The sequence below is a fragment of the Stenotrophomonas sp. genome, from assembly GCF_032099025.1.
Lineage (GTDB): Bacteria > Pseudomonadota > Gammaproteobacteria > Xanthomonadales > Xanthomonadaceae > Stenotrophomonas.
This window is the reverse complement of record NZ_DAMCID010000021.1, coordinates 1-56188: the sequence shown is the minus strand read 5'-3', so window position 1 is coordinate 56188 and position 56188 is coordinate 1. Positions and strand designations below refer to the sequence as shown.

The window sequence follows — 56188 nt, the reverse complement described above, 5'->3', positions numbered from 1 at the left end:
CCAGCCGCGATAGTTATGGCAAGCACACACCGCATCTGTTGCCGGAAGCGCTGTCGTGGCACCAGCGGTGGTTGGATACGGGCACGATGAAGGTGTGATGGGATGCAACGAAAAACGCCGGGAATTCCCGGCGTTTTTCTATCATCTGCGCAGGCGGTCCAACGATTCCTGCTGCAGCCGTTCGTAGATCGCGAACTCGTCTTCGACCTTCATGCCCAGCGCCTGCTCGAACGCATCGCGGTTGGCATGCGCGGCATACGCACGCTGCTCTTCGCCGCCAAGGTTGGATTGGAAGATGCCTGCAGCACTGACCGGCAGGAAATCTTCGTAGACGATCGGGTCGGCGCTGGCCAGGCCGGCCGCCACCAGCGTTTCGGCCGGCAGCTCGCCCACGGCGGCGGGAGTGGCGCGGCCCGCTTCGGTGAGCGCGTAGCGGTAGTACCCCAACCCTTCGCGGCGCAGGGTGTCGTGGTCGTCCGGGAACTGCACGAATGCTGCGGCCAGGCGGGTTGGATAGTCCTGGCTGGTGCTGCCATCGCCGCCGGCATCACGTGCCTGGCCCAGCAACTGGTCGTACAGCGCGCGCCCCTTGGGCGTCAGCGCCAGGCCGCGCTGTTCGATCTCGCCGAAGCGCGCGGTGTGGGTGCCGGCATCGCCGCCGCCGTCGGTAGGGAAGTTCACCGTTTCCTGCAGCGCTTTGAAGCTGGTCTGGCGCAGCAGGATCGGGCAGCGGCGCGGCGGCGGGCCTTCGACCACGGCCTTGGCGTCGATGCCACGGGCGAGCATGGCGGCCTGCGCGGCGTCGATGTCCAGCGTGCGCGGGGTGAGGTGGTTGATGTGTGGGCCACGGAAGCTGACCACGTCGGCCACCAGGCGGTGGGCCGCGCTCAGGGCGTGGTAGGTGGCCAGCGACACGGTGGCGTCGCTGTGCCAGCGGAAGGTCTCCAGCGTGGCCAGGACGAAGCGGCGGGCATCGGCTTCGGCCAGGCCGCCGTCGCGCTCGGCCTGGGCAATCAGTGCCAGCGCCTCGTCGGTGAAGATGCGGCGACGCGCGAGGATGCGCGCCGATTCCTCGCGCAGCACTTCATCGTCGATCAGCTCCAGGCGCAGCAGCGAGGTAAACACGCGGAACGGGTTGGCGGCCAGCGCGGGTGCGGTGCGCGGGCGGAACGCGGTGGAATGCACCGGCACGCCGGCCACGGACAGGTCGTAATAGCCGACCGGATGCATGCCCATGACGGCGAACAGGCGGCCCAGCGTGGCGAGCTCTTCGGCCGTGCCGACGCGGATGGCGCCGTGGCGTTCCTGCGCCAGGCGCGCGCGTTCGGCATTGCGGTCCAGCTGCGCGGCCAGCGCCGGGTCGGCGGTGAGCACGGCGTCGTTGATCTCGGCCACCAGGTCGACCAGGGTGCCGTACAGCGGCACTTCGGTGCGGTACATGGTGGACATGGCCTGGGCGAACAGGCTGCGGATATCGTCGGGTGAAACGAAACGGTCGGCGCTCATTACGTACTCGGCAACGGATCACGGGGGAAGGCAGTCGCGCATTGTCGCGCAGGCGAACGGTGGCCGGCGAGGTGCAGAGCAGCATTGGGGGCCGAAGGTTGGCCGGCGCACGGCAGCCACGCAGGGCGTGGCTCTACGGGCGCGGTAGAGCCACGCCCTGCGTGGCTGCGCGGTACGTCAGCGCCCAGCCGGCGCCGAATTGACCGCCGCGCGGTCGCGCTGGGCGCGGTCGCCCAGCTGGCGCTTGAGGGTGGCGTCCAGAGTCACCGGGCGGTCCCAGTGGTCGTGGCTGGCGACGATGGCATGGCGCAGCGCGCGCCAGTGCAGGTTGCTGGGCGTGACCGGCATCTGCGCCACTACATCGGACCAGCGCTTGTCGGCGCCCTCGTCAGGCACGGTGCGCGACCAGGCGCGCACGGCGTCGCGGCACGAATGCTCGGTCACCTTGGCCCAGAAGCAGGCGAAGTAGATGTCACCCGCCTGCCAGCCATGGGTGAACATCAACGCGGCCACATAGCCCCGCGATACGCCGGCATACCGCGATACTTCGTCCAGGAAGCTGTCCGGGTAGCGCTCGGCGTAGTGGTTGATGTCCTGCAGCTGGGTGTCTACCCAGGCATCCCCGGTGTGGACACGGTATGCCTCGGACTTTTCAGCGGTCTGCTGTGCGGTGGCCAGCAACGGCAGCCACAGCAGCAGCACAAGCAGCAGACGGGGCAGGCGCTTCACCGGCTCAGCCGCCCGCCGCCTTGGCTTCGATGGCGCGCAGCGCCTGCGGCCAGTCGAAGGCGGTAGCGGCCTCGACCATGCGCGGCTCGTCGGCGGCCACGCCATGCTGGGTTTCATGCGCCCAGGTGACGGCGTACGGGGTGTGGATACCCCAGCCGCCGAGGGTGACCACGGGTTCGATGTCCGAGCGCAGCGAGTTGCCCACCATGACGAAGCGCTGCATGGGCAGGTCGAACTCTTCCAGCACGCGTGCGTAGGTTTCCGGATCCTTCTCGGACACGATCTCGATGCGCGGGAACAGATCGCGCAGGTTGGCGACCTTGATCTTGGCTTCCTGGTGGAACAGGTCACCCTTGGTGATCAGCACGATCGGGTAGTCGCGCGCGATCTCGGCCACCGATTCGGACACGCCGTCGATGAGTTCGACCGGATGGCGCAGGGTGTCGTGACCGATGTCGAGGATCAGCTGCAGGTCGCGCGCGGCGATGGTCTTCTGGGTGATCTCGATGGCCGCTTCGAGCATCGACAGGGTCATGCCCTTTACGCCGTAGCCGAAGACGCCGAGGTTGCGCTGCTGCACTTCAAGCAGGTGGCGCGCGGTGGCGGTGTCGTGCACGTCGATGTAGCGCGACAGGATGTCGAGGTAATCCTGCTCGGCCTTGCGGTAGTAATCCTCGCTCTTCCACAGCGTGTCGTCACCGTCAAAACCGACCAGACCGATGGCGCCGTTGGGCGTGGGCATGGAGGTCATCATGCGGCAAGGATAGCAAGGACTGAAAAGGGGACGGAGGACGTTGATTGGCCAATTAACGTCCTCCGTCCCCTTTTTGGGAGGAAGGGCGGCGTGGCCGCCCTTCCGGGTCCGATACCGTTGTCCAGCGGTTTCGGGGTGGTGCGGGTTTTACGGGCGCCGGTTGGGGCAGCCGATCGACACAGTCGGCTCTACACAGTCGGCACGGTGAAGCTGGCTGGATCAGCGGCCCGGGGCGGCGTTGCCGCCTGCGGCGGCGCCCTGCTGGGCGGCCACGTAGGCCTTGTACTCGTCCGGGGTGAGCTTGCCGTCCTTGTTGGTGTCGGCCTGGTCGAAGACCTGGGCAAGGCCTGCGTTTACCTGGGCCTCGGGCTTGCTGATGCTGCCGTCGCCGTCGGTATCCACGCTGGCCCAGGTCTGGCCACCACCACCACCGGCCTGCGAGGAGGCCTGGGCGGCTGCGCCGGATGCCGCGTCCGCTGCCTGGTCAGCCTGTGCCGCTGCCTGCTGCGCCTGCGCGGCCTGGTTCTGGGCCTGCGCGGCGCTCTGCTGCGCGGTCTGGGCCATCGCCGGAATGGCCAGCACACTGCCTGCGGCGACGATCAGGGCGATCAGGGGCTTGCGGTTGCGAATAGTCATTGGGTGGTCTCCTTGATGGGGTCTTGCACGGTTCGTTGTTTCCGCACGACCCCACACTGCCAGCCCGTTTGTGAATCGATCTTGCGCCGCGATCGGCGTGCGCACGCGCTCTTAACCACCCGCGCGCAGCGCTGCATTACCCGTGCAGTTACGCGCAGGTGAGCGATTGGTAAGACAGGCATTCAACGCGGCCGGATTTAACCGGAAGCAAACGAAACCTCAGGCATCGCTGGCGCTTTTTTCGCCTGAGCGGGAACTGAATATGAGCCAGCCCAGCGCAACACCGGACAGCGCCCCCACCACTTCCAGCACCACGCGCGAGCCGAGTTCGTTCGGATCGTGGATGGTGGCCAGGAACATCCGCGCGAACATCGGCGACTCCAGCCGCATCACCCCCATGTAGAACAGCTTCCACGCATCGATGCCGGCCGAGATGACCACACCGATCACGCACGCCCAGCCAATGGCATAGCCGTCCGACCACCCTGCCCAGCGGCACACCCGGTGCCACAGTGCGTACACCAGCAGGCCGATCAGCAGGGCGATCAGCCCGGCCTCCAGCGTGCCCAGCAATCCAAAGTGCAACGGCAGGTTCATGGTGGTCCGTGGGTTCGGTGAGCGCGCATTGTAGCGGCGCGCTGGCCTGCACCGGGCACGGGCCGCTCAGCGCACCGGCACGTCGTAGGCGGTGGTGGGGCTGGGCTCGGGCGTGAGGGTGAAGTGCCACCACTCCTGCGGGTAGTTGGTGAAGCCCTCGCGCTCCATGGCCTTCAACAGGATCTGCCGGTTCTGGTACTGGGTGAGGGTGATGTCGGCGGCGTCAGTGTTCGCGCTCGGGCCGAAGTAGTCGAAGTCGGTGCCCATGTCGAGCGCGGTGCAGGTATCACCGCTGCACTGAAGCAGGCCCAGGTCGACGGTGGCGCCACGGCTGTGCCCGGAGGTCTCGGCGATGTAGCCGCCCAGCAGCTGCGGCTTGTCCAGCCCGGGGTACTGCAACGCCTTGCGCGACTGTTCGCGCGGATCGTTGGCCCACTCCACGAAGGAATGCACCGACTGGGCGGGGCGATAGCAGTCGAACAGCTGCAGGGCGTAGCCTTCGGTGCGCAGCTGCGCGTCCACCTTCGCCAGTGCCTGCGCGGCTGGCGCGAGCAGGTAGCACTTCTCGGCCTCATAGCCGGGCACCGGGCGGCCGGTGAAATTGTTGCTGCCGGCGTAGCGGATGTCCTGCTGGATTTCGGGCACCAGCGTGCGGATGTCGACCATGCCGGCCTCCTCCGGGGTACTCACCGGCACGACGGTGACGGCCTGCGCCAGGGCAGGCGTCATCGCCAGGGCATACAGCAGGAGGCTAGGGACAATCGCCGATACGGCGGAACTGCAGATCCTGGTAGTCATAGCTGAAGTCGATATCCGGATCGATCGCGCTCAACGTGAGCGTCGGCGGGGTGCCCGGCTGTACCTGCAGCCAGGGCTCGGCATCCGCCCCGAGGGTATCCCACTGCACCCGCCAGCGCGACCCGAGCTGCGTCACGGTGCCGCGCAGGGTGGGCGATTTGTCCACGCTGAAGCGCAGGGTGCCGTCTTCAGGGCATAGGCGTGCCTGGCCGAGCCAAGGGTCGCGGTATAGGCCCTGCACGGCTGCGGGGTGGTCGCCACCGCGTAGCGCCACGCCCTGCGTGGCTGCGGGAGGGTCGGCACTGCTCAGCCACGCAACAGAATCATGCTCCGGTTCGGGCGGCCGGTATCGGGCGCGTGGCGACGCGTTCACCGAGACGGCGCCCACTGTTGATGCGGCGCGGCGTGGCTCTACCGGTTTGCGTGCGGTCGTGTCTGGCAGCGCATGGGTGGTGTTGCGGCGCTGGGTTCGTTCGGCCTGCAGCTGTTCGGTGTAGCCGGCAACTGTCTGCCGTTGCGCCGGTGCGGTGTAGTGCTTCAGCGCGGCCTGCATGAGCACGGTGCGTGCGTCCTCGCCCTCGCCGTTGATCAGTATGACGACGCCCACGTGCCGGTCGGGCAGCAGCGCGAGCGAGGAATACATGCCCGACAAGGTGCCGGTGTGCGCCACCTTCCACTGCCCATCCATGTCCGACAGACGCCAGCCATAGCCATAGGCGGAGAAGTGGGCGTTGTCCCAGCGGCGCTGGCGCTCGCCCAGCGGCATGGGCATGTGCGCGGTCCACAGCGCGCGGCGCTGGGCATCGCTCAGCCAACCGGGCGCCAGTGCGGGGTCGAGCAGCACCTGCATCCAGCGGGTCATGTCGCGCAGGCTGCAGCGGATGCCGCCGGCCGCCATGGAGGTCAGGTCCGGGGCGATGGCGGCGTCTTCGTTGATCACCACGTTGCGCCCCTCGCGGCGCGCATGCGGCTGGGCCACGTTGCCCACCTGCGCCACCGACCATGTGCCGGCCTGGCAACGGGTCATGCCCAAGGGTGCGAAAACCTCTTCGCGCAGCAGCTGGTCGTACGGTTTACCGCCGGCAGCGGCGGCCACTTCGCCGGCCACCACGTACATCAGGTTGTCGTACGCATAGCCGCTGCGGAAGCTGGTGACCGGTTTGAGATGGGCCAGCCCGGCGAGGATGTCGGCGCGGGTGAAGGTGTTGGGCTCGGGCCAGAGCATCAGGTCACCCGCCCCCAGGCCCAGCCCGCTGTTGTGGATGAGCAGGTCGCGCACCTGCATGTGCTCGGTGACCCAGGAGTCATGCATGCGGAACTGCGGCAGGTACTTGATGACCGGGTCGTCCCAGCGCAGCAGGCCGCGATCGACCAGGCGCGCCAGTACCGCGGCGGTCATGGCCTTGCTGTTGGAGGCGATCTTGAAGAGGGTGTCGGCGTCGATGGGTTCGCCGCTGCCGGCACGGCGTTGGCCACGGGTACCGGTGAATACCACCTGCCCGTCTTCGACCACCGCCATGGCGATGCCTGGCAGGTGATGCTGCGCGACGGTGTCGTCGAGCATCGGGGTGAAGGGTGACATTTCGGCCGCTGTCGCCGGACATGAAGCGGCCAGGGTGAGTGACAGAAGCAGCGTCGTCGGTCGTAGCGGTTTGAAGTGCATGTGCGTCCAGAGCCGTGCCGACCCACGGTCAACACCTACCGCGGAAGGTCAGCCATTGACGCGGGGGACGACGCCGCCGTCCCCCGCGCTGTCCGATCAGAAGTTCCAGGTCACCATCAGCTGGGTGTAGCGCGGGGCCTGCCAACGGGTGCCGGTGTTGAAGGTGTTCTCGCGGTACTGGCCCGGCTGGGCTTCGTAACGCTGGTGGACGTTGATGACGGTCTGGTTGTTGAAGAGGTTGAACACCGACAGCCGTGCGCTCAGGTCGATACCCTCCACCGGCAGACGCCAGGTGACGTTGGCGCCCATGGTCCAGGTCCACGGCAGGCGGCCATACGCACCGCGCGGGCTGTACTCGAACTGGCGCTGGTCGTACGGGCCGGCGCAGTTGGCCACGCACAACCAGCCAGTGCCGCCGCCGCCACTTTCATTGGAGGTGCTGCCACCGGCCACGGTGTCATTCGGCCACATCACGCCGAAGGCGGTGACCGGGCCGCCGGACTGCACCTGCAGGGTGGTGCCGAATGACCACTGTTCGTTGAGGGCGTAGGCGGCGCGCAGCTTGAACTGGTGGCGGAAGTCGTTGAACAGCACGCCATAGCGTTCGTTGTTGGACGGATGGTCCCAATGCTGGACCATGCCGGTGTCGCCGTAGCCGGTGTCGGAGTTGACCGGGCCTTCGAAGTTGCCGTCGCTGCGCGACCACAGGTAGGAGGTGTTGAACAGCCACTTCTCGTCCCACGCGCGGTCGAGCTGGAACTCCAGCGCCTTGTAGGTGCGCTTGGGCTTGGAATAGCCCACCACTTCGCCGCTGCCGCCCTTGCGGTAGCCGCTGTTGGCCGTGTCGATGGTGATCCAGCCTTCGGTGGTGCAGCCGATGCTGGAGTCGCCCCAGATGGTCAGGCTTTCACCCGGGTTGGCGATCGGCCACAGGGTGGTACCGGTCGGGCCGCACGGGGTGTAATTCAGGCGCAGGTCGTCCAGTGCGCGTTCCATGGTGCGGTAGGTGGCATTGACGCCCCACGACCAGGCCGGGTTGATCATGCTCTGGAAGCCCAGGATGTACTCGTCCTGATAGACCGCCTTGAGGTCGCGATCCACGCTCTGGCGCAGGTCGGCCGCGCCGGTGTTCATGCGGGTGTCGGTCGGGCCGATCTGCTGGCCGATGACCGGTGCCATGTACGGCGCGCCGGTGACCGGGTTGGCCTGTTGCTGCCATCCCTGCAGGACGTAGTAGGAGTATTCGTCGGTGAGGCCACCGGCGAAGTTGACGTTGATGTTGTTGGTTACCGGCAGGTAATAGCGGCCGGCGTTGCCGAACAGCTTGGTGGTCGAGTCGCCCTTCACGTCCCAGGAGAAGCCCACGCGCGGTGCGATGAGGTCGTCCATCTTGATGAAGGCATCGCCATCGGCGGTGCGGTTCTCGAAGCGGTCCCAGCGCACGCCCAGGTTGAGCATGAGGTTGTTGGTGATGTTCCAGATGTCTTCGAGGTAGAAGGCGTTGGCTTCGGTTTCAAAGGTGCCGCCGGATACGCGGTTGCGGCCGCGCAGCATCTCGGTGACGCCGGCCGGCACGTAGGCGTTGGCGCCGTCCCACACTTCATCGCCCGGGCGGGCCACGTAGGCGGTGTAGCTGAGCTGGGTCGGGCCCGGGTAGCGGGTGGACTGCTCGGTGGTCATCAACTCGCGATCCACGCCGAAGCGCAACAGGTGGCGGCCGAGCTGCCATTCGAAGTCCAGGCGGGCTGCGTCGCGGGTGTCGTCGCGCTCGGCCACGGCAGCGCCGGTCGGGTGGCAGCCCGGGCGCAGGCCGTTGAGCTGATACAGCCGCGAGGCGTAGCTGGCGTCGGTGAACACCGGGCTGCATGCTTCGTCCAGCGAGGACCGGGTGAACGCACGCTGGTTGTTCTGGCCGACCATGGCACGAGCGGTGAAGTTCTCGCCGAAGTGGCCGGTATAGGTGGCCGAGTAATTGCGGCCGCCGCTTTCGGTCACCGAGTCGCCGCCCCATGCGCCGATCCGGCTGTCATCCCAGTCGTAGTTGTAGGAAGCGTTGGTGACGTCGCCTTCATCGGAGAACGCCAACAGCGCCAGGGTGTGGTTGTCGGTGATGTTCCAGTCGAGCTTGGCACCCCAGAAGCCGTTGTTGGCTTCGTTCTTGAACCACGTCAGCGCATCCGACGAGGTGTTGTGGCCATGGTCGTTGCGGTCTTCGTACATGGCGAACAGGAACAGCTTGTCCTGCACCAGTGCGCCCGAGCCCCATACATTGGTCTTGAAGAACGAGTTGTCGTCGCGGCTGGCATACGAGTGCGGGGTGCCATCGCGGTGGAAATGGTCGCGGCCGCTGGACCGCCACGCGCTGGGTTCGGCAGTGACTTCCACGCCGCCCTGCAGCTCATTGCTGCCCGAGCGGGTCACCGCGTTGATCACACCGCCGGTGGACCGGCCGAACTCCACCGAGTAACCGCCGGTCTTGACCTGGAATTCGCTGAAGAAGGCGAACGGCGCGCTGGAGAAGCCGCGCCGGGTGTACATGTCGGTGACGTTGAGGCCGTTGATGAACACCGCGTTCTCCGCCACCGACGAACCGGCGAACGACAGGCCGCCGAAGGTGGAGTTGCCGCCGACCACGCCCGGTGCCAGCAGCGCCACGGCGCTGAGGTCCTGCGCGACGGGAAGACGCTGCAGTTCCTGGCGGTTGACGTTGAACGAGGTTTCGGTAGTGGACACATCGACGCGGTTGACCACGCGCGTGCCGACCACCTGCAGCGCATCAAGATTGACCACCCCGCCGCCGCTGGCCAGGTTCACCGTCGTGGTGCCCCCGATCGCCACGCTGACCGCGACCGGTTCGCCGAGCTTCTGCCCGTCGCGGCTGAGCTGCAGCTGGTAGTCGCCCACCGGCAGCTGGCCCAGGCGGTAGCTGCCATCGGTGCTGGCCGTGACGGTACGGGTGAGGCCGGTGCTGGTGCTGACCACGGTGACCTGGTCACCTGCGCTGGCCCGACCGGCCACCGCACCACTGACTGCCTGCGCGTACACCACCGTGGGCAGCACGCTGCCAAAACAAGCACCCAATGCAACGCATAGCGCCGCCCGCTTCAAACTGTTCGCTTTCATTCCCTGCTCTCTCCTTCAAGGGTGAAAATGGTGATACCGCCGATTACCGCGTCGACTCCAGTGGCACCACGTGCGACTGGAAGTCGTAATTCCATTGATCGAAATACAGGTTGCCGCCGGACCATTCGACTTCGCCGCGCTGCGAATCGACGTTGTCCGCGCGTGCGAATGTCGCCGCCGGGACCAGCGGCCGCTGGAAGTCGTCGTTGAAGGCGATGCGATACGCATCCAGCCCGCCGAAGTAGAAGTCGCGCAAGGCGGGTTCAGGGCTGTCCAGGCGGCCGGTGGTGACATCCATCGGGACCCAGCCGTACGGGGCCAGGTACAGCGCGCCCCAGTCGTGCAGGTTGTTGTAGCCCACCGCATCATCGGAATAGACCATGCCCGATTGCCAGCGCGCGGGAATGCCGTTGAGCCGCAGCAGCGCGATCAGCAGCAGGGTCTGCTGCCCGCAGTCGGCATGGCCGGCATGCAGGGCGTAATCGCTGATGTTGGAGATGGTGGAGTACTCGCGGGCGCCGGCCCAGGGAATCTGGTCCACGGCGTCGAACAGCTTGCTGGCAATGCGGTACGGGTTGGTCTCGCCACCGACCACACGCTGCGAGAACGCGCGCAGCGCCGGGGTGAATACCACGTGCGGCGCGCGCTCGGACAGGTAGGGCTGCAGCGCCGGATCGTCCGGGGTAGGCAGTACCCTGGCCGGATCGATGTCGAAATGACGGGCATACACCGTCACGGCATAGCGGATCTCGAAGCGGGTGGGCTGGCCCGCCACTGCGTTTTTCGCCATCTGGAGCGTGCGCTGGGGCGCTGTTTCGGGCGCGATGATGCTACCGTCGATGCCATCGATCCAGTTCGTGGCGCCGAGGAAGGTGATGTCCTCCTGCTGGCCCGGAATGGCGCGCGGGTACGGAATCCAGGCACGCAGCAGCTCGCCGTCCGGCACCGCGTCGGCCTTTACCGTGAGCGTCTGGGTGACCTCCACCCGGCGCGGCACCACGCTGGTGGCGCCGCTGGCCTGGGCGGCGGCGATCACCTCGCGATGGTGCGGGGCGAGGTTCTCGTACGGTCCGTCCACCGGCAGCGGCACGCCCGGTGCACGCCGCGCGCGGGCCTCGCCGCTGAGCCGGAACAGGTTGGCCGGTGCGCGCTTGAAGTAGCGGCGCTGGCCGTCGATATCGAGGTGTTCCATGAGGCCGGCGGCCTCCCAGCGGGCGAACTCGTCGTCGCGCAGGTCCGGAATCTGTTTGCGCAGCAGGGCCTTGGCGGCCGCGGCGTCCAAGCTGAAATCCAGCCGCATGCGGCGCATGCGCTCGCGCTGGAAGGCGTAGTCATCCCGCAGGTACGGGCCCACCGACGGGTCCGCGAGCGCCTTGCCGATGTCGGCGTCGGCCGCCGCAAAGTGACCCTGGTCGATGGCGACGATTACCTCGGGCAGCGTCGCCATGGATTGCGCCCATACCGACGGCGCCGCCAGCAGCAGGCAAGCCGCCGTGCGCCATGCGATGTGGTGGAGCGAACGCGGTTTGCGTACAACAGGATCCACGGCGACACTTCCCAGGTGCAGGTGGTAATCGCTGTGTAACACGGGCCTGACAGGTGGTCAATAATTTATTCTTGCTTTCGCCATCGAAACGAATAAATATTCCTGACGCTTCCGAGGAGGATGACCGCTCCATGATCCAGGCTTCCCCCCGCCGCTCCGTGCGGCTTGCGTGGCCGGCCCGCGCCTTGCTGGCGGCGCTGGTGCTGCTGCCCGCCGGCGCGACCTGGGCCCAAGCGCCCTTTGCGCCGCCGCCCGCGTTCGGCGGGGTCATCGGGTTGCGCGAGGCCTATCTCGATCCGGCGTTCTGGGCAGACCGGTTGCCCGATGCCGATCGCGTGATCCTCGATGCCGCCGGCATTGCTGCGCAGAACGCGCGCATGCGCGCCGAGGACCACTCGATTCATGACCTGCGGGCGCTCCCGGCCCAGCTGACGCGCGAGCGGGTGCTGGCCGACATCCAGGCACTGTCGCGCTGGCCGGAGAAGCCGTTGTTCGGCGAAGACGAACAGCCGATTGCAGGCACCGCGCGTACCGCCATCGAGGCGAACCTCGCCGTGGCGGCCATTCCCGCCCAGCGCCCGCTGCAGTACGGGCTGGTCACACACCGCGCGGCGCTGCGGGCGTTCCCGACCGCGCTGCGGGTGTTCACCACGCAGGGCGACACCGATATCGACCGCTTCCAGGAGTCGGCGCTGTTCCCGGGCGACGCGGTGGCGGTGCTGCATGAGAGTGCCGACGGCCACTGGGTGTTCGTCACCAGCGAGCGCTACGCGGCGTGGATTGAGAGGCGCTTCGTCGGCATCGGCAGCGCCGAGGCCGTGTTCGGCTATGGACAGCAGGGGCCCTACCGGGTGATCACCGGCGCCACCGCCTTCACCGCGTTTACCCCGGAAGAACCGCGCGTGTCCCGGCTGCAACTGGACATGGGCGTGCGCGTGCCGGTGCTGGCCGACTGGCCGCTCCACCAGACCGTGAACGGCCAGCAGGCGCACGCCGCGCACGTGGTGCAGCTGCCGGTGCGCAACGACGACGGCACGCTGGCGCTGGTGCCGGCGCTGCTGCCGCGTTCGCAGGACACCGCCAGCGATTACCTGCCGCTGACCCCGCGCAACCTGCTCACCCAGAGCTTCAAGTTCCTGGGCGAACGCTACGGCTGGGGCCATTCCTACGACACCCGCGATTGCAGCGGCTTCGTGTCCGAGATCTACCGCAGCTTCGGCGTGCTGATGCCGCGCAACACCAGCGCACAGGCCGTGAGCCCGGCACTGGACCGCATCGCCTTCCGCGAAAAAGACGGCAAGGCCACGCGCAACGCCGCCGTGCAGCAGCTGCAGGTGGGCGACCTGGTCTACATCCCCGGCCACGTCATGGTGACCATCGGCCAGCTCGACGGTCAGACGTGGATGATCCACGACACCGCCGGCGGCAGCTGGTTCGGCCACGACGGCAATCGGGTGCAGGCCCATCTCAACGGTGTTTCGGTGACTCCGCTGCAGCCGATGATGGCCAGCGACACCGTGAGCTACATCGACCGCATCACCAACATCCAGCGCATCCGGCCACAGACTCCTTGATGAAAATTACCGACATTGAACTTGGCATGCTGCGCGTGCCGCTGAAAACCCCGTTCAAGACCGCGCTGCGCACCGTGGACACCGTGGAAGACGTGGTGGTGCTGGTGCGCACCGATACCGGCCACACCGGCTACGGCGAGGCCCCCGCCACGGCGGTGATCACCGGCGACACGCACGGCTCGATCATCGAAGCCATCGACCGCTTCATCAAGCCGCGCCTGATCGGCCAGGACGTGGCCAACCTCAACCGCCTCTGCGCGCTGATCCAGTCGTCGATGGAGCGCAACACCAGCGCCAAGGCCGCGGTGGAGATCGCGGTGTACGACCTCTGGGCGCAGCTGCACAACGCGCCGCTGTACCAGATGCTCGGCGGCGGCGATCCGGTGATCACCACCGACATCACCATCAGCGTGGATTACATCGACAAGATGGTGGCCGATTCGCTGTCGGCGATCGACCGCGGTTTCGAGTCGCTGAAGATCAAGGTCGGCAAGGACATCGGGCTGGATATCGAGCGGGTCAAGGCGATCCACGCCGCCGTGCAGGGCCGTGCGCTGCTGCGGCTGGATGCCAACCAGGGCTGGACCGCCAAGCAGGCGGTGCACGCCATGCGCACGCTGGAAGAGGCCGGAGTGGTGCTGGAGCTGCTGGAGCAGCCGGTGAAGGCCGCCGACATCACCGGGCTCAAGTACGTCACCGACCGGGTGAACACGCCAGTGATGGCCGATGAAAGCGTGTTCAACCCGGGCCAGGTGTTCGACCTGATCCAGCAGCGCGCGGCGGACATCATCAACATCAAGCTCATGAAGACCGGCGGGCTCTCCAACGCGATCCGCATTGCCGACATCGCCGCCATCTACGGCGTGCCGTGCATGATCGGCTGCATGATCGAGTCGAGCATCAGCGTGGCCGCGGCGGTGCACCTGGCGGTGGCCAAGAGCGAGATCATCACCAAGGTGGACCTGGACGGCCCGTCGCTGGGGCAGTTCAATCCGGTCACCGGCGGGGTACATTTCAACGAGTCGGAGATCACCATCAGCGACGCGCCGGGCTTGGGCATTACGGAAGTACGGGGTCTGGAGATGATTACACCCCCGCGCTGGTAACCTCACGCCGTAGAGCCACGCCCCGCGTGGCTGCATCGCGCGGTCCCGGTGTACGTCAGCCACGCAGGGCGTGGCTCTACACCTCCCACACACAGGAACCAACGCGTCCTCCATGCCGCCCCTGGTGAAAATCCGCTCCGAGCGTGACCACATGTCGGCAATCGAACGCCGCATCGCCGACTTCATCCTCGACAACGCCCACCTACTGCGCGACTACTCGTCGCAGCAGCTGGCCAGCGCGTTGGGCATCAGCCAGTCCAGCGTGGTGAAGTTCAGCCAGAAGCTGGGCTTCAAGGGCTACCCGGACCTGAAGTACTCGATCGGCCAGGCCGTGGCGCGCGCCGGCAACGACGCGGGTGCCGTGCCGCCGTCCGCCGAGACCGGCGACGACTACGCGCAGCTGGCCGAGCGCCTGCGCCTGAGCCGCAGCGCGGCCGACGAGGAGACCCGGTTGGCCAATGCACAGGCCGACGTGGAGACCATCGTGCGGCTGATCGACGGGGCGCCGAAGGTATTCGTCTACGGGCTGGGCGACGATGGGCTGTACGCGCGCGAGTTCGCGATGCGCCTGTCGCTGCTGGGCATGCTCACCGTGCACCACGCCGACCCGATCCTGATGATGGCCAACCTGTCGGCCGCACGCCCCGGCGATGTGATGCTGGTGTTCTCCGAATTCGGCAAGCTGCCGCAGCTGTTCCAGCTCTCGCGCCAGTTCCAGGACGTGGGTGGCAAGGTGGTCTCGATCACCCGGCACAGTGCCAATCCGCTGCGCGCGCACGCCGACGGCGCGCTGGTGGTCTGCGCGCACGACCCGGCGCCGCACGTGGCGCAACTGTTGTACCGTTCTGCTCTGCAGTCGCTGCTGGACTTCGTGTTCGTGCTGCTCTGCCACGCCAACCCGGACCGCCACCGCCAGCTCGGGGTGAACCTGGAACGGATCGAACACCTGATCGACACCTGATTCCCGGAGTCCGCCACGATGCTGCCGCTGCTGCGTTCCGCCCTTGCCGTCGTGCTGGTTGCCAGCGCCCTGCCCGCCGCCGCGTTGGGTTCGCCGGTCGCACCGGTGCAGGACACCCGCCAGATGATCGTGGTCACCACCGATGGCTGGGACGCCACCCACGGCGCCCTCCAGGCGTACAGCTTTGACGATACGAAGGGCTGGCAGGCTGAAGGGCCGCCGTTCGAGGTGGCCGTGGGCCGCAGCGGCAGCGCCTGGGGGGTGGGCCTGCGACCGAACTCCACCGATGCGGGCGCGCAGCGGCCCGGCGAGCCGGTCAAACGGGAAGGCGACGGACGCAGCCCGGCGGGCATGTTCTCCATCGGCACTGCGTTCGGCTATGCCGGCAAGGCCGATACCGCCCTTCCCTACCAGCCGATGCTCGCCAGCAGCTACTGCATGGACGTGCCGGATTCGAAGTATTACAACCGCATCGTCGACGCCGACGTGGTCGGTTCGGAGGCGGTGGAAGGGTCCACCGAACCGATGCGGCTGGACCTGCACAACAAGGGCGACGTGCGTTACCGCGAGGGCTTCGTGATCGAGCACAACCCGGGCGGCGAAGCGGGCAGGGGCAGCTGCATCTTCGCGCACCTGTGGCGCGCGCCCGGTGAAGCCACCGCTGGGTGCACGGCGATGCAGCCCGAACACATGCACGCCCTGCTGAAATGGCTGGACCCGGCGGCGAAGCCGGTGTTCGTGCTGCTGCCGCGCCTGCAGTACCAGCGGCTGCAGCACGACTGGGCATTGCCTTCCCTGCCCCCGCGAGTGGGGGCGGCCCGATGAGCAGCCCCGCCGAACCGCAGCTGGAACGCGCGGTCAGCCGCTGGCAGATCGTGGGGTTGTCGATCAACGATGTGATCGGCAGCGGCATCTACCTGCTGCCGGCAGCCACCGTGCTGCTGCTGGGCCCGTTCAGCCTGTGGGGCGTGGTAGCGGCGGGCATCGTGGTGGCGTTGCTGGTGCTGTGCTACGCGCAGGCCGCCAGCTATTTCGACGAGGCGGGCGGCAGCTACCTGTACGCACGCGAGGCATTCGGGCGGTTCGCCGGCTTCGAGATCGGCTGGATGATCTGGCTGACCCGGATCAGTTCGGCGGCGGCGCTGAGCAACGCGCTGGCCGACGCCGTGGCGCGGTTCTGGCCGTGGGCCGGACATGACGTGGGCCGGGTGGTGATCATCGTGGTGTCGCTGGGCTTCCTCACGGCGGTGAACGTGGCCGGTGTGCGCTCGGCGGCGCGCACCGGGATCGTGCTGGTGATCGGCAAGATGCTGCCGCTGCTGCTGTTCGTGGCGATCGGCGCGTTCTACGTGGACACGGACCTGGCCTTCTCCGGCACCCGCCCCGACCCGCACGACCTGCAGCGCATGGGCGAGGCGGCATTGCTGCTGCTGTATGCCTATGCCGGCTTCGAGAACATTCCGGCCGCGGCCGGCGAGTACCGCAACCCGCGCCGTGACATCCCGTTCGCGCTGATCACGATGATCATCACGGTGACGGTGATCTACGGCGCGGTGCAGTTCATCGCGCAGGGCACGCTGCCTGGCCTGGCGGATTCGGCCACGCCGCTCGCCGACGCGGCGGCCGGTTTCGGCGGTGAGGCGCTGGCGCTGATCCTCACCGTGGGCGCCACGATCTCCATCCTGGGCACCAACAGCAACACGATGATGATGGGCCCACGCTTCCTGTTCGCGCTGGCCCGCGACGGCTACGGCCCGAAGCTGCTGGCGCAGGTGCACCCGCGCTTCCGCACGCCGGCGGCGGCGATCATCACCCAAGGGCTGATCGCGCTGGCGCTGGCACTGTCGGGTTCGTTCGTGCAGTTGGCCCTGCTGTCGATGACCACGCGCCTGTTCGCCTATATCGGCACCGCGGCGGCCGTGATCGTGCTGGCGCGGCGCTTCCGCGACCGACCTGGTGCGTTGAAACTGCCGGGCGGCCCGTTGATTCCGATCCTGGCGCTGGTGCTGTGCCTGGCCCTGTTTGCCAGTGCGAGCTGGCAGAACATTGCGGCCGCGTTGATCGCGTTCGCGGTGGGCGCAGTCATCTACCTGCTGCCACGCAAACAGTAGTGCCACGCCCTGCGTGCCCGAACCGTAGTGCCACGCCCTGCGTGGCAGCGCCATCCAGGCAACACCCTCCATGGCACCGCCCTGTGCCCACGTTGATCCAACATTCACCCCACGCGCCCGTGGCGTTAACCGGCAGGCAGGTAGGTTGAAGCCTCACCCCACCGGAGCCAGACATGAGCCCTGATTACCAGATTCCCGGCCGGGTGCCGGAAGACGGCGTGCCGCGCGAAGCGGTCTCGGATTACTGGCGCGAGCGCTTCAGCGCAGAGCCTTACTACGACAGCAGCCAGCAGTTCGATGATTACGAACCGGCGTATTACCTCGGCTACAGCACCCGGCACACCCGTACCCGTGCCGATGAAGTGATTGAAGCCTACGAACAGGTGGAAGCAGAGCTGCAATCGCGCTGGGCGCGTGAGCAGGCCACCAGCAAACTCACCTGGGAACAGGCCCGCAATGCGGTGCGCCGTGGCTGGGATGAGTCCACCGCCCTGCACCAGGCGCACCTGGACAAGGGCGTACCGCACGGCACCTGAGTACCGCACGGCTGCACGTGCACTCAGTCGCCGCTGGGCAGCGGCGGAACGCGCGAGGGCTTTTCAACCGTCACACCCTCACCCGCGGCCATCAGGTCGCGGGTGTTTTTCTGCACCGCCACCGCGCCGAACAGGCTGAGCGCGAACGCCATGCCGTAGAAGCCCTTTTCGCTCAGCACCAGCGTGGCGTTCCACAGGCCCACCAGCAGCAGCATCAGCGACGCCAGCAGCGCGAACCAGCACAGCGCGTAGTACAGGCCGCTGACCGGAATGTCTTCGACGCGGTCGCGCACGCTCTTCTGCAGGGACACCGCGGCAAACAGGCCGAACAACAGCAGGGTGAGGTAATAGCCCTTCTCGTTGAGCGCCATCTCGGCATTGAACAGGCCGACCAGGTAAGCGGCGGCCCCCAACAGCAACGCGGTCCAGGACGCGGCGATGAACGCCGGCGACGGTTTGTTTACCTGTGCTTTCATTGATCAAACTCCGTTTTGATGGCGGCAGCCGGGGCCTACGGTAGCCGATTCAGGGGCACCCGCCTACGGGGGATGACGTATGGTCCACGCTGCGTTGATGGCCATGGTGTACAACAACGGCTGGCCATTCGCGTCCCCTTCCGGAGATTTCCCATGACCCGCCGCCTGCTGCTCAGCATTGCCCTTGCCGCCACCCCGGCCCTGTTCACTACCGCCTGTGTCGCCGCCGACACGCCCGGGAAAGCCGCCGCGCCTGCCGTTGAGAAGGCCCAGTGGCCGTTCACGGCCACCGAATTCGCCCGCTTCGACCAACCCTGGGCGATGAGCTTCCTGCCCGATGGCAGCCTGCTGGTCAGCGAGAAGCAAGGCGCGCTGAAGCACTTCAACGTGCAGACCCGCAAGAGCGCCGATATCAAGGGCGTGCCGAAGGTTGCCTACGGCGGCCAGGGCGGCTTCGGCGATGTGCTGCCGCACCCGAAGTTCGCCAGCAACCAGCTGGTGTACCTGAGCTACGCCGAAGAAGGCGAGAACGACACGCGCGGCGCCGCCGTGGGCCGCGCCCGGTTGGTGCTGGCCGCCGATGGCAGCGGCACGCTGCAGGACTTCAAGGTGATCTGGCGCCAGACGCCGAAGGTGGAAGGCAAGGGCCACTACGGTCACCGCCTGGCCTTTGGTCCGGACGGCAAGCTGTGGATCACCTCGAGCGAACGCCAGAAGTTCGACCCGGCGCAGGACATGGCCACGAACCTGGGCAAGATCATCCGCCTCAACGACGACGGCAGCGTGCCGGCCGACAACCCCTTCGCCTCCCAGGGCGGCGTGGCGGCGCAGGTGTGGTCGCTGGGCCACCGCAACGCGCTGGGCATCGCCTTCGATGCGCGCGGCACGCTGTGGGTGCACGAGATGGGCCCGGCCGGTGGCGATGAGTTGAACCTCATCACGCGCGGCGCCAACTATGGCTACCCGATCGTGTCCAACGGCAACCATTACGACGGCCGCGATATTCCCGACCACAGCACGCGCCCGGAGTTCGCCGCGCCGAAGGTGACGTGGACGCCGGTGATTTCGCCGGCCGGCTTCATCATCTACAGCGGCAAGCTGTTCCCGCAGTGGACCGGCAGCGGCTTCATCGGTGGGCTGTCCTCCACGTCGCTGGTGCGCGTGGCCTTCGATGGCGACAACGCACGCGAAGCCGAGCGTTTCCTGATGGGCGAGCGTATCCGCGAAGTGGAACAGGGCCCGGATGGTGCGATCTGGCTGCTGGAAGACGGCAGCAACGGCAAGCTGTTGAAGCTCACGCCGAAGGGTTGAGAGCGAGTGCCGACCAACGGTCGACACCTGCCGGCGACACATCATCGGCAGGTGCGGACCGTTGGTCCGTACACGCACCGATCGACACGCCCCGGTAGGTGCGGACCGTTGGTCCGCACGCCGTTGCGTCATTCGCCGATGTTGTTGACCTTCACCTCGGCCTTGGCGCAGTCCTTGTCCAGGCACTTGCCGTTGATCCACACCTCGCCCTGGCCCAGCATCACGCCCTGCCAGTTGACGAACAAGGTGTCGAACTTCTGCGCCGCGATCAGCGTGGCCAGCGCCGGCGTCACGATCGTGTCGTAGTCGCGCTGGAACGTGGCCGCATCGGCGATCTTCCGGCTCTTGCCAGCGATGCTGACCCGCACCGGATACCGCATCAGGCCGGCCACCGCCGCCCGGTCGCCCGCCGCTACGCCGCGCTGCAGCTCGTTGAACACGCTCTCGTACTGATCGGCATCGCCCAGCAGTCGGGTAATGCGCTCACGTGCGTCGCCCTCGGCCGCTGCCGTGGCGGGCGTCGCGGCCGAATCGGTGCCCGCTACCGGCGGCGCCGTATCCGGCGTGGCGGCGGTGCTGGGTTCCACCGCATCCGGCGACAACCCCGCCTGCGGCGCGTCTTCGGGCGCCGTGGCGGTCGTGGCCGGTGGTGAGGTCGCAGGCGCGGCAGCGTCATTGGCCGGCGCGTTGGGCTGGCTGCAGGCAGCCAGCATCAGCGTGGGAAGCAGGATCTTGATCAGGCGCATGCGCACGGCTCCATCGGTATCACGAAGGCGCCAGCGTAGCCGGTGAGGCGTGGAATACCGATGACGGTAGTGCCAGGCCCTGCCTGGCAGTACGTCAACCCGCCAGCAGCTCGAAGATGACCGCTTCGCCGCTCGCGGACGATGCGCACACCCACAGCTCGAACTGCCCCGGCTCCGCACGGAACACGCCATCGCGGCCGGTGAACCCCAGCGCATGGCGGTCCAGCGTGAAGCGCACCTGCGTGCTTTCGCCCGGCTGCAGCGCCACCTTGCGGAAGTCCTTCAGCTCACGCACCGGCCGCACGCGGCTGGCCACGCGGTCGTGGATGTACAGCTGCACCACTTCCTCGCCGGCTACCGCGCCGGTGTTGGTCAGGGTGGTGCTGATCTCCAGCGTGTCATCCCAGCCCAGCGAGGCGCTGCTCAGCTGCGGCACGCCGTAACCGAAGGTGGTGTAGCCGATGCCGTGGCCGAACGGGTACAGCGCCGCGTTCGGAATCTCGCGCCAGCGTGCCTTGAACTCGGACATGGTGGGCAGCTCGGGGCGGCCGGTACGCGCGTGGTTGTAGAAGAACGGCTGCTGGCCGGACACCTGCGGAAAGCTCACCGGCAGGCGGCCGGACGGGTTGTAGTCCCCGAACAGCACGTCGGCCACGGCCGGTCCGGTCTGGGTGCCCAGGTACCAGGTAATGGCCACGGCGTGCGCATTGCGCACCGCGCCCTGCAGTGCCAGCGCGCGGCCGTTGCGCAGCAGCACCACCAGCGGCTTGCCGGTCATGGCCACCGCTTCGGCCAGCGCCTGCTGCGCCGGCGGCAGGGTGATTTCCACCCGCGACTGCGCCTCGCCGCTGTAACGCTGCGGCTCGCCCAGCGCCAGCACCACGACGTCGGCGCGCAGCGCGGCAGCCACCGCCTGTTCGATACCGTCCTGCACGGCCGCTTCCAGATCACAGCCCGGCACGATCTCCAGCAGGCTCTCATCGCTGATGGCCGCACGCACGCCGGCCTCCAGGGTGACGTAGCGCGACTTGTCGCCGAACAGCGTCCAGCAGCCTTCGATGTTGTCGCGGTCCTGCACGAACGGCCCGATCAGCGCGATCTTCTGCCCATTCCTGCGCAGCGGCAGCACGTTGTTGTCATTCTTCAGCAGCACGATCGAGCGGCGCGCGGCATCGCGCGACAGCGCGTCGTGCGCGGCGATGTGCGCGGTATCCGCTTCGCGCGCCGGGTCCAGCGAACGGTACGGGTCGTCGAACAGGCCGATCGCTTCCTTCAGGTTGAGGATGCGGCGCACCGATTCGTCCAGCGTGGCCATCGGCACTTCGCCACTCTCGATCAGTCCCGGCAGGTGCTCGGCATAGAAGCCGCTCTGCATGCTCAGGTCCAGCCCGGCGGTGAATGCCTTGGCGGTGGCATCGCGGTCGTCGGCCGCGTAGCCGTGCGCCACCAGCTCCATGTCGGCGGTGTAATCGGAAATCACCACGCCCGGGAAGTTCCACTCCCCGCGCAGGATGTCGGTCAGCAGCTCGGCGTTGGCGCTGGCGGGCACGCCGTTGATGTCGTTGAAGGACGACATGACGGTGAGCGCGCCGGCGTCGAAGGCGGCCTTGAACGGCGGCAGGTGCACGTCGCGCAGGGTCTGCGGCGAGATGTCCACCATGTTGTATTCCATGCCGGCCATCACCGCACCGTAGGCGGCGAAGTGCTTGGGCGTGGCCAGCAGCGCGTCGGCCGCGCGCAGGTCCGGGCCCTGGAAGCCGCGCACGCGGGCGGCGGCGAACGCACAGCCCAGCACCACGTCTTCGCCGGCGCCCTCGGCACCCCGGCCCCAGCGCTGGTCACGGGCAATGTCCACGGCCGGGGCATAGGTCCAGTGCAGGCCGGCCGCCGTCGCTTCGATGGCGGTGGCGCGGGCGGTGCGTTCAGCCAGGTCCGGTTCGAAGCTGGCGGCCTCGCCCAGCGGGATCGGGAACACGGTGCGCATGCCGTGGATGACGTCGGCGGCCAGGATCACCGGAATACGCAGGCGGCTCTCTTCCAGCGCCACCTGCTGGATGCGGCGGCCGGCTTCCACGCCCACGCCGTTGAACAGCGAGCCCACCTTGCCCTCCCGCACCTGCTGCAGCACCTGGTCGGCGTTGCTGACGTTGGCTTCGGGGTTCACGTCCGGGGCGAACGGCCGGACCATGTCCGCGAACACACCCAGCTGGCCGACTTTTTCTTCGACGGTCATCTGGGCAATGAGGGTTTCGATGCGATCGGAGGCCACCGGCTATCCTTATGAAAACGTTTACAAGGCCGGGATTCTAGCGTTCCCGGACCCGTTGTGAATGATTTTGGCGTTCATTTTTCTTCCCCGGGGGGAATTCCCTGACGTTGCTCACGCTTCGCCGGGCAGCAGGGGAGCTTACTCTGCGCCGCCCCGCTGCTGCTGCGCGGCCATCAACATGGCATCGCTGGAGGCCTGGAACACCCGCAACCCGAACGCCGGCAGGATCGCCAGCAGGTGGTCGAACACATCCGACTGGATGCCTTCGTAGCCGGCCCAGGCCGTGGTGCGCGTGAAGCAGTACACCTCCAGCGGCAGGCCTTCGGTGGTCGGTTGCAGCTGCCGTACCAGCAGGGTCATGTCCGTATGGATCCCGGGATGCTGGCGCAGGTAGCGCTCCACATAGGCGCGGAAGGTGCCCAGGTTGGTGACCCGGCGCGCGTTGATCGCCGCCACGCCCTTGGCCTGCAGCTCGGTGTTCCACTGCGCCAGTTCGGCCTGCTTGTCGCGCAGGTAGTCGCTCAGCAGGGCGAACTGTTCCAGCCGCGCCAGGCCCGGCGCGTCCACGAAGCCCACGCTGTGCTGGTCCAGGTACAGCGCGCGCTTGATCCGGCGCCCGCCGGCTTCCTGCATGCCGCGCCAGTTCTTGAACGACTCGGTGACCAGCTTCTTGGTCGGGATGGTGGTGATGGTCTTGTCGAAGTTCTGGACGGTAATGGTGTGCAGCGCGATATCGATGACATCGCCATCGGCGTTCTGGCTGGGCATCTCGATCCAGTCGCCCAGCCGCACGCGCCCATCGCCACTGATCTGCACGCTGGCCACCAGCGACAGGATGGTGTCCTGGAAGATCAGCATCAGCACCGCGGTGGCCGCGCCCAGGCCGGTGACCAGCGGGCCGAGCTTCACGCCCAGCAGGGTGGCGACGATCGACAGGCCGGCGATGACGAAGACCACGATCTTCACTACCTGCAGGTAGCCCTTGATCGGCTTGTTGCGGGCGTCGGGGCGGCGTTCGTACAGCTCGTTGGCCGCATCCAGCGCGTGCGAGACGGCCAGCGCCACGGTCAGGATGGCCCACGCCCGGCACGCGCCCACCACGAACAGCACCAGTTCCGGCGGCAGGTCGGGGACGATGCGGATGCCGGCGGCGATGACCATGCTGGGCACCACGTTGGCCAGGCGCGAGATCACCCGCAGGTTGCTGCCGCCCTCGGGGCCGGCGGTGTTGCCCGGCAGGCGGCGGACCAGCCGTCGCAGGCCGCGCAGCAGGACCTTCTTGGTCACGAAGTTCGCCAGCCAGGCGGCCAGCGCCAGGGCGCAGAGCACCAGCGCGCTGTAGGCCCAGGGCCAGGGTTCGAGGGTGTCCTGCAGGTTTTCCAGAAACTGTACGGCGATTACGGCGTCTACCATCGTGTGTCGTTTTCTCTCGGGCGTGCGGGGGCCTGCCAGCGGCAGGCGCTACCGGGGGTGTGGCGTCAGGCGGCGCTGCGTTCGATGATCACGCCCACGGCCTTGGCGCCGCGCACGGCACCGGGCTTGCTCAGCTTCAGGCGCAGCCATTGCACGTTGAATTCGCTCAGCACGATCTCGGCGATGCGCTCGGCCAGGGTTTCCACCAGGCCGAAGTCGGACTCACGCACGAACTGCTCGATGCGTTTGCTCACGGCCTTGTAGTTGAGGGTGTCGGCGATGTCGTCGCTAGCGGCCGGGACGCGGTTGTCGAAGCCCATTTCCAGGTCGAAACGCAGGGTCTGGCGGATCCGCCGTTCCCAGTCGTAGATCCCGATCAGGGCATCGATCTCAAGCCCCTCGATGAATACCTTGTCCATAGGAGTGCCACGTGAAAGATGGCGACCATGGTAACGGGGCGGGGCAGAACGTGCCTGGAACCGGCGCTTGACGGGCCCGATGTAAAAACCGGGCCGAAAAAGACAAAGGGCCCCTTGCGGGGCCCCTTGCTTACCTCTTGTCCCCGGGTGGAGATGGGATACCCATCCGCGAGTCCCGGTGGCGCGTGAGGCCAATGTATCAATGTACGCGGTGACATCAACCGGCAGGGTGCCGTTTCGAGACGGCGCTAACAGTTCAGTCCACGCGGGCTTTTACTTCGTAGCCGAACACGTCAGCGGCCAAGCCTACGAAACCGATTCGGGTGCCGTAGAGCACCACCGCAATAAGCGCAATGACCGCCACGGCCAACAGATTGGCCAGCAAGCTCTCTCCAACGGCACGAAAGAAAGACTTCGCCTTCTGCAGTTGCTGGGTCAGTTCCTGCTGATACTGCCGCCCAAGTTCCTCGGCAGCGCCCTGAAGCAACTCTCCGGAAAGCACTTGAAGTGCCTGCTCTGCCTCCGAGCGGTAGGCGTCAATGCGAAGACCAAGGTTCGAACTCACGATGAAGGCCCACACTTCTTCATCCGTCGGCGCCCGCCCCTTCTCGTCTCGAACGGCTTGGATAAAGCTCAGTTTGTCGCGCTTGTACAGCGCATAGGCGACATGCCCAACCATGTCGCCCTCATCCTTCACCAGCGTGCCGTAGGTGACATGCGGCCCGCTCATGACTACCGCCGCTTCAATGAGTTGAAAGCAACCCTACCGGCCTGGTTGATCTGCTCCGAGGTCAACTGAAGCGAGATGGTGCTGCCCGGTGCGCTGCCAATGAAGCGTCCGGTTGCGTGGGCACCGGACATGAGCCGCGTGTTGGCGTCCCTGACGGCGCCGACGGTGACCACCTTCTTGAGATCGATTTTGAACATGATCACTCCTCGTTCCCAACAGCATGCGGCGCGGGCGCGGACAAAACTGCTGGCACCATCTCAGTATCAAAGGAATCGATGGAACTGCCGCCCCTACACCGCCGGCAGCGTCGCCATGTCCCAGCGCGGGGTGACCTGCACCTGCGGCGGGTTGTGCTGGCCCGCTTCCAGGCGCAGCGCGCCCGCGAAGGCGATCATGGCGCCGTTGTCGGTGCACAGCGCGGGGCGCGGGAAGCAGGAACGGCCGCCACGGCGCTCTGCCATCTGCTGCAGCCTGGCCCGCAGGCGCTTGTTGGCGCCCACGCCACCGGCCACGACGATCACGTCGGTGCCGGCCGCATCCAGCGCGCGCTCGCATTTGATCGTCAGGGTCTCGACCACGGCATCTTCGAAGCCGCGGGCGATGTCGGCGCGGGTCTGCTCGCTCTGGTCGCTGTCGCGCCAGGCCAGCAGCACCTGGGTCTTCAGGCCGGAGAAGCTGAAATCCAGCCCCGGTCGGTCGGTCATGGGGCGGGTGAACCTGAACTTTCCCGGCGTACCGCGTTCAGCCAGGGCGGCCAGCTGGGGGCCCCCCGGGTAAGGCAGGCCCATCAGCTTGGCGGTCTTGTCGAAGGCTTCGCCAGCCGCGTCGTCCAGGGTCTCGCCCAGCAGCCGGTACTGACCGATCCGGTCAACCGCCACCAGCTGGGTGTGACCACCGGACACCAGCAGCGCCACGAACGGCGGCTCCGGCGGGTCTTCTTCCATCAGCGGGGCCAGCAGGTGGCCTTCCATATGATGTACGCCGACCGCAGGCACCTCCAACGCCCACGCCAGCGAACGGGCCACGCCGGCGCCGACCAGCAGCGCGCCGACCAGGCCCGGACCGGCGGTGTAGGCCACCCCGTCGATGTCGCCCACGCCCAACCCGGCCTCGGCCAGGGTCTGGCGGATCAGTGGCAGCAGCTTGCGCACGTGGTCGCGGCTGGCCAGCTCGGGCACCACCCCGCCGTATTCGGCGTGAAGGGCGATCTGGCTGTAGACCGTGTGGGCGCGCAGGGCGTCGCTACCGGTGCGGGAGGTGTCATACACCGCCACGCCGGTCTCATCGCAGGAAGATTCGATACCAAGTACTCGCATAACCGGTATTATGGACCCCTTGAGGCCTTGGCAGATGTACCGCCGACGTGCCCTTCACTACCTCAGGCCAGGAATTTTGCCGGGGTGGGTTGCAACTTCTTTTGTCGCCGCTATAATGTGCGGCTCTCACCGGGCGTGACCCGGTTCTACTGTGTCCCGGAGATTCCATGCCCAGCGTTAAAGTCCGCGAGAACGAGCCCTTCGAGTTTGCGCTCCGTCGCTTCAAGCGCACCTGCGAAAAGGCCGGCGTGCTGGCCGAAACCCGCAAGCGCGAGTTCTACGAAAAGCCGACCCAGGAGCGTAAGCGTAAGGCTGCTGCTGCTGTGAAGCGTCAGCTGCGCCGCTCGTCGCGCGACGTCACCAAGCGTCAGCGCCTGTACTGATCGGACGCAACTTCGATGCGGCAGGCCTGGCCTGTCGCGGCGGAGCCGAAGCCGGAACGCGCAAGCGTTACCGGCTTTTTGCGTTTCCATCGGTCGCGCGCCCTTGCCCCACCCTTTCACCGACACGAGGTGTTTCATGAGCCTGAAGCAGCAGCTCACCGATGACATGAAGGCCGCCATGAAGGCGGGCGAAAAGCACAAGCTTTCCGTGATCCGCCTGATCAACGCGGACATCCAGCGGCGCGAAGTGGACGAGCGCATCACGCTCGACGACGCCGCCGTGATTGCCGTGCTGGACAAGATGGTCAAGCAGCGCAAGGACTCGATCACCCAGTTCGAAGCGGCCAACCGTGAAGACCTGGCCCAGATCGAGCGCGACGAGCTGGTCATCATCGATACCTACCTGCCGGCCAAGATGGGCGAAGCCGAGATCGTGGCCACCATCCAGGCCGCCATTGCCGAAACCGGCGCCACCAGCGCGGCCGACATGGGCAAGCTGATGGGCGCGCTGAAGCCGAAGCTGGCCGGTCAGGCCGACATGGGCCTGGTGTCCAAGCTGGTCAAGCAGCAGCTGGCCGCTTGAGTGCACGAGGGACACGACCCACGGTATGCCCGCGCTTCGCGTGTGCCTACCGTCGGTCGATCCCCGCGCTAGGCGCCGACCGCTGGTCGGTGCACGCGGCACGCCACCGCACGCGTTTCACCCGGCCTTCGACCCGGGCCTGCTAGAAATCCAGGCATGTCTTCGCTGCCTCCTTCCCCCACGCCCACGCCCGCACACCCGCACAGCGGCGTTCCGCCCCGCCTGCGCAAGTACGTGGACCGGCTCGAACGCAGCTTCCCGGTCGCGGTAGGCAAGCGCTTCGTCGAGATCGACGTTCTCACCCAGGCCGCCTCGGTCTCCTTCTACGCCCTGCTGTCGATGGCACCGCTGCTGGTGCTGCTGCTGTGGCTGACCGCCTCGCTGTACCCGCCCGCGCAGCAGGCGCTGATCGGCCAGATCAGCGATGTGGCCGGCAGCAGTGCGGCCACGGTGGCCGATACGGTGCTGCAGAACGCTGACAACCAGCCGGACGTGGGTTCGCTGGCCGGCCTGTGGAGCACGCTGCTGCTGTTCATCGGCGCCACCGCCGTATTCGCGCAGCTGCAGAACGCACTGAACCTCATCTTCAACACCAGCGGCGAACGCCTGGATGGAATCGTGGCCTGGCTGCGCAAACGTGTGTTCTCGTTTGGCGTGGTGCTGGCGCTGGGCTTCCTGCTGATCCTGTCGATGACCGCCACCACCATGCTGCAGGTGGCCTTCGCGCAGCTGCCCTCGGTGCTGCCCGCCATCGGCTACCTGACCAGCCTGCTGCTGTACACGGTCGGCTTCGCCTTCCTCTACCACTACCTGCCCGACCGCCGCGTGGCATGGCGACAGGCCTTCATCGGTGGGGCGATCACCGCTGCGCTGTTCGCGCTGGGGCGGTATGCGATCGGGTTGTACATCGCCACGGTGGCGCCCGGCAGTGCTTACGGCTCCATGGGCGCACTGGTGATCTCGCTGGTCTGGATCTACTACGCCACGGTGGTGTTCTTCGTGGGCGCGCTGATGACCGCCGTGATCGATGAGCGCCTGCGTGCACGCGTCCACCTGGCCGAAGCCGGGATCGTCCCGCCGAAACCGGGCGAAGGCAGCGCCAGCTAGTAGACTAGTGGGGTCCCCCGCTTCCGTGCGTGGCCGTTGCCGGTCGCGCCCCCTGCCTGCTGCCCATGGCCCGTATCCCCGACGCGTTCATCGACGACCTGCTGGCCCGCTCCGACATCGTCGAAGTGGTGGGCAGTCGTGTGCCGCTGAAGCGACAGGGCAAGGAATATTCGGCGCGCTGCCCGTTCCATGACGAGCGATCGGCGTCGTTCACGGTCTCACCCACCAAGCAGTTCTACCACTGCTTCGGCTGCGGGGCGCACGGCACCGCGATCAGCTTCCTGATGAACTACGACCGCCTGGAGTTCCTCGACGCCGTCGACGAGCTGGCCAAGCGGGTCGGCATGGAAGTGCCGCGCGACACCCAGCCGCGCACCGCGCAGCAGCAGGATGACAGCCGCGACCTCTATTCCGCACTCGACGCCACCACGCGCTTCTTCCAGAAGGCGCTGGAAGGCAGCGACAAGGCCCGCGCCTACCTGGACCAGCGCGGCGTGGACGAGGAGAACCGCACGCGGTTTGCCATCGGCTACGCGCCGGATGGCTACAGCGCGCTGAAGGATGCACTGGGCAAGGACGAGCGGCGCATGAAGCTGCTCGACCGTGCCGGCATGTTCTCCAAGAACGACCGCGGCCACGTCTACGACAAGTTCCGCGACCGGGTGATGTTCCCGATCTTCGACCGCCGTGGCCGCGTGATCGCCTACGGCGGCCGGGTGATGGAGAAGGACGACGGCCCGAAATACCTCAATTCGCCGGAAACCGCGCTGTTCCACAAGGGACGCGAGCTGTACGGCCTGTGGCAGGTGCGCCAGGCCAACCAGAAGATCGACCGGTTGATCGTGGTCGAGGGCTACATGGACGTGGTTTCGCTGTTCCAGTTCGGGGTTACCCAAGCGGTGGCCACGCTGGGCACGGCCACGACGCCGGAACACGCCGAGCTGCTGTTCCGCAACGCGCCGGACGTGTTCTTCTGCTTCGACGGTGACGCCGCCGGCCGCCGCGCCGGCTGGCGCGCGCTGGAGTCGGTGCTGCCACGCATGAAGGACGGGCGCCAGGCGTTCTTCCTGTTCCTGCCCGATGGCGAAGACCCCGACACCATCGTCCGCAAGGAGGGCAAGGAAGGCTTCGACGAGCGCCTCAAGCAGGCCACGCCGTTGTCGCAGTTCTTCTTCGACGAACTTACCCGCGAGGTCAACATGACCACGCTGGACGGCAAGGCGCGCCTGGCCGAGCGCGCACGCCCGATGCTGGCGCAGATTCCGGACGGCGCCTTCGGCGACCTGATGAAGCAGCAGCTGGCCACGTTGACCGGGCTGGGCAACAACACGACGGCCGCACCGGCACAGCGCCCGCCGCCGCGCGCGGTCGCCCCGGCGCAGCGGCGCAGCCTGGTGCGCGCGGCCATTGCGATCCTGCTGCAGCAGCCCTCGCTGGCGATGACCCTGGAAGGCCACCACTTCGGCGGCCTGCGCCTGCCGGGCGTGGAGCTGCTGATCGAACTGCTGACCCTTGTCGAGCAGCGCCCGGACATCAGTACCGGTGCACTGCTGGAGCATTTCGACGGTCGTGAAGAGCAGGAATCGCTGCACAAGCTGGCCGCGCAGACACTGGCCGGCGACGAAGCCAGCTGGACCGAGGAGCTGCACGACGCAGTGGTGCAGATGGAGAAGCAGCTGCTGCTCCAGCGGATCGACGACCTTAACGCCAAGCAGCGACAACAGGGCTTGGACGATACTGACAAGTACGAGATGCGCGAGCTGCTGAAGGCCCGTGCAAGCCTGCGTCTGTAGCGACGCACCACCGCCCCCCTGCTCTACAGGAGCCTGCCCACCATGACCCGCTGGTGGTCGCGCCTGCGACCGGACAACTTCACCCTCGCCCTGCTCTGCACCGTGCTGCTGGCGTCGTTCCTGCCGATGCACGGCGCCGCCGCGATGGTGCTGGACGATGTCACCGATGTGGCCATTGCCGCGCTGTTCTTCCTGCACGGCGCGCGGCTGTCGCGCGAGTCCATCGTGGCGGGCATGCTGCACTGGCGGCTGCACCTCACCATCCTGGCGTGCACGTTCGCGTTGTTCCCGCTGCTGGGGCTGGCCTTCAAACCACTGGATGGCTGGCTGCTTACCCCCGAGCTTTATATCGGCGTGCTGTTCCTGTGCGCGCTGCCGTCCACGGTGCAGTCCTCCATTGCGTTCACGTCACTGGCGCGTGGCAATGTGCCCGCCGCCGTGTGCAGCGCCTCGCTGTCGAGCATCCTCGGCGTGTTCCTCACCCCGCTGCTGCTGGCCCTGCTGGCCGGCACACAGGGCGGCATGCACAACCCCGGCCAGGCGATCCTGAGCATCATGCTGCAGCTGCTGGTGCCCTTCGTGGCCGGCCACCTGCTGCGCCCGTGGATTGCCGGGTGGGTGGAACGGCAGCGCGCGCTGCTGCGTTACACCGACCAGGGCACGATCCTGCTGGTGGTGTATTCAGCGTTCGGCGAAGCGGTGAATGAAGGGCTGTGGAGCAAGACTCCGCTGCTGTCGCTGCTCACCGTTGCCGTGGTGGCCGCGGTGCTGCTGGGCATCGCCATGCCGACCATCGCCTTCCTGGCGCGGCGCCTGGGTTTCAATCGCGAAGACCGCATCACGATCCTGTTCTGCGGCTCCAAGAAGAGCCTGGCCACCGGCGTGCCGATGGCGAAGGTGTTGTTCGCGGGCGGCAGCTTGGGCGCCATCGTGCTGCCGATCATGATCTACCACCAGATCCAGCTGATCGTCTGCGCGATGATCGCGCAGCGATATGCGCGCGACCCCGTCAACCCGCGGTAGGGTCGCCCGACAGACGACCGCCGATACCGGTGAGCGGCCGATGATGCGCGTGATGCCGAACGACATCGACCGTTTGAGACACCTTCGGCAAAGGCCATGCCGCCATTGCGCTGATCGACGTTATCGGAAGTCGTCTGTCGAGCGACCCTACCGGAGGACAGCACGTGGAAGCGTTGAGCCGTTATCGCCGTCGTATCAATCTTTCACACCAGCGGCGATCTGTTGCAACACGATGGCTTTTTGCGCCACGTCGCCTTCCCCGATAACGATCAGCGAGTAGGCCTTGTTTTCCCCTGCCCATTCCAACGTTGCGCGGCTGCGCCCGAGATCATCCGAGACTTGTTCCAGCTGCGCAGGCACACCGTTAACGCGGATGTTCTGAAACTCTGCGATCACCTCTACTTTGCTGCCTGGGGCACGAAAGTTGTGTTCATTGAACTCGACGATACCCAGGCCATTCACGCGATAGAAACGGGTTAGACCGGTGGATTTGAGCCCATCCAGTGCGCCGCTTGGCTCCATTCCGATCAGCTCCGCCGCACCGAGAATTGTGCTTTGGAGATCGGATGGCGGCGAAGGCAATCGCCTACGCAGTTCTGCGTTGGAACGTACGGTTCTCGGAAGCGAAGAGATCAGCCGGCCCTGCGACGGGATCTCGCCATTGGAAACCCGTCGCACTCCGGCTCGACTTAGAGCTATTTCGGTACGGAAGTGTTGCTTGACTTCTTCGGGTGCATCCAACTCAGACAAAGGAATAACCTGATAGGTACCCTGCTCAGACGAGCGGCGCACTCCATTGCTGCTGTCTTCCATTGCGGCGCGCATGGTTCGTTCATTCAACCACTTTCCTACCGCATCCACTTCGTTCTGGGCACTGAAGCTCGGCGCACTGTACAGCGACGCAGCAATCAGCAACGACACGGCCATAGTATTCATGAAGATCACCATTCGGTCAGATTGCAGTCGACTGCGTAAGTGTTTTCGACATTTACCTTGCCCCTGAAAATCCAAGTGTGGTAGCCCTTCACCGTGATCCGCTCGTTGTGCGACTGGTCGCCCGCGCGAAACCGCCACCAAACCGTTCCATTGTTGGGCGCCCCCAGGGTGTGCCTCGGCTTCAGTTCACCTTGCGCATGATGGGTGCTCGCGGCTGATCCCGGCATTCTCCTGAAAAGCGGCCTGTCATACGTGATTGATTCATTGACGAACAACAGACAGTTGGCACGACTCAGGGCTTTCATCGCAGCAGATGCTTCTGCACTGATGAGTAGGGCGGTAGCCGTCGCGGCTACGACCCCGATGTCTCTTATGGATGTCACTGGAGCTCCATTAGATTGAGCGAGCAAAGTCTCGCGACGTCATTTCTACGGGCTTGTTTCTGATGAAAGTGAGCGCTGTGTATCGTTGTAGGTCGTGCAATCGGTTCCCCACCCCTCGACGCGGGGGTTTCTTACAAGAGACCTTGCCTCAAGCGCCATCCATGTGAGGGGAGTGCCGGCAGGTCGTCTCCCAAATGACACTGCGCATGGATGCAAAGCGGCGCGGTCGCAGGATGCGGAGAAGCGCCCCGCCGGTATCGATGATTGGCGGACGGTAAGCGCGATCGCAAAGGTAACGGCGCTTACAATGCCCAACGCCGGCAAAGGTCTTGCCTTACCGGACTGGTGGTGTCTGAGTGCAGTCGTTTGGGAAGCGACCCTACCAAGGCACGCCCGGCACTTGGACATCGCGCACCTCACTCCTCGCTTCGAGGCCTTGAGTTTGTCAACGCAGGCACCATTGCGTTCCTGACCAATCACGGAGCGATGGCATGAAACGATGGAGATGGGCGATGGCGCTGGCAGCGGCGTTGGCCTGCGCAAGTGCGAGCGCAGCGCTACCCGAAGGCCAGGAAGAGATCGCGGCGCGGATCGTGGCCCACGCCGGCGACCACCGACTGATCGTACTGGGCGAACTGCACGGCACGCGCGAGACACCGCTTCTGGTGCAGGCGCTGATGGAAAGCTATGCGGCCGATGGCCTGCCGGTGCAGCTTGGGATCGAACTGCCCGAGACTGAAAATGCAGCGCTTTCCACCTATCTGGCATCCAACGGCGACGCCGCCGCGCGGCTTGCCGTGCGTGATGGCGGCTACTGGCGCGTCAGGAACGAGGCGAATGACGGACGTCGCAGCCAGGACATGCTGGACATGATCGAAGCGGTACGCGTGCTGCGTGCCCAGGGCCGGGATGTGCAGGTGTTCGGCTTCGACCGGATTCCGCCGGCGGAGGAGGCCGTGAGTGGCTCGCGGGATGCGGCGATGGCCAGCGTCGTGCGCGAACGCCATGCGCGGTTGCCCGCGACGGGCAGGCTGCTGGTGCTGACCGGCAACATCCATGGATCGCGCGAGCAGCGGAGCCCTGCCACCTTGACCTGGTTGATCGGCGATCTTCCGCTGTACAACGTCCGCATCGAGGCGCGTGGCGGCGAGTTCTGGGGATGCAGGGGGTATCGCCGTTGCGGTTCGCTGCCGTTGGTGGCCTACGACGGTCCGCAGCCTAAGCCCTCGACCGCCGCGGATCGCAGCTACGACCTGTGGGTGTTCCTGCCACGCTTCAGCGCGGCGCGGTTGCTGGATGTGAGCGGGGCGACGAGGTGAGGAAGCAGGCGGCCGCAAATCCAGGCAGGTACCCACCGTTGGTGGGTACGCCCTACAACCAGGGCAACATCCAGTGGTCCACCATCAGGAACGCGAACAGCGCCATCAGGTAGACGATGGAATAGCCGAACATCTTCATCGAGAACAGTTCGTCCGGCGGGTTGAGCATGCGCCAGGCGTACCAGAGGAACACGGCGTTGAGCACCACCGCGCCACCCAGATAGAACAGCCCGCTCATGCCCACCACCACCGGCAGGATGCTGACGATGGCCAGGACGATGGAATACACCAGGATCGACTTGCGGGTGTACACCACGCCATGCGTCACCGGCAGCATCGGGATCTTGGCCTTGGCGTAGTCCTCGCGGCGGAAGATCGCCAGCGCCCAGAAATGCGGCGGAGTCCAGATGAAGATGATCAGCACCAGCAGCGACGCGTACGCCCAGTCCCACGGACCCTGCATGCCGGTGATGGCCGCCCAGCCCAGCAACGGCGGGGTGGCGCCGGCGAGGCCGCCGATGACGATGTTCTGCGAGGTCGCGCGCTTGAGGTACACGGTGTAGATCACCGCATAGCCGATCAGCGAGGCGAAGGTCAGCACGGCGGTGATGACGTTCACCCACAGCACCAGGATGGTCATCGACAGCACGATCAGGGCGCCGGCAAACACCAGCACCTGCCACGGCTTCACTTTGCCCACCACCAGCGGGCGCCACGAGGTGCGCGCCATCTGCGCGTCGATCTGCGCGTCCAGCAGCTGGTTGATGGCCGCCGCAGCCGAGGCTGCCAGCCAGATGCCAAGGAAGCCCAGCGCGCCGCGCACGGCCTGCTCGGCGGTGGGCAACGCGGGGATGGCCAGGAACATGCCCACCAGCGCGGTGAACACGATCAATGCCACGACCTTGGGCTTGGTCAGATCCCAATACTGCCGAACGCTCATGGTGTCGCCCCAGCGGCTGCGCGCGGCGGCTCCGGCGATTCGCTGCGCGCATCGCGACCATGAGGAGCGTTCTTCCATGCCCCCTCGCCTTCGGCACCGCCCCCGAACGTCGGGGACTGCTCGTCTGACGCGCCACGCGCCGCATCGGGCGCGCGCAGGCGCGCCAACAGGGTGACCAGCACGAACAGCAGGGCTACGGCACCACCGCTGTGCGCCACGGCCACTTCCAGCGGCACCGCAAGCTTCACGTTGAGGATGCCCAAGGTGATCTGCAGCACCACCAGCAGACCGAGTGCGCTGGCCCAGCCGCGCATGCTCGGCAGCCGGAACAACCGCACCGACAGCCACAGCAGGTACACGGCCACCACCCCGGCAAACATGCGGTGCGCCATCTGGATCGCAATGCGCGACGCGCCATCCAGCACGCCGCCTTCGTAATCCACGCCGATGCCCCGCCATAGCGTGAAGCCTTCCTTGAAGTCGTGCGGCGGCCACCACTGGCTCACGCAACGCGGGAAGTTGTCCAGCGAAGCGCTGCCGCCGCCACAGGCCAGGGCCGCATAGTTGGCACTGACCCAGCCACCCAGTGCGATCTGCATTACCAGCACCGCCACGCCGATACGCAGCAGCCACGTCAGCTTCGGCGCTTCCACCAGCGTGATCGGCATGTGCGTGGCACGCCACGCCATCCATACCAGCAAACCAAACATCAGCATGCCGCCGAGCAGATGGCCCATCACCACGATGGGTTTGAGCAGCAGGGTTACCGTCCACATGCCCAGCAGCGCCTGGAAGATCACCACCGCCAGCGTGAGCAGCGCCGCGCGGGCGAGGTCGATGTTGTTCCAGCGCAGCGCGGCGATCAGCAGGATGGCTTCACCGGTGATCGCCAGGATGCTGGCGGACACGTGCATGCCCATCATGTACAGCGGTATGCCGGTGGCCACCAGCACGCAGGCGGTGACCACGGCGGTACTGCCCCAGCGACGGCGGCGGGTGGCCAGCAATGCCAGGGTGAGGATCTCGATGCCGAGCGCGCCGGCCAGGAAACGGTGCACCTGCTCGCGCCACGCCTTGTGCGTTTCCAGCGGGCGGATCTTGGCCGCTTCGTGGCCGATCACCTCCTGCGCATGCTGCGGCCAGGTCACGCGGCCATAGCAGGTGGGCCAGTCCGGGCAGCTCAGGCCGGCATCGGACAGACGCACGAACGAACCGAACATGATCGTGCTGGCCGTCATGATCAGGGCAAACCACGCCAGACGGTGGAAATTGCGATGCAGCGCCGGGCGCGCGGTGGGGTTCATCAAACGGAACTCACTTCAGTTTCAACAGCGTGGCCAGGTCCTTGCGCAGACCGGCCAATTCGAATCCCGGCGCATACCGCATGATCACGAAACCATTGGGGTCGATCACATACACAGGCGTGCCGGCGGCGTCATCCACGGCGGGCAAGGCGGCACGCAGGGTCGGCTGGGGCGCCAGCACGCGCAGGGCGGGAAGGCCCTGGACCTCGGCCGGCGGCGTACCCAGCCACAGGATCTCGACATTATCGGCCCTATGGCCGAACAGCTGCCACACCTTCGCCAATCCCTGCGACAAAGTGACGCACTCGGCCGCACAGCCTGGCGCGGGTGCCACCAGGATGCGCCACACGTGCGATTCGGGGTTCCACGGGTACGGCTGGCCGTTGGCCAGGGTGGGGGGCAGCGCGCGCGCATCCACAGGGGGCTGCAGCAGTTGCCCGGTGTTGCGGTGGGCGGCGGGCTGCCAGCCGGAGAAGCGCAGCACACCGGCCAGCGCCATGGCCCCGAAGAACAGGCCGAACAGCGCGACCAGCATCCAGCGGCCGCGGTTGCGGGCCTTGAGCTGTTCCGGGGTGATGGCATTCATGCGTGGAATTTTCTCATGGTTGGGTTGGGCGTGCCGTTTTACGGGGGATACGGCGGCGCCATTCGAGCACCAGGGCGACGATCAGCACCGTCAGTGCCAGGCCGAACCACTGCACGGCATAGCCCAGGTGGCGGCTGGGCGGCAGGGTGTTGGGCAGCAGGTCCAGGTCGCGCGCGTAGCCGCCGGGTAGCGCGGGGTCCAGCCGCAGCACCGGGGTACGCAGACTGCCCGGCGACAGGGTGAGCGCGGCGGCCACCTCGGCGGGCGGCATGCGATTGGCCAGCCACACGCCCGGCTGCGCGGTTGGCGTCAACGCCGGGCCCAGTGCCAGCCCGGTCGCCGGCGGCGGTGCGAGCAGGCCGGCAACGCGGGCGTCGCCCTCCCGCGGCACGATCGGTGGCAGCTGGCGGTCAGCCGGCATCGGCAGCCACCCCAGGTCGACCAGCACCAGTGCACCCGCCGCACTGCGGAACGGCTGGTAGATCTTGATGCCGGCCCGGCCGCCGCGGGTCTGGTTGTCCAGCAGCACCACGCCGCGCAGGAAGCGGCCGTGGTCGTCCACCCAGCGCAGCTGCGCGGGGGCGGCCTGGGCCTTGGCCAGGGTGAGGGTCTGGGCACGCGCCGGCAGCTGCTGGTCCAGCAGCGCCTGTTTGTCGTGCATGCGCTGCAGTTGCCAGAGGCCGAGCTGGCAGAAGCCGACGATCACGCCCAGCGCCGCCACCCAGCCGATCAGGCGCGTGTGCTTGCGCATCATGACAACGCTGGCAAAACGCGGTGATATAGGCGAACCCGCCCTGCCATCGAGCTGCGCATGAATGATTCGTTGAAGACCCTGCTGGTAATCGCGTTTCTGATCGTCATCGTCTGGAATCTGGGCGCGGGCCTGTATTACCTGCTGGTCGATCGCGGCCAGACCAAGCGCACGGTCAATGCGCTCACCCGCCGCATCGTGGTGTCGGTGGCACTGATCGCGCTGGTGGCCCTGGGCATCTACAGCGGGTGGATCAAGCCGCACGGCATCGGCGGCTGAGGCCGCACCCGGTCGGGCACGGCACGGTGTCGGCCCGACGCTACAGCACGTAGACGAACAGGAACAGCATCAACCACACCACGTCGACGAAGTGCCAGTACCACGCGGCCGCTTCAAAGCCGAAGTGGTTGTCGCGGGTGAAATGTCCCTTGGCCGAACGCAACCACATCACGGCCAGCATGATGGTGCCCAGCAGCACATGCGCCCCATGGAAACCGGTGAGCATGAAGAACGTGGACCCGTAGATGCCCGAGCCCAGCGTGAGGTTGAGTTCCTTGTAGGCGTGGATGTATTCCTCGGCCTGCAGGGTAAGGAAGAACACGCCGAGCGCCACGGTGATGCCGAGCCACACCAGCAGCTGGCGGCGGTGGCCGGCCTTGAGCGCATGGTGGGCGATGGTGAGCGTAACGCCGGAGGTCAGCAGGATCAGGGTGTTGATCAGCGGCAGGCCCCACGCCGGAATGGTCTGGAAGTGACCCCCGATGGCGCCCGGTCCGTTGGTCGGCCACGCCGCGGAATAGCCATCCCACAGCAGTTCGTTGGTCATCACCCCGTCGCCCTCGCCGCCCAGCCATGCCAGGCCCAGGTTGCGGGTGTAGAACAACGCGCCGAAGAACGCGCCGAAGAACATCACCTCGGAGAAGATGAACCACACCATCCCCATCCGGAACGAGCCGTCCACCTGGTGGTTGTAGTGCCCGGCCTGCGATTCGCGCACCACGTCGCTGAACCACCAGAACAGGGTCAGCACCAGCATTGCCAGGCCCACGTAGAAGGTCCACTTGCCCCAGCCGGCGTCATTGAGCCAGCTGGCCACGCCCACCATGGTCACCATCATCGCAATGGAGCCGATGAAGGGCCACTTGCTGTGGGTGGGCACGAAGTACACGTTGGCATCGGGGCTTTGCAGGGCCATGGTCGGTATCCAGGTGCGTATCAGGGTGCGGACCGTGCAGTGACCGGCGGGGTCGCCGGTGCCAGCTGCGCGGACAGCGCATCGTTTTTATAGAAGGTGTAGGAGAGCGTGATGGTGGTGACGTTGGCCGGCAGGTCCGGGTCAACGATGAAGCGCACCGGCATGTCGCGCTTCTCGCCCGCCAGCAGGGTCTGCGCGGTGAAGCAGAAGCACTCGGTCTTGCTGAAGTACCCCGAGGCCTTGGCCGGTGCCACCGACGGCACCGCGCTGCCCACCAGTGTGCGGTCGCTGTCGTTGCGGGCGTAGTACAGCGCCTCGTTGAGCTCGCCGGGCACCACGTCCATGGTCAGCTGTTCGGGATGGAAGGACCACGGCAGTTTGGAATTCACGCCGCCGTCGAACTGCACGCGCACGGTGCGCTTGCCGGCATGGCTGGACACCGCCGCCGCACCGGGGCCGCGCTCCAGGCGCACGCCGAACACCTTCTCGCAGGCAATGCGGTACAGCGGCACCAGCGAGAACGTCAGCACGAACACCGCCACCGCCACCCCGATCAGCCGGGGCAGTCCCGCATGACGCGCGGGCGCGGCGGGGCGTGGGTCGTTCATCGCCCGATCACCCCGCTCAGGATGAAGCCCACGTACACCAGCAGCGCCACGCCGCCGACCATCCAGGCCGTGCGGTGCGCGCGGCGGCGGCGCTGGGCCAGGTCATCGATGTCGTGCTCGGGCGTGCGCATGGGCAACCTCAATGGGTGATGTCGTCGTGGGCCAGGTCACCCGGGCGGATCACCGGCGGCACGGTGAAGGTGTGCGCCGGCGCCGGCGAGGGAATCGTCCACTCCAGTCCGCGTGCACCTTCCCACGAACGGTCGGCAGCCTTTTCGCCGTTGCGCAGCGAGGCGATCAGGATCACCGCCATCATGAACGGGGTGGCGAACATGCCGAACGCGCCAATCGAGCTGATCAGGTTCCAGTCGGCGAACGCCACGCTGTAATCCGGAATGCGGCGCGGCATGCCGGCCAGGCCCAGGAAGTGCTGCGGGAAGAACAGCAGGTTGACGAACACGATCGTCCACCAGAAATGCACCTTGGCCCAGGTCTCGTTGTACATGCGCCCGGTCCACTTCGGCCACCAGTAGTACACCGCCCCGATCAGCGCGAACACCGCACCGGTCACCAGCACGTAGTGGAAGTGCGCCACCACGAAGTAGGTGTCGTGGTACTGGAAGTCGGCCACCACGATGGCCAGCATCAGGCCGGAGAAACCGCCGATGGTGAACAGGATGACGAAGGCCACCGCCCACAGCATGGGCGCTTCGAAGCTGAGCGAGCCGCGCCACATGGTGCTCACCCAGTTGAACACCTTCACCCCGGTGGGGATGGAGATGAGCATGGTGGCGAACATGAAGTAGATCTCGCCACCCAGCGGCATGCCCACGGTGAACATGTGGTGGGCCCAGACGATGAACGACAGGAAGGCGATCGCCGCGACCGCGTAGACCATGGCCTGGTAGCCGAACAGCGGCTTGCGGCTGAAGGTGGGGATGATCTCGCTGACCACGCCGAACGCCGGCAGGATCATGATGTAGACCTCGGGGTGACCGAAGAACCAGAAGATGTGCTGGAACATCACCGGGTCGCCGCCACCGGCCGCGTTGAAGAAGCTGGTGCCGAAGAACTTGTCGGTCAGCAGCATGGTCACCGCACCGGCCAGTACCGGCATCACCGCGATCAGCAGGAACGCGGTGATCAGCCAGGACCAGCAGAAGATCGGCATCTTGAGCAGGTCGATGCCCGGCGCGCGCATGTTGAGCACGGTGGCGATGATGTTGATCGCGCCCATGATTGAGCTGATGCCTGCCACGTGGATGGCGAACACGGTGAACGCCACGTTGTAGCCGCCCTGCAGCGACAGGGGCGGGTACAGCGTCCAGCCACCGGCGGGCGCGCCACCGGGCAACAGGAAGGTCATCAGCAGCAGGCTGAAGGCCACCGGCAGCAGCCAGAACGACCAGTTGTTCATGCGCGGCAGCGCCATGTCCGGCGCGCCGATCTGCAGCGGAATCATCCAGTTGGCCAGGCCGACGAAGGCCGGCATGACCCCACCGAAGATCATCACCAGCGCATGCACGGTGGTGAGCTGGTTGAACGTTTCCGGCTTGACGAACTGCAGGCCGGGCTGCATCAGCTCGGCACGGATGATCACACTCATCGCCGCGCCGATGATGAACATGATGAAGCTGAAAAGCAGGTAGAGCGTGCCGATGTCCTTGTGGTTGGTCGAGAAGAACCAACGCTCGAAGAACGTCTGCTGATGCCCGTGATGCCCGTCGTGGTCAACTGCGGTATGCGCCATCGCAACTACACCTCATTGGTTCCGCTGGTACCCGCGCGCACCGACCGGTGCGCGCGGCTCGATGTCAGGCGTTGTCGGCTGCCGGGGCTGCTGCAGGTTCGACCGGTGCCGGCGCAGGGGCCGGCGTGGCTTCCGGCGCGGCCGGTGCCGGTGCCGGATCGGGCGCCGCCTTGGGCCGCCGTTCGGCCAACCATTTCTGGAAGTCCTCCTTGGACACCGCTTCCACCACGATCGGCATGAACCCGTGGTCCTTGCCGCACAGTTCAGCGCACTGGCCGCGGTACACGCCGACCTGTTCGATGTTGGTCCAGGCCTCGTTGATGAACCCCGGAATGGCGTCCTGTTTCCAGCCCAGGGCCGGCACCCACCACGCGTGGATCACGTCGTCGGAGGTGATGACGAAACGGACCTTGGTATCCACCGGCAGCACCAGGCGGTTGTCCACATCCAGCAGGTAGTGCGGATGGGTCTCCCGGTCCGGCACCTTGCCGCTCTGGCGGACGCGGTCGGACTCACGGTCCAGGCGGCTGGTGAAGGTGATGTCCTCCCCCAGGTATTCGTACTTCCACATCCACTGGTAGCCGGTGACCTTGACGGTCATTTCGGCATCGCGGGTGTCGTAGAACTTGATCAGGTTCGCGGTGGCCGGCCACGCCATCACCACCAGGATCAGCACGGGAATGACCGTCCAGATGATCTCGGCTTTGGTGTTGTGGCTGAACTGGGCGGCGACCGCGCCCTTGGATTTGCGGAACTTGAAGATGGCATAGAACATCGCGCCGAACACCAGCACGCCGATGACCGTACACACCCACAGCGAGAACATGTTGGATTCCCAGGCCAACCGCGAGCTCTGGGTCACCCCCTTGCCCATGTTCAGCTGCCACGGCTTGGGGTCGGCCTGTTGGGCCCACGCCAGTGCCGGCGCCGTCAGCGCTGCCCCACACCCCACTGCCTTCGCGAACCTCGTGCCCCACTTTCTGCGTTGCTTCATTGCCTAGACCCTTAGCGTCGTCGGTTGCAGCCATCGCTGGCCGCGAGCAAGCCTTCTAGTGTCTCTGCCAGTGCCTGGCGTTCGGCCGGTGCGAGGAAACTCCCCACTTCCACCTGCCTACCGCTGGACGCAAGCCGGACCCTCTCGTCGTCGGTGATCAGCCTCACCCAATGGGGGTGGGCACTGAACACCGGCGATTGACCGGGTGCGGGGATCACCTCCACGCACGCCGGCACTACCCGGATTTCTTCCTGCCGTTCTCCACTACGCCACAACACACGCAGTGCCGCTGCCAGCAACAGGCTGTACAGCAGCGCGAACAGAGGGGCGAATACGTTGCCGGCGACCCAGCCGAAGCCAGCCACCAGCCACATCGCCCCCGTCAACACAGCAAACAACAGGACGAACTGCCGGGCATCGAGCGCCCGTGGGGGACGCAGCCGCAGTTGCGTCCCTGATCCGTCCGGAGCTGTCAGCACCTCGATCATGTCGCAACCGCGTTTTCCTGCCGCGGGAAACGTCTCGATGGTAGCCCTGCTGTCGCGCGAGCCGCAAGGGTCCATTCACAGTTTCGGAAATGGTGCAATACAGCATGAGGATCGGCGGCCGATTTGACGAAATCAGCACAATAAACACGGGCTGGCCGAAACCGCCCGAATCCCCCTGTATGAAAGGCTATGAACGTCATCAGGCAGCTGGATCGGAATGCTCGATCGAGCGAAAAAACGATTAAAATGGTCAAGTTTTCCACGAGCCGACCGGCATGACCGCACCTTCTGCCCTTCCCCCCGCCCCGGCTTCGTCCGGCGCGTCCCGCCCGCCGCTGCTGTCCCCCGAGCTGCCGGCCGTTCCCAATGCGTTCCGCCAGGCCATCACCGATGCCTGGATGAAGGACGAGGCCAGCCACGTGCGCGAGCTGCTGGCGCAGGCGCGGCTGCCCGCCGACGAGCAGGCGCAGGTGCAGGCCACTGCGGCCGACCTGGTGGCGCGCGTGCGCGTGCGCGCTCAGGACCAGGGCGCGATTGAAGCCTTCATGCGCCAGTACGACCTGGGCAGCGAGGAAGGCGTGCTGCTGATGTGCGTGGCCGAGGCGCTGCTGCGCATTCCGGACCAGGACACCGCCGACAAGCTGATCCGCGACAAGCTGGGCGATGCCGACTGGAAGAAGCACCTGGGCGGCAGCGACTCGGTGCTGGTCAACGCCTCCACCTGGGGCCTGATGCTCACCGGCCGCATCGTGCAGATCAACGACGGCACCCGCGCTGACGTGCCGGGCGCGTTCGCGCGCCTGATGGGCCGCGTGGGTGAGCCGGTGATCCGCCTGGCCGTGCGCCAGGCGATGAAGATCATGGGCCATCAGTTCGTCATGGGCCGCACCATCGACGAAGCGCTGTCGCGCTCGCACAAGGGCGACAACGCCAGCTATCGCTATTCGTTCGACATGCTCGGCGAAGGCGCGCTGACCATGAAGGACGCCAAGCGTTACCTGGAAGACTACCGTCGCGCGATCCACTCGATCGGCGGCGACCACAAGACCCGCGGCGGCCGTCCGGACGGCGACGTCAATTCGGCCCCGGGCATCTCGATCAAGCTGTCGGCGCTGTACCCGCGTTACGAGCATGCCAAGCGCGCACGCGTAATGGCCGACCTGGTGCCGGGCGTGCTGGAACTGGCACAGCTGGCCAAGTCCTACGGCATCGGCTGCACCGTGGACGCCGAGGAAACCGACCGCCTGGAACTGTCGCTGGACATCATCGAAGCGGTGGTGAGCGATGCCTCGCTGGCCGGCTGGGAAGGCTTCGGCGTGGTGGTGCAGGCGTACCAGAAGCGCACGCCCTACACGATCGACTATCTGGCCGACCTGGCACGTCGCATCGGCCGCCGCCTGCAGGTGCGCCTGGTCAAGGGCGCTTACTGGGATGCGGAGATCAAGCGCGCGCAGATCGACGGTCTGCCGGCCTACCCCGTGTTCACCCGCAAGCAGAACACCGACGTGTCCTACCTGGCCTGCGCCAAGCGTCTGTTCACGCATGCCGATGCGATCTACCCGATGTTCGCCACGCACAACGCGCACACCATCGCGGCGGTGCAGGCCATCGCCAAGGGCGGCCAGTACGAGCACCAGAAGCTGCACGGCATGGGCGACGACCTGTACGCCGAAGTGGTGCCCGCCAATCGCCTGAACGTGCCGTGCCGCGTGTACGCGCCGGTGGGCTCGCATGAAGACCTGCTGCCCTACCTGGTGCGCCGCCTGCTTGAGAACGGTGCCAACTCCAGCTTCGTCAACCGCATCACCGACGACGCCGTGGCCATCGACGACCTGATCCGCGATCCGGTTGAAGCCGTGGCGTCGTTCGACTCGATCCCGCATCCGAAAATCCCGCTGCCGGTTGACCTGCTGCGCAGCCAGAACCACGACAGGAAGAACTCCATGGGCGTCAATCTCGCCAACGACAACGATCTGCGCGCCCTGGCCGAGCAGCTCAACGCCGCCGTCAAGCCCTGGCAGGCTACCCCGCTGGTGCCGGGCGCGCAGCCGACCGGCGCGCTGCTGAACGTGGTCAACCCGTCCGACACCCGCCAAGTGGTGGGCCAGTGGCAGCCGGCCGACAGCGCCACCGTGGAAAAGGCGCTGGCCAACGCCGTGGCCGCGCAGCCGCAGTGGAACCGCACGCCGGCCGCCAGCCGCGCCGCCATCCTGGAACACGCCGCCGACCAGCTGGAAGCCCGCCTGGCCGAGTTCATGGCGCTGTGCGTGAAGGAAGCCGGCAAGAGCCTGCCCGACGCGATCGCCGAAGTACGCGAAGCGGTGGACTTCCTGCGCTACTACGCCAAGCAGGCGCGCGAGCAGTTCGGCCACGCCGAAAAGCTGCCCAGCCCCACCGGTGAGTCCAACGAACTGCAGCTGCATGGCCGTGGTGTGTTCGTCTGCATCAGCCCGTGGAACTTCCCGCTGGCGATCTTCCTGGGCCAGGTCAGCGCCGCGCTGGCCGCCGGCAACAGCGTGATCGCCAAGCCGGCCGAACAGACCAACCTGATCGGCTACTACGCCGTGAAGCTGCTGCTGGACGCCGGCGTTCCCGAGGGTGTGGTGCAGTTCCTGCCCGGCGACGGTGCCACCGTCGGTGCGGCGCTGACCGCCGACCCGCGCGTGGCCGGCGTGGCCTTCACCGGTTCGACCGACACCGCGCGTGCGATCAACCGCGCGATGGCCGCGCGTGACGCTGCGATCGGCGTGCTGATCGCCGAAACCGGCGGCCAGAACGCCTTCATCGCCGACTCGTCGGCGCTGCCGGAACAGCTGGTCAAGGACGCCATCGGTTCGGCCTTCACCTCGGCCGGCCAGCGCTGCTCGGCCGCGCGCGTGCTGTTCGTGCAGGACGACATCGCCGACAAGGTGATGACCATGCTGGCCGGTGCGATGGCCGAGCTGAAGATCGGCGACCCGGGCCTGCTGTCCACCGACGTGGGCCCGGTGATCGATGCCGATGCGCTGCAGATCCTGCAGGAACACGCGCTGCGCATGGAGAAGGAAGCGCGCCTGATTGCCGCTGCCGAGCTCAGCGAAGCCGCGGCACATGGCACCTTCTTCGCGCCGCGCGCGTACGAATTGAAGAACCTTGACCAGCTGCACAAGGAAATCTTCGGGCCGGTGCTGCATGTGATCCGTTGGAAGGGCGACCAGCTCGATGCGGTGATCGACCAGATCAACGCCACCGGCTACGGCCTCACCCTGGGCGTGCATTCGCGCATCGATGAAACCGTGGACCGCATTTCCTCGCGGGTCAACGTGGGCAACGTGTACGTCAACCGCAACCAGATCGGTGCGGTGGTGGGCGTGCAGCCGTTCGGCGGCCAGGGCCTGTCCGGCACCGGTCCGAAGGCCGGCGGCCCGCACTACCTGCTGCGTTTCGCCACCGAGAAGACCGTCACCGTGAACACCACGGCGGCCGGCGGCAATGCGTCGCTGCTGACCCTGGGCGATTGATCGCACACCCGTTGCGATAACGAAAAACCCCGCGAAAGCGGGGTTTTTTGTTAGCCGGGCGCTGCCGGCCAGCGGCGGGCATTACTCGATGGTCTGGATCTCGTCGCGCATCAGCAGGTCGTTGCCCGTGTAGCGCTCGAACCTGATGCGGCCAAAGCCGGCGGCGTACCACGCCTCGATGCGGCTGTCCTCGAAGGTCGCGGTGAGGTGGCAGGTGTCCTTGAAGGTGCGCGGCTGGTAGCCCACCTCGGCCTCCACATCTTCGAAGCCGACGAAGGTGTAGTCGGAGAAGCCGTCGTACTCGATCGCGGTGACGGTTTCTTCCACATGGTGCGTACGTTCGCCCTTGCCGCTGAGCTGGAAGCGCTCGCCCGGCTTGGCGCTCTGCGGGAAGGTCGGGGCCGGCTTGAAAGTGTCGGTCATCACCGGCGCGGCGGCATCACCGCCCCAGGCGGAAATGCCGTACCGGTCCTCGCCCAGCAACTGGCGGCCACTGGTGTCGTAGTAGCTTGCCGTGCCCACGCCGCCCCCGGCGCTGTGCACCTTGATGGCGTCCTGGCCGGCGAAGCTGGCCTTCTCGATGGTCAGCGTTTCATTGCCGTTGGACCAGGACACGCCCGGGGTGAGGGTGAAGCAGGTGGCGAAGTCGGCGGCGAAGGCCGGTGCGGCCAGGGCGGACAGGCCCAGGGCCAGCGTGGAGCGGAGCAGAACGGGCGACATGTGGTTTCCTTGTCATGGATCGTGGAACGATTCCTGCGCGGCAGGCATAGCAGGCCGGGCGCGCGGGAACGGGATTGTACGTGGCTGTGGCATGATCCGACCATGCGCCCCACTCTCCTGCCGTTGCTGCTGGCGATGTTCCTGTCTTCCGCCCCTGCGGCCATGGCGGTGGCCAACGAGCACGTGCTGGTCTTCACCCGCACGGCCAAGTTCCGCCACGACTCCATTCCCACGGCCGTGAGCACGCTGCGGCTGCTTGCCGAACGCGAGCGGATGGTGGTGGACCAGAGCGAGAATCCGGCCGATTTCAACGACGCCAACCTGGCGCGTTACCGCGTGGTGGTGTTCGCCAACACCACCGGCGATGTGCTAGATGCCGCGCAGCAGCAGGCGATGGAGACCTTCATCCGTGCCGGCGGCGGTTTCATGGGCGTGCATTCGGCGGCCGACACCGAGTACGACTGGCCGTGGTATGGGCAGCTGGTCGGCGCGTATTTCAAGAACCACCCGGAAGGCCTGCAGTTCAGCCGCGTGCAGCCGGAGCGCGGCGGCAAGCCGAATGGCGCCGCGTGGCCGGTGCGCGACGAGCTGTACAACTACCGCAGCAACCCGCGCCCCAAGGTGCAGGTAACCGCCACGGTGGACGAGCGTCTGTACCAGGGCGGCACGATGGGAAGCGACCATCCCATTGCGTGGTGCCATGCCTACGATGGCGGGCGCAGCTGGTACACCGGCCTGGGGCATGACAAGGCGGTGTACCGCAACCGGGATTTCCAGACGCACCTGCGGCAGGGGTTGTTGTATGCGGCAGGGCGTACGCCCGAGTGTTGAGGCAACCGACTGGGTAGAGCGGACATCTGCCTCCCCATCGATTCCCCCATCGATACCCCCCGTCGGTTGTCCCCATTCGGTTCCCCAAACGCAGAAGGCCCCGCTTTCGCGGGGCCTTCCGGTACTACGCGGCGCGAACGCCGTGGATCAGAACTTGTAGTTGAACGAGGCAGCCAGCACGTCGCCGCGGACCTTGTACTTGCCGGTCAGCGAGTTGCCCTGGTTGTTGGTGGTGCCCGCAACGTTCAGGTTCGGGTCGCTGGTGAACAGGTGGGTATAACCGAAGTTGTATTCCATGTTCGCCGACGGGGTCCAGCCCACGCCCAGCGACAGCCACTTGCGGCTGGTGTCCGGCACGCGGACGTCGCGGTGGGCGTCGGTGGTCGGGGTCTGGTCATACGCCACGCCGCCACGCAGGGTGACAGTGTCGCTCAGCTTGAAGTCGGTACCCAGCGACACGAAGGTGGTATCGCGGTAGCCGAATTCCAGCACCGAGTCCGGCTGCGCCGACGCGTAGTCGATGGTGACCTGGTCGAACGCGGTCGACCACGCGGTACGGGTGACGTCACCCATCACGGTCCAGCGGTCGTTGACGTTGTGGGTCACGCTCATGGTGGCCGACGCCGGCAGGGTCAGGGTGGCCTTGCCCGAGGTGCTCACGAAACGGCCCGGCTGGGCAACGGCCAGCACGGCAGCGGCGTTGGCCGGCACGTCGAAGGTGGCGTCGCCGCCGGTGACCTTGTGCTCGACCTTGGAACGGTAGCTGAAGCCGATGTGGGTGTTCTCATCGGGGCTGAACAGACCGCCGATGGTCCAGCCCACGGCGTTGTTGTCACCTTCAACGGTCAGCTTGCCATCGGCGCTGCCCGGGGCGAAGCCCGGCACGCGGGACTGGGCCAGCGCGGTGCCGAAGTCGATGTTGTTGCTCAGTTCGATGGTCAGGTGCTCAACGAACACCGACGCGCCGAAGGACACGTACGGGTTGACGTCGTACGACGCGGCGAAGCCGAGGTCGATGGCCTTCAGGTCGGTCTTCAGGCCGCTGTAGCGACCCACCCAGCCGTTGTCGTAGTCGGTCTTGAAGCCGAACGGAGCGGTCAGCGACACGCCGAAGTGGGCCTGTTCGCCGATCGGCATGTGGAAGTAAGCGGCCGGAACCGGGGCAATCATGCCGGCGTCGCCGCCGTCACCGCCGGTCTGCGGCTGGCCGGTCGGCTTGCGGCCGGTGCCTTCGTATTCGGCCTTGAAGCTGATGGCGCTCAGGTCGCCCTGGATCTGCATGCCTTCCAGCTGGCGCATGCCGGCCGGGTTGACGGCGATGATCGAGGCGTCGCCCTGGGCACTGCCCGAACCGGCGAAGGCACGGCCGAGGCCCTTGGCGCTGTTTTCCTTCAGCTGGAAGGCGGCGGCGTTGACGTGGCCAACGGCCAGGACACCGGCGATGCCGACGGCCAGGGCGGTGACGCGGGCGAGGGTGGAAGCGGTATGCATCGTTTGTTCTCTCCGGAAATGCGTGTGATGTTTGGCAACGCGCGCCTGCGCCATTCCCCGCCCCGAAAGGCCGAAAACAACGCGCCGGATTCCCCTCCCGACATACGACGCCGTATGCGAGTATACCGAGACCGGTTAATGAAACAATAACGGTCATCGCCCTTCCGGCTATTCAGGCTGAACCCGTCGCGCGCCCTTCAGGAGCGCCGCCGCGCTAGGCTAGCGCCCATCCATGTTCGTCTCGCTCCCCTCCCGCAAGAAGTCCGCCGTCCGCTGGGCCACGCCCTTGCTGTTCGCCACGCTGTGGGCCGCGTTCCTGTGGTCGATCTCACGGCCGGGTGATGCACGGCGCAGCCTGTGGCTGGATTGGGGCGCGCTGTCGACCGGGCTGACCCGGCCGCTGGACTGGTGGGCCACCTTCGAGGACGGCAGCGTGCTGCGGCTGTTCACCGCGCTGTTCCTGCATGCGGACTGGTCGCACCTGCTGGGCAACCTGGTGTTCCTGCTGATCTTTGGCCTGCCGGCGGAGCGGGTGCTGGGCCCGTGGCGGCTGATGCTGCTGTTCCTGGTCGGCGGGGCGATCGCCAACCTGACCGCGATCTACACGATGGGCAGCCCGGACCAGATCATCATCGGCGCCAGCGGCGCGGTGTCGGCACTGATTGGCGCCTACCTGGCGCTGTTCCCCGGGGCACGGCTGGGCGTGGTGATTCCGCTGGGCCTGTTCCTGGAGTTCGTGCGGGCACCGGCCTACCTGCTGATTGGCGTATGGGCGGGGCTGCAGGTGGTATTCGCCTATATCGGCCCAACCTTCGGCATGGTGGCCTGGTGGGCGCATATCGCCGGTTTCGCGTTCGGGCTGGCGTACGGGGTGTATGTGCGCGCGGCGATCGCGCGGCGGTTGCGCAAGCGGCACGGGTTCTAAGCCGACACCCGTAGTGCCGGCCGCTGGCCGGCTCCTCGTACGGTGGGATGCATGCAGAGCCGGCCAGCGGCCGGCACTACCGATCAGGGCTTGGTCGGCGTGTCCAGCGGCTTCGCTTCCGGCTTCGCTTCCGGCTTCGCTTCCGGCTTCGCTTCCGGCTTTGCTTCCGGCTTTGCCGCTGCCTTCGGCGCCGGCTTCTTTGCCGCGTCGGCCTTCTGTTTCGCGGCCACCGAGCCGGGCTGCTTCAGTTCGGCCAGGGCGTCGTTGATCGGGCCGTCGCCGGGCAGTACATCGCCGGCCTGGTAGCCCTCGCCGCCCTCTTCGTCACCGCGCAGGTGGCCGGGCAAGGTCGCTTCGCTGTAGTCGGACAGGCTTGCCGGCAGATCGTCTTCCTCCCCGGCCTTCTTTTCCGGCTGCAGTTCCACGTCAGGCACGATGCCAGTGGCCTGGATCGATTTGCCGCTGGGGGTGAAGTAACGCGCGGTGGTCAGCTTGACCGAATCACCGTTGTCCAGCGGCAGCACGGTCTGCACCGAGCCTTTGCCGAACGTACGGCTGCCCACCACGCGCGCGCGCCCGTTGTCGCGCAGCGCGCCGGCCAGCACTTCCGACGCACTGGCCGAGCCGGCGTCGGCCAGCACCACCACGGGCGCACCCTTGAGCAGGTCGCCCGGGGTGGCATCGAAACGCGCGTCGCTGATGGCGATGCGGCCGCGGGTGCTGACGATGTTGCCCTTGTCGAGCAGGTCGTCGGCGACCTGGACCGCTGCAGTGAGCAGCCCGCCGGGGTTGCTGCGCAGGTCCAGCACCAGCCCCTTGAGCTTGCCACCGGCCTGCTGCTGCAACTGCGCCACGTGCTTCTGGAAATCCGCACCGGTGTCGGCTTGGAAGGTACTCAAGCGGATGTAGCCGTAGCCAGGCTCCAGCATGCGGCTGCGCACGCTGGTGACCCGGATGGTTTCGCGGGTGATCGACACATCGAACGGCTTGGCCTTGCCCTCGCGCACGATGGTCAGGACGACCTTGCTGCCCGCCTTGCCGCGCAGGGGCTCGGTCGCCTCGATGGCGCTGATCGGCTTGCCGTCGATGGCGATGATCAGATCGCCGGCAAGAATGCCTGCCTTGGCCGCCGGGGTATCGTCGATCGGCGAGATGACCTTCAGGCTGCTGTTGTCCGGCTGCTGCTGCAGCTCCACGCCGATGCCTTCATAGGCACCCTCGGCCTGCTCGTCGAAGGCCTCGGCGTCTTCCTTGTCGAAATAGGTGCTGTGCGGATCCAGGTCCAGCAGCAGTCCGCGAATGGCCGACTGCATCAGCTTCTTGTCGTCCACCGGCTCCACATACGCCGCGCGTACCGCGTTGTACACGGCCACATAGCGGCGGATTTCCTCCAGCGGTACACGCGAGGTCACCGCTTCTTCAGTGGCGGCCGCATCGCCTCCGCGTTCCGACACCTGGGCGGTCTGCTGTGCCCAGGACAGCGCCGGCACCAGGGCCAGCAGCAGGGTGGCGGAACGGGCTACGCGCATGAAGCACTCCAGAGTGAGCGGGGGACGGGACGACACGCACCGGGGATGCGTGGCCCGATTATGCGCGAAGGCACGGTAAATTCTTGTTGAACGGAAGCGCCACCCCGTGGGTGGCTGCACGCACACCTACCGCCGCTGCAACCACGACGACGGATCCACCGGCTGCCCGTTGCGGCGCAGTTCGAAGTACAGCGCGGTCACCCCCTGCCCACCCGAGTTGCCGACCTTGGCCACGGCGTCGCCCTTCTTCACCGTGGCACCGGCGTCACGCAGCAGGGTGTCGTTGTGCGCGTAGAGGCTCATGTAGCCGTTGCCGTGGTCCACGATCAGGATCATGCCGTAGCCGGTCATCCAGTCGGAGAACACCACGGTGCCGTCGGCCACTGCGGTAACGGTGCTGCCGGCACCGGCACCGATCAGCACACCGCTGCTGGTGCGGCCATCGGGCAGCTTGCCGCCATAACGCGCCAGCAGGTTGCCGGAGAGCGGCCAGCCCAGCCCACCCACCTTGGGTGCAGGTGCGGAGGCCACCGCAGGCGGTGTTTTCCCCGGGCGCGGCGGCGGCCGCGTGCCGCTGGCGGCGGCGGCCCGATCGGCCTTGTCCGCAGCCGCCTTCTCGGCAGCGGCGCGGCGCGCGGCGGCACGGCGCTCGGCGTCGGCGCGCGCGGCGGCGGCACGCAGGTTGGCCAGCAACGATTCCAGCGCCTTGGCGTCCTGGCCCAGCGCCTTCTCGCGCTCGCTCCGGTCCTTGTAACGTTCGTCCAGGCTGGCCACGGCGGCCGCGCGGGTGCGACGGTCATCGGCCAGCGTCGCCGCCTGCTGCTTCTGCTGCTGGCGGGTACCTTCCAGGGCCTGGCGGCGTTCGACGATCTGCGTCTCCACCGATTGCAGCTCGGTCAGGTCGGCGGTGAGCGCGCCAATGCGTCGCGCGCGCTCGCGCTGCAGGTAGCGGTGATAGGCCAGCGTGCGGTTGGCATCGGCCACCCGGTCCTGCGAGAGCAGCAGCTTCAGGGGGGCGTTGTTGCCGATCCGATACGCAGCGCGCAGCAGCGACGCCAGCTCCTGGCGCTGCTGCTGCAGGCCGCTCTGCAGTGCGGTACGGCGCTGCTGCAGTTCCTGCAGGGCGCGGGTTTCGCGCTGCAGTGCCGTTTCGGTCTGGGCCAGCACGCGGCCGGTACGTGCCACTTTTTCATCGGCCTCGCGCAGCTGCCGCGAGGCCTGGCCGCGCTGGCCTTCCAGGGTGCGCCGTTCCTGCGCCACGCCTTTCAGCTCGGTGCGCAGCTTCTGCAGCTTGCGTTCGGCTTCCTTCGGGTTCTGTGCACCCAGCGGCGCCGCACCGGCCAGTGCGGCCAGCAGTACCAGCATCGCCAGCGCCACCGGCCAGCGCGGGCCACGGCCGTGCCCAGCGTTCGGATTGTTACTCCGGCGTGAGGAAAAGACGTTGGGGCGCAAGGGCGTTCCAGTGACTTCAGGCAGATGCGGATTGCAGCGCTGCATGGTGACATTCCTGCAGGCGGCCTGCCAGCCGCATACCGGACGAGGCATGCATGAAACGTTTCCCGCTACCGCTGCTGTTGGCCCTGGTGCTGCCCTTCGCGCCCGCCTTTGCCAACGAGAGCATCAGCAAGGTCAATGGCAGCATCCATGCCACCGCGGGCCAGGCCTATGGCGATCTTGAAACCGTCAACGGCGGCATCACCGTGGACGAAGACACCGAGACCGCCGACATCCAGACCGTCAATGGCGGCATCAGGATCGGCGACCGCGCACGCACCCGGGGCATTTCCACGGTCAACGGCAGCATCCGGGTCGGCCAGAAGGTGGAGATCGACGGCGACCTTGAGACCGTCAACGGCAGCATCTTCACCGACCGTGGCACCCGCATCGATGGCAGCGTGGAGACCGTCAACGGTGGCATCGGACTGGTGGATACGCGCCTGTCCAAGGGTATCGAGACGGTCAACGGCGACATTACCGTCGGCGTCGGGTCGGTGGTTGAAGGCGGGATCCACGTCAACAAGCCCAACTTCAGCCTGTCGTTGGGCCCGGGCCGCAAGCCGCGCGTGATCATCGGCCCCAATGCGGCCGTGAAGGGTCCGCTGCAGTTCGACCGCGAGGTTACGCTGTACGTGCACCGCAGCGCCCATGTCGGCGCGGTCACCGGCGCCGAACCCGTGCCGTTCACTACCGACGCGGCGCCGAACGATTGATACCCTTGCACCCGGTGCCCGTGCACCGGCCCTTTATCTCCAGGAATCGATGATGTCCCGCAAACTTCTGTTGTGCCTGGCCGCCACTGCCGCGCTGACCGCGTGCAAGGGCGAGACCGCTGCACCGGCACCCGCGCCGGTCGCTGATACCGCCCCGGCCGCCGCCGGCCACGCCTTCTCTCCGGAGATCAACACCGGCGACTTCGGCGAGCTGGTCAAGACGCTGTCCTCGGACGAGTTCGAAGGCCGCGCGCCGGGCAGCACCGGCGAGGACCGCACGGTTGAGTACATCCGCGACCAGATGCAACGCATCGGGCTGCAGCCGGGCAATGGCGACAGCTGGTTCCAGGAGGTGGCGATGACCGAAACCACCGCCGACGAGAGCACGGTGCTGAAGCTGGACCAGGCGGGCAAGCAGCGCGACCTGACGTTCGGCACCGACATGGTGATCGGCACGCGCAGCGGCCAGAAGGAAGTGAAGATCGACGGCAGCGACCTGGTCTTCGTCGGTTACGGCGTGGACGCGCCGGAGCAGAAGTGGAACGACTACGCCGGGCAGGACTGGAAGGGCAAGACGGTGGTGATGTTCGTCAACGACCCGGGCTTCCATGCCAACGACGACAAGCTGTTCGACGGCAAGCGCATGACCTACTACGGGCGCTGGACGTACAAGTTCGAGGAAGCCGCCCGCAAGGGTGCCGCAGCGGCGTTGATCGTGCACGACACCGCCGGCGCGTCGTACGGCTGGGACGTGGTCAAGAATTCCTGGGCCGGCCCGCAGTACGACCTGACTGCCAAGGACGATCCGGAACCGCGCCTGCCGGCGCAGGGCTGGCTCAGCGCCGACGCCGCGCGCCAGCTGTTTGCCGATGCCGGGCTGGACCTGGACCAGGCCTACAAGGATGCCAACAAGCGTGGCTTCAAACCGGTGCCGCTGAAGGCCAAGCTGTCGCTGGACCTCAAGAGCACCATTGCCGAGAAGAAGTCGCGCAATGTGGTCGGTGTGCTGCCGGGCGCCAAGCAGGCCGATGAGGCGGTGCTGTACATGGCGCACTGGGACCACCTGGGCAAGCACGAGGGCGAGCAGGGCGACAACATCTACAACGGTGCCATCGACAACGCCACCGGCGTGGCCGGGATCCTGGAGATCGCCGATGCCATGGCGCACCAGCAGCCGGCGCCGGAGCGTTCGGTGGTGTTCCTGGCGGTGACGCTGGAAGAGTCGGGCCTGCTGGGCTCGAAGTACTACGTGAACCACCCGACCTTCCCGCTGGACAAGATCGCCGGTGTGATCAACATCGACGCGATGTCGGTGGCCGGCCGCGCCAAGGACATGACCGTGACCGGTTTCGGCAGCTCCGAGCTGGAGGACATCCTCAAGCCGCTGGCCGCCGCGCAGAAGCGCACGCTGCACGGCGAGAGCTCGGTGCAGAGCGGCTTCTACTTCCGTTCGGACCACTTCAACTTCGCCAAGGCGGGCGTGCCGGCCCTGTATGCCGATGGCGGCGAAGACCTGCTGGACGGCGGCGTGGATGCCGGGCGCAAGGCGGCCGAGGCCTATGGCCGCGACCGTTACCACGGCCCGAAGGATGAGTACGACGCAAGCACCTGGAAGCTGGACGGCACGGTGGAAGACCTGCAGCTGCTGTACGGCGTGGGCAAGGAGCTGGCCGTTGGCGGCCGTTGGCCGAACTGGTATGAAGGCAACCCGTTCAAGGCGGCGCGCGACGAGATGATGAAGGGCAAGACCGAGGCAGCGGCTGCGGCGCCTGCCGCGAAGTAAGCCTGGTTCACACCGCGGGTTGTGACGAAGCGGCGTCCCTTGGGGCGCCGCTTTTTTTGGGTCATGCAGTCGTTGATGGCCAACGCGTCCAGCAGTACGGGTAGTCGCCTACCTTGGTAGCGAGGCCGGCGCGAAGCGGGTTCTCGATCAGGTGGTTGGCCTGGTGCTGTAGTGACTCGTCCGACCGGATGCAGTGATCGTGGAAGCCGCGTTGCCACAAGGTGCCCTCGCTGCCCCGGTGCAGGTTGACCGCCCGGGCCGAGCGGGATTTGAACGCCTGCATGCAGCGGCTGATGTTGCCGTTGCCCAGCTGCATCAGCCAGTGGACATGGTCTGGCATGACCACCCAAGCGAGGGTCTTCGATCTTTTTTCACGGTCGGAGCAGCGCAGGGCTTCGACCACACATTCGACGGTGGCGTCGTCGATGAAGATGCGTTGGCGGTCAGCCACCGTGGTGGTGAGCATGTAGTACGCCCCGTGGAGGGAGCGACGACCGATGAGGAGACGTGGACTGGACATGACCACAGGGTGGCGTCTGCCTGTGATCGGTTGTATCCGGGAAGTCTCAATCACGGTGTCAGACGACGCCGGTAGGGTTGCATCCGAGCACACAAGAAATAACCCCGTTGCGTGTAGGTGCCGACGGTTAGTCGGCACGCAAAAAAAACCCCGTTGCCTGGGCAACGGGGTTTTCGGGGTATAAACCCTGGCGATGACCTACTCTCGCATGGCTTG

Annotated in this window: 53 protein-coding genes and 1 pseudogene (1 of these 54 cut by a window edge); 20 read left to right on the top strand and 34 right to left on the bottom strand. The window is 66.6% G+C overall.

Translation table 11 applies throughout. From position 1 onward, the window contains the following. Positions 1 to 98 carry the 3' portion of an acetyl-CoA hydrolase/transferase family protein gene (locus RT456_RS14630; protein WP_313347771.1) on the top strand. 1417 nt of this gene lie to the left of the window's left edge, so only the last 98 of its 1515 coding nucleotides appear in the window; its start codon lies beyond the left edge, outside the window; it ends in the stop codon at positions 96 to 98. Between the two features lie 43 nt (positions 99 to 141). On the opposite strand, the gene RT456_RS14625 is transcribed toward RT456_RS14630, so the two are convergent. The 9 genes from RT456_RS14625 to RT456_RS14585 all read right to left on the bottom strand — a co-directional run bounded on the left by RT456_RS14625 (position 142) and on the right by RT456_RS14585 (position 11253). Further along, on the bottom strand, positions 142 to 1506 hold the full coding sequence (locus RT456_RS14625) for a VOC family protein (RefSeq protein ID WP_313347770.1): 1365 nt from the start codon (positions 1504 to 1506) through the stop codon (positions 142 to 144). Between the two features lie 177 nt (positions 1507 to 1683). Next, positions 1684 to 2235 carry a hypothetical protein gene (locus RT456_RS14620; protein ID WP_313347769.1) on the bottom strand — a complete coding sequence of 184 codons (552 nt, stop codon included), beginning with the start codon at positions 2233 to 2235 and terminating at the stop codon, positions 1684 to 1686. A gap of 4 nt (positions 2236 to 2239) precedes the next feature. Further along, positions 2240 to 2989, bottom strand: a complete 750-nt coding sequence (locus tag RT456_RS14615; protein WP_313347768.1) for an HAD family hydrolase — start codon at positions 2987 to 2989, stop codon at positions 2240 to 2242. 219 nt (positions 2990 to 3208) lie between these two features. Then, positions 3209 to 3625 (bottom strand): EF-hand domain-containing protein, encoded by a 417-nt coding sequence (locus RT456_RS14610; protein WP_313347767.1) that lies wholly within the window; start codon positions 3623 to 3625, stop codon positions 3209 to 3211. Between the two features lie 219 nt (positions 3626 to 3844). Then, a complete protein-coding gene (locus RT456_RS14605) occupies positions 3845 to 4222 on the bottom strand; it encodes a hypothetical protein (RefSeq protein ID WP_313347766.1) in 378 nt (125 codons plus the stop codon). Positions 4223 to 4288: 66 nt separating this feature from the next. Further along, on the bottom strand, positions 4289 to 4951 hold the full coding sequence (locus tag RT456_RS14600; RefSeq protein ID WP_313347765.1) for a M15 family metallopeptidase: 663 nt from the start codon (positions 4949 to 4951) through the stop codon (positions 4289 to 4291). Between the two features lie 22 nt (positions 4952 to 4973). Next, positions 4974 to 6602, bottom strand: a complete 1629-nt coding sequence (locus RT456_RS14595) for a serine hydrolase domain-containing protein (RefSeq protein WP_313347764.1) — start codon at positions 6600 to 6602, stop codon at positions 4974 to 4976. 177 nt (positions 6603 to 6779) lie between these two features. After that, a complete protein-coding gene (locus RT456_RS14590) occupies positions 6780 to 9806 on the bottom strand; it encodes a TonB-dependent receptor (protein ID WP_313347763.1) in 3027 nt (1008 codons plus the stop codon). A gap of 43 nt (positions 9807 to 9849) precedes the next feature. Continuing rightward, positions 9850 to 11253 carry a transglutaminase-like domain-containing protein gene (locus RT456_RS14585; RefSeq protein ID WP_313347791.1) on the bottom strand — a complete coding sequence of 468 codons (1404 nt, stop codon included), beginning with the start codon at positions 11251 to 11253 and terminating at the stop codon, positions 9850 to 9852. A 230-nt stretch (positions 11254 to 11483) separates the two neighbouring features. On the opposite strand from RT456_RS14585, the gene RT456_RS14580 reads away from it, so the two are divergent. The 6 genes from RT456_RS14580 to RT456_RS14555 all read left to right on the top strand — a co-directional run bounded on the left by RT456_RS14580 (position 11484) and on the right by RT456_RS14555 (position 17640). Beyond that, complete coding sequence (locus RT456_RS14580) at positions 11484 to 12926, top strand: SH3 domain-containing protein (RefSeq protein WP_313347762.1); 1443 nt, start codon at positions 11484 to 11486, stop codon at positions 12924 to 12926. Next, entirely contained in the window at positions 12926 to 14032 is a 1107-nt protein-coding gene (locus RT456_RS14575) for a dipeptide epimerase (RefSeq protein ID WP_313347761.1), read from the top strand. Before RT456_RS14580 ends, RT456_RS14575 begins: the two co-directional genes overlap by 1 nt. A gap of 112 nt (positions 14033 to 14144) precedes the next feature. Beyond that, a complete protein-coding gene (locus tag RT456_RS14570) occupies positions 14145 to 14993 on the top strand; it encodes a MurR/RpiR family transcriptional regulator (protein WP_313347760.1) in 849 nt (282 codons plus the stop codon). Between the two features lie 18 nt (positions 14994 to 15011). Further along, a complete protein-coding gene (locus tag RT456_RS14565) occupies positions 15012 to 15818 on the top strand; it encodes a hypothetical protein (protein WP_313347759.1) in 807 nt (268 codons plus the stop codon). Continuing rightward, the gene (locus RT456_RS14560; protein WP_313347758.1) at positions 15815 to 17104 is read left to right on the top strand and encodes an amino acid permease; all 1290 of its coding nucleotides are present in this window, start codon (positions 15815 to 15817) and stop codon (positions 17102 to 17104) included. Before RT456_RS14565 ends, RT456_RS14560 begins: the two co-directional genes overlap by 4 nt. 173 nt (positions 17105 to 17277) lie before the next feature. Continuing rightward, a complete protein-coding gene (locus RT456_RS14555) occupies positions 17278 to 17640 on the top strand; it encodes a hypothetical protein (RefSeq protein ID WP_313347757.1) in 363 nt (120 codons plus the stop codon). 23 nt (positions 17641 to 17663) lie between these two features. On the opposite strand, the gene yiaA is transcribed toward RT456_RS14555, so the two are convergent. After that, positions 17664 to 18116 carry an inner membrane protein YiaA gene (gene yiaA / locus RT456_RS14550; RefSeq protein ID WP_313347756.1) on the bottom strand — a complete coding sequence of 151 codons (453 nt, stop codon included), beginning with the start codon at positions 18114 to 18116 and terminating at the stop codon, positions 17664 to 17666. Positions 18117 to 18269: 153 nt separating this feature from the next. Between yiaA and RT456_RS14545 the strand changes: the two genes are divergently transcribed. Then, positions 18270 to 19427 carry a PQQ-dependent sugar dehydrogenase gene (locus tag RT456_RS14545; RefSeq protein WP_313347755.1) on the top strand — a complete coding sequence of 386 codons (1158 nt, stop codon included), beginning with the start codon at positions 18270 to 18272 and terminating at the stop codon, positions 19425 to 19427. Between the two features lie 128 nt (positions 19428 to 19555). On the opposite strand, the gene RT456_RS14540 is transcribed toward RT456_RS14545, so the two are convergent. From RT456_RS14540 to tsaD, 7 genes are all read right to left on the bottom strand, one after another. Beyond that, positions 19556 to 20173: a hypothetical protein gene (locus RT456_RS14540; RefSeq protein ID WP_313347754.1), complete on the bottom strand. Its 618-nt coding sequence runs from the start codon at positions 20171 to 20173 to the stop codon at positions 19556 to 19558. A 94-nt stretch (positions 20174 to 20267) separates the two neighbouring features. After that, entirely contained in the window at positions 20268 to 22442 is a 2175-nt protein-coding gene (locus RT456_RS14535) for a glycoside hydrolase family 3 N-terminal domain-containing protein (protein ID WP_313347753.1), read from the bottom strand. Positions 22443 to 22580: 138 nt separating this feature from the next. Beyond that, a complete protein-coding gene (locus tag RT456_RS14530; RefSeq protein WP_313347752.1) occupies positions 22581 to 23855 on the bottom strand; it encodes a mechanosensitive ion channel family protein in 1275 nt (424 codons plus the stop codon). A 65-nt stretch (positions 23856 to 23920) separates the two neighbouring features. Next, positions 23921 to 24274 (bottom strand): dihydroneopterin aldolase, encoded by a 354-nt coding sequence (gene folB, locus RT456_RS14525; protein ID WP_313347751.1) that lies wholly within the window; start codon positions 24272 to 24274, stop codon positions 23921 to 23923. Positions 24275 to 24530: 256 nt separating this feature from the next. Further along, entirely contained in the window at positions 24531 to 25004 is a 474-nt protein-coding gene (locus RT456_RS14520; protein ID WP_313347750.1) for a hypothetical protein, read from the bottom strand. Between the two features lie 2 nt (positions 25005 to 25006). Then, positions 25007 to 25201, bottom strand: a complete 195-nt coding sequence (locus tag RT456_RS14515; RefSeq protein WP_313347749.1) for a hypothetical protein — start codon at positions 25199 to 25201, stop codon at positions 25007 to 25009. Between the two features lie 93 nt (positions 25202 to 25294). Next, on the bottom strand, positions 25295 to 26320 hold the full coding sequence (gene tsaD / locus RT456_RS14510; protein WP_313347748.1) for a tRNA (adenosine(37)-N6)-threonylcarbamoyltransferase complex transferase subunit TsaD: 1026 nt from the start codon (positions 26318 to 26320) through the stop codon (positions 25295 to 25297). A gap of 167 nt (positions 26321 to 26487) precedes the next feature. Here tsaD and rpsU point away from each other — a divergent pair, with 167 nt between their 5' ends. The 5 genes from rpsU (at position 26488) to RT456_RS14485 (ending at position 31209) form a co-directional block, all read left to right on the top strand. Then, a complete protein-coding gene (rpsU, locus tag RT456_RS14505; protein ID WP_002808376.1) occupies positions 26488 to 26703 on the top strand; it encodes a 30S ribosomal protein S21 in 216 nt (71 codons plus the stop codon). Between the two features lie 136 nt (positions 26704 to 26839). Next, on the top strand, positions 26840 to 27286 hold the full coding sequence (locus tag RT456_RS14500; RefSeq protein ID WP_313347747.1) for a GatB/YqeY domain-containing protein: 447 nt from the start codon (positions 26840 to 26842) through the stop codon (positions 27284 to 27286). Between the two features lie 156 nt (positions 27287 to 27442). Further along, a complete protein-coding gene (locus RT456_RS14495) occupies positions 27443 to 28393 on the top strand; it encodes a YihY/virulence factor BrkB family protein (protein ID WP_313347746.1) in 951 nt (316 codons plus the stop codon). A gap of 65 nt (positions 28394 to 28458) precedes the next feature. Continuing rightward, complete coding sequence (dnaG, locus tag RT456_RS14490; RefSeq protein ID WP_313347745.1) at positions 28459 to 30186, top strand: DNA primase; 1728 nt, start codon at positions 28459 to 28461, stop codon at positions 30184 to 30186. A gap of 42 nt (positions 30187 to 30228) precedes the next feature. Continuing rightward, positions 30229 to 31209, top strand: coding sequence for a bile acid:sodium symporter family protein (locus RT456_RS14485; RefSeq protein ID WP_313347744.1), 981 nt, complete (start codon positions 30229 to 30231; stop codon positions 31207 to 31209). 195 nt (positions 31210 to 31404) lie between these two features. Here the strand turns inward: RT456_RS14485 and RT456_RS14480 are convergent, their stop codons facing one another. Beyond that, positions 31405 to 32145: a hypothetical protein gene (locus tag RT456_RS14480; RefSeq protein ID WP_313347743.1), complete on the bottom strand. Its 741-nt coding sequence runs from the start codon at positions 32143 to 32145 to the stop codon at positions 31405 to 31407. Positions 32146 to 32150: 5 nt separating this feature from the next. Continuing rightward, positions 32151 to 32450 (bottom strand): hypothetical protein, encoded by a 300-nt coding sequence (locus RT456_RS14475; protein WP_313347742.1) that lies wholly within the window; start codon positions 32448 to 32450, stop codon positions 32151 to 32153. A 590-nt stretch (positions 32451 to 33040) separates the two neighbouring features. Between RT456_RS14475 and RT456_RS14470 the strand changes: the two genes are divergently transcribed. Beyond that, positions 33041 to 33847, top strand: coding sequence for a calcium-binding protein (locus RT456_RS14470; protein ID WP_313347741.1), 807 nt, complete (start codon positions 33041 to 33043; stop codon positions 33845 to 33847). A gap of 52 nt (positions 33848 to 33899) precedes the next feature. Here the strand turns inward: RT456_RS14470 and cyoE are convergent, their stop codons facing one another. From cyoE to RT456_RS14450, 4 genes and pseudogenes are all read right to left on the bottom strand, one after another. After that, positions 33900 to 34787: a heme o synthase gene (cyoE, locus tag RT456_RS14465; RefSeq protein WP_313347740.1), complete on the bottom strand. Its 888-nt coding sequence runs from the start codon at positions 34785 to 34787 to the stop codon at positions 33900 to 33902. A 143-nt stretch (positions 34788 to 34930) separates the two neighbouring features. Further along, a pseudogene (locus RT456_RS14460) lies at positions 34931 to 36091 on the bottom strand (COX15/CtaA family protein); the annotation flags it as partial. A 10-nt stretch (positions 36092 to 36101) separates the two neighbouring features. After that, positions 36102 to 36677 (bottom strand): hypothetical protein, encoded by a 576-nt coding sequence (locus RT456_RS14455; protein ID WP_313347739.1) that lies wholly within the window; start codon positions 36675 to 36677, stop codon positions 36102 to 36104. A gap of 13 nt (positions 36678 to 36690) precedes the next feature. Beyond that, on the bottom strand, positions 36691 to 37431 hold the full coding sequence (locus tag RT456_RS14450) for an SURF1 family protein (RefSeq protein WP_313347738.1): 741 nt from the start codon (positions 37429 to 37431) through the stop codon (positions 36691 to 36693). 57 nt (positions 37432 to 37488) lie between these two features. Between RT456_RS14450 and RT456_RS14445 the strand changes: the two genes are divergently transcribed. After that, complete coding sequence (locus RT456_RS14445) at positions 37489 to 37707, top strand: twin transmembrane helix small protein (RefSeq protein WP_313347737.1); 219 nt, start codon at positions 37489 to 37491, stop codon at positions 37705 to 37707. 40 nt (positions 37708 to 37747) lie between these two features. Here the strand turns inward: RT456_RS14445 and RT456_RS14440 are convergent, their stop codons facing one another. From RT456_RS14440 to RT456_RS14415, 6 genes are all read right to left on the bottom strand, one after another. Further along, positions 37748 to 38623 carry a cytochrome c oxidase subunit 3 gene (locus RT456_RS14440; RefSeq protein ID WP_313347736.1) on the bottom strand — a complete coding sequence of 292 codons (876 nt, stop codon included), beginning with the start codon at positions 38621 to 38623 and terminating at the stop codon, positions 37748 to 37750. A gap of 20 nt (positions 38624 to 38643) precedes the next feature. Continuing rightward, the gene (locus tag RT456_RS14435; protein ID WP_313347735.1) at positions 38644 to 39231 is read right to left on the bottom strand and encodes a cytochrome c oxidase assembly protein; all 588 of its coding nucleotides are present in this window, start codon (positions 39229 to 39231) and stop codon (positions 38644 to 38646) included. Continuing rightward, positions 39228 to 39362 (bottom strand): hypothetical protein, encoded by a 135-nt coding sequence (locus RT456_RS14430; RefSeq protein WP_313347734.1) that lies wholly within the window; start codon positions 39360 to 39362, stop codon positions 39228 to 39230. The genes RT456_RS14435 and RT456_RS14430 overlap by 4 nt, the downstream gene beginning before the upstream one ends. Positions 39363 to 39370: 8 nt before the next feature. Continuing rightward, positions 39371 to 40981 (bottom strand): cytochrome c oxidase subunit I, encoded by a 1611-nt coding sequence (gene ctaD, locus RT456_RS14425; protein WP_313347733.1) that lies wholly within the window; start codon positions 40979 to 40981, stop codon positions 39371 to 39373. A gap of 64 nt (positions 40982 to 41045) precedes the next feature. Continuing rightward, a complete protein-coding gene (coxB, locus tag RT456_RS14420; RefSeq protein WP_313347732.1) occupies positions 41046 to 41975 on the bottom strand; it encodes a cytochrome c oxidase subunit II in 930 nt (309 codons plus the stop codon). 11 nt (positions 41976 to 41986) lie between these two features. Continuing rightward, entirely contained in the window at positions 41987 to 42463 is a 477-nt protein-coding gene (locus RT456_RS14415) for a DUF2244 domain-containing protein (protein WP_313347731.1), read from the bottom strand. 275 nt (positions 42464 to 42738) lie between these two features. Between RT456_RS14415 and putA the strand changes: the two genes are divergently transcribed. Further along, positions 42739 to 45963, top strand: coding sequence for a bifunctional proline dehydrogenase/L-glutamate gamma-semialdehyde dehydrogenase PutA (gene putA / locus RT456_RS14410; RefSeq protein ID WP_313347730.1), 3225 nt, complete (start codon positions 42739 to 42741; stop codon positions 45961 to 45963). Between the two features lie 81 nt (positions 45964 to 46044). On the opposite strand, the gene RT456_RS14405 is transcribed toward putA, so the two are convergent. Further along, on the bottom strand, positions 46045 to 46683 hold the full coding sequence (locus RT456_RS14405; RefSeq protein ID WP_313347729.1) for a hypothetical protein: 639 nt from the start codon (positions 46681 to 46683) through the stop codon (positions 46045 to 46047). Between the two features lie 102 nt (positions 46684 to 46785). Here RT456_RS14405 and RT456_RS14400 point away from each other — a divergent pair, with 102 nt between their 5' ends. Then, positions 46786 to 47514 (top strand): ThuA domain-containing protein, encoded by a 729-nt coding sequence (locus RT456_RS14400; protein ID WP_313347728.1) that lies wholly within the window; start codon positions 46786 to 46788, stop codon positions 47512 to 47514. A gap of 147 nt (positions 47515 to 47661) precedes the next feature. Here RT456_RS14400 and RT456_RS14395 read toward each other — a convergent pair whose 3' ends face one another. Then, positions 47662 to 49005 (bottom strand): outer membrane protein transport protein, encoded by a 1344-nt coding sequence (locus tag RT456_RS14395; protein ID WP_313347727.1) that lies wholly within the window; start codon positions 49003 to 49005, stop codon positions 47662 to 47664. A 232-nt stretch (positions 49006 to 49237) separates the two neighbouring features. Between RT456_RS14395 and RT456_RS14390 the strand changes: the two genes are divergently transcribed. Next, positions 49238 to 49930, top strand: a complete 693-nt coding sequence (locus tag RT456_RS14390) for a rhomboid family intramembrane serine protease (RefSeq protein WP_313347726.1) — start codon at positions 49238 to 49240, stop codon at positions 49928 to 49930. An 83-nt stretch (positions 49931 to 50013) separates the two neighbouring features. Here the strand turns inward: RT456_RS14390 and RT456_RS14385 are convergent, their stop codons facing one another. Then, on the bottom strand, positions 50014 to 51459 hold the full coding sequence (locus RT456_RS14385; RefSeq protein ID WP_313347725.1) for a S41 family peptidase: 1446 nt from the start codon (positions 51457 to 51459) through the stop codon (positions 50014 to 50016). Positions 51460 to 51585: 126 nt separating this feature from the next. Next, positions 51586 to 52824 carry a peptidoglycan DD-metalloendopeptidase family protein gene (locus RT456_RS14380; RefSeq protein ID WP_313347724.1) on the bottom strand — a complete coding sequence of 413 codons (1239 nt, stop codon included), beginning with the start codon at positions 52822 to 52824 and terminating at the stop codon, positions 51586 to 51588. A gap of 182 nt (positions 52825 to 53006) precedes the next feature. Between RT456_RS14380 and RT456_RS14375 the strand changes: the two genes are divergently transcribed. Both RT456_RS14375 and RT456_RS14370 read left to right on the top strand, forming a co-directional pair. Next, the gene (locus RT456_RS14375; protein WP_313347723.1) at positions 53007 to 53669 is read left to right on the top strand and encodes a hypothetical protein; all 663 of its coding nucleotides are present in this window, start codon (positions 53007 to 53009) and stop codon (positions 53667 to 53669) included. Positions 53670 to 53721: 52 nt separating this feature from the next. Then, positions 53722 to 55452: a M28 family metallopeptidase gene (locus RT456_RS14370; RefSeq protein ID WP_313347722.1), complete on the top strand. Its 1731-nt coding sequence runs from the start codon at positions 53722 to 53724 to the stop codon at positions 55450 to 55452. 61 nt (positions 55453 to 55513) lie between these two features. Here RT456_RS14370 and RT456_RS14365 read toward each other — a convergent pair whose 3' ends face one another. Next, the gene (locus tag RT456_RS14365) at positions 55514 to 55918 is read right to left on the bottom strand and encodes a transposase (RefSeq protein ID WP_313347721.1); all 405 of its coding nucleotides are present in this window, start codon (positions 55916 to 55918) and stop codon (positions 55514 to 55516) included. Positions 55919 to 56188: the final 270 nt, after the last annotated feature.

Bases quoted from the DNA above. Each gene is read 5' to 3' on its own strand.
- RT456_RS14595 (WP_313347764.1), bottom strand. From the start codon at position 6,602: ATGTCACCCTTCACCCCGATGCTCGACGACACCGTCGCGCAGCATCAC.
- tsaD (WP_313347748.1), bottom strand. From the start codon at position 26,320: ATGCGAGTACTTGGTATCGAATCTTCCTGCGATGAGACCGGCGTGGCG.
- RT456_RS14590 (WP_313347763.1), bottom strand. From the start codon at position 9,806: ATGAAAGCGAACAGTTTGAAGCGGGCGGCGCTATGCGTTGCATTGGGT.
- RT456_RS14480 (WP_313347743.1), bottom strand. From the start codon at position 32,145: ATGAATACTATGGCCGTGTCGTTGCTGATTGCTGCGTCGCTGTACAGT.
- RT456_RS14375 (WP_313347723.1), top strand. From the start codon at position 53,007: ATGAAACGTTTCCCGCTACCGCTGCTGTTGGCCCTGGTGCTGCCCTTC.
- cyoE (WP_313347740.1), bottom strand. From the start codon at position 34,787: ATGAGCGTTCGGCAGTATTGGGATCTGACCAAGCCCAAGGTCGTGGCA.
- RT456_RS14570 (WP_313347760.1), top strand. From the start codon at position 14,145: ATGCCGCCCCTGGTGAAAATCCGCTCCGAGCGTGACCACATGTCGGCA.
- RT456_RS14530 (WP_313347752.1), bottom strand. From the start codon at position 23,855: ATGGTAGACGCCGTAATCGCCGTACAGTTTCTGGAAAACCTGCAGGAC.
- RT456_RS14370 (WP_313347722.1), top strand. From the start codon at position 53,722: ATGTCCCGCAAACTTCTGTTGTGCCTGGCCGCCACTGCCGCGCTGACC.
- RT456_RS14450 (WP_313347738.1), bottom strand. From the start codon at position 37,431: ATGATGCGCAAGCACACGCGCCTGATCGGCTGGGTGGCGGCGCTGGGC.
- RT456_RS14365 (WP_313347721.1), bottom strand. From the start codon at position 55,918: ATGCTCACCACCACGGTGGCTGACCGCCAACGCATCTTCATCGACGAC.
- RT456_RS14555 (WP_313347757.1), top strand. From the start codon at position 17,278: ATGAGCCCTGATTACCAGATTCCCGGCCGGGTGCCGGAAGACGGCGTG.
- RT456_RS14380 (WP_313347724.1), bottom strand. From the start codon at position 52,824: ATGCTGGTACTGCTGGCCGCACTGGCCGGTGCGGCGCCGCTGGGTGCA.
- RT456_RS14540 (WP_313347754.1), bottom strand. From the start codon at position 20,173: ATGCGCCTGATCAAGATCCTGCTTCCCACGCTGATGCTGGCTGCCTGC.
- RT456_RS14515 (WP_313347749.1), bottom strand. From the start codon at position 25,201: ATGTTCAAAATCGATCTCAAGAAGGTGGTCACCGTCGGCGCCGTCAGG.
- RT456_RS14495 (WP_313347746.1), top strand. From the start codon at position 27,443: ATGTCTTCGCTGCCTCCTTCCCCCACGCCCACGCCCGCACACCCGCAC.
- RT456_RS14545 (WP_313347755.1), top strand. From the start codon at position 18,270: ATGACCCGCCGCCTGCTGCTCAGCATTGCCCTTGCCGCCACCCCGGCC.
- RT456_RS14580 (WP_313347762.1), top strand. From the start codon at position 11,484: ATGATCCAGGCTTCCCCCCGCCGCTCCGTGCGGCTTGCGTGGCCGGCC.
- ctaD (WP_313347733.1), bottom strand. From the start codon at position 40,981: ATGGCGCATACCGCAGTTGACCACGACGGGCATCACGGGCATCAGCAG.
- RT456_RS14615 (WP_313347768.1), bottom strand. From the start codon at position 2,989: ATGATGACCTCCATGCCCACGCCCAACGGCGCCATCGGTCTGGTCGGT.
- RT456_RS14610 (WP_313347767.1), bottom strand. From the start codon at position 3,625: ATGACTATTCGCAACCGCAAGCCCCTGATCGCCCTGATCGTCGCCGCA.
- RT456_RS14520 (WP_313347750.1), bottom strand. From the start codon at position 25,004: ATGAGCGGGCCGCATGTCACCTACGGCACGCTGGTGAAGGATGAGGGC.
- RT456_RS14415 (WP_313347731.1), bottom strand. From the start codon at position 42,463: ATGATCGAGGTGCTGACAGCTCCGGACGGATCAGGGACGCAACTGCGG.
- RT456_RS14395 (WP_313347727.1), bottom strand. From the start codon at position 49,005: ATGCATACCGCTTCCACCCTCGCCCGCGTCACCGCCCTGGCCGTCGGC.
- RT456_RS14475 (WP_313347742.1), bottom strand. From the start codon at position 32,450: ATGAAAGCCCTGAGTCGTGCCAACTGTCTGTTGTTCGTCAATGAATCA.
- RT456_RS14600 (WP_313347765.1), bottom strand. From the start codon at position 4,951: ATGACGCCTGCCCTGGCGCAGGCCGTCACCGTCGTGCCGGTGAGTACC.
- rpsU (WP_002808376.1), top strand. From the start codon at position 26,488: ATGCCCAGCGTTAAAGTCCGCGAGAACGAGCCCTTCGAGTTTGCGCTC.
- RT456_RS14575 (WP_313347761.1), top strand. From the start codon at position 12,926: ATGAAAATTACCGACATTGAACTTGGCATGCTGCGCGTGCCGCTGAAA.
- RT456_RS14445 (WP_313347737.1), top strand. From the start codon at position 37,489: ATGAATGATTCGTTGAAGACCCTGCTGGTAATCGCGTTTCTGATCGTC.
- RT456_RS14390 (WP_313347726.1), top strand. From the start codon at position 49,238: ATGTTCGTCTCGCTCCCCTCCCGCAAGAAGTCCGCCGTCCGCTGGGCC.
- RT456_RS14385 (WP_313347725.1), bottom strand. From the start codon at position 51,459: ATGCGCGTAGCCCGTTCCGCCACCCTGCTGCTGGCCCTGGTGCCGGCG.
- yiaA (WP_313347756.1), bottom strand. From the start codon at position 18,116: ATGAAAGCACAGGTAAACAAACCGTCGCCGGCGTTCATCGCCGCGTCC.
- dnaG (WP_313347745.1), top strand. From the start codon at position 28,459: ATGGCCCGTATCCCCGACGCGTTCATCGACGACCTGCTGGCCCGCTCC.
- RT456_RS14565 (WP_313347759.1), top strand. From the start codon at position 15,012: ATGCTGCCGCTGCTGCGTTCCGCCCTTGCCGTCGTGCTGGTTGCCAGC.
- RT456_RS14585 (WP_313347791.1), bottom strand. From the start codon at position 11,253: ATGGCGACGCTGCCCGAGGTAATCGTCGCCATCGACCAGGGTCACTTT.
- RT456_RS14440 (WP_313347736.1), bottom strand. From the start codon at position 38,623: ATGGCCCTGCAAAGCCCCGATGCCAACGTGTACTTCGTGCCCACCCAC.
- RT456_RS14500 (WP_313347747.1), top strand. From the start codon at position 26,840: ATGAGCCTGAAGCAGCAGCTCACCGATGACATGAAGGCCGCCATGAAG.
- RT456_RS14405 (WP_313347729.1), bottom strand. From the start codon at position 46,683: ATGTCGCCCGTTCTGCTCCGCTCCACGCTGGCCCTGGGCCTGTCCGCC.
- RT456_RS14470 (WP_313347741.1), top strand. From the start codon at position 33,041: ATGGCGCTGGCAGCGGCGTTGGCCTGCGCAAGTGCGAGCGCAGCGCTA.
- RT456_RS14400 (WP_313347728.1), top strand. From the start codon at position 46,786: ATGCGCCCCACTCTCCTGCCGTTGCTGCTGGCGATGTTCCTGTCTTCC.
- folB (WP_313347751.1), bottom strand. From the start codon at position 24,274: ATGGACAAGGTATTCATCGAGGGGCTTGAGATCGATGCCCTGATCGGG.
- coxB (WP_313347732.1), bottom strand. From the start codon at position 41,975: ATGAAGCAACGCAGAAAGTGGGGCACGAGGTTCGCGAAGGCAGTGGGG.
- RT456_RS14625 (WP_313347770.1), bottom strand. From the start codon at position 1,506: ATGAGCGCCGACCGTTTCGTTTCACCCGACGATATCCGCAGCCTGTTC.
- RT456_RS14435 (WP_313347735.1), bottom strand. From the start codon at position 39,231: ATGAACGACCCACGCCCCGCCGCGCCCGCGCGTCATGCGGGACTGCCC.
- RT456_RS14605 (WP_313347766.1), bottom strand. From the start codon at position 4,222: ATGAACCTGCCGTTGCACTTTGGATTGCTGGGCACGCTGGAGGCCGGG.
- RT456_RS14560 (WP_313347758.1), top strand. From the start codon at position 15,815: ATGAGCAGCCCCGCCGAACCGCAGCTGGAACGCGCGGTCAGCCGCTGG.
- RT456_RS14485 (WP_313347744.1), top strand. From the start codon at position 30,229: ATGACCCGCTGGTGGTCGCGCCTGCGACCGGACAACTTCACCCTCGCC.
- RT456_RS14430 (WP_313347734.1), bottom strand. From the start codon at position 39,362: ATGCGCACGCCCGAGCACGACATCGATGACCTGGCCCAGCGCCGCCGC.
- RT456_RS14455 (WP_313347739.1), bottom strand. From the start codon at position 36,677: ATGAATGCCATCACCCCGGAACAGCTCAAGGCCCGCAACCGCGGCCGC.
- putA (WP_313347730.1), top strand. From the start codon at position 42,739: ATGACCGCACCTTCTGCCCTTCCCCCCGCCCCGGCTTCGTCCGGCGCG.